Consider the following 57,671-nt stretch of genomic DNA (forward strand, 5'->3'; position numbering starts at 1 on the left):
CCCAGGGCCTCAAGTGCGCCGATCTGTCGTAGCTGCACCGGTCAGTCGTTGCGACCACCGCTGCGGTGAAACCCCTCTAGGCCGGGTCGATCAGAGGGTCAACAACATTTTTCACATCAATGTCGTTTTTCTTGCGCCGCAACGTAACATCGCCACCCTAGCCTCCCCCGCTGCCCCACGCCCTGCCTTATAAGCCCTGACGCTACGGCTCTCAGGACCGCGCAATGGCATCACGAACCTAGCATAGCTCTATCGACACGCCGGGTGGATACGATAGTCATCGCGCAGGAGATTGATATGAAACGCCTAATCACCCGGGTTATGCGATTGCGACAGGCCGACAGCCAGATCTCCTCGCGGGTTCGGGCCGTGCTGGTGGAGTCGCTCTACGCCTCGCCTCGCTCGCTGGTCATCGGCGCGCTGAGCAGCAGCGCCATTGCGGCGGTCGTCGCGATCTGCAGCGGCGACGACTGGTTGATCATATGCGCCATCGCCGTGGGGCTGGTGGGGTTGATCCGTATCGGCGACGCACTGTCGAGCCGCCCCACCTCGGTTCCGCAACAGGAACGAGGCTACCGCTTGGGCGCACTGAGCTATGCGTCCTTGCTGGGCCTCTTCGGCCTGCTGACGCTGACGCGGACCGACAATGGTGTGCTGCACCTCCTCTCCGTCACGACCGCCATCGGCTATGCGGCGGGGATTGCGGGGCGCAATGCCGGGCGGCCTTTGATCGCCTTGTCCCAGCTTTGCTGCGCCTCCCTGCCGCTCGCGATAGGGCTGCTGATCCCGCTGAGCCCGTTGAAGGCACTGATGGCGGCGGTGATCCTGTTCTTCGTCATCGCGATGATGGACATTACGCAGCAGACCTATGCCGCGATCCTGCGCGCCACCGTCGCCTCGGAAGAGAAGGCCGCGCTGGCCGAGCATCATGCGCGCATGGCCCGGCGCGACGACCTGACCGGCGTGTCCAACCGTACGGCCTTTCACGAGCAGTTCGAGCAGCGCCTCCAAGGTCTGGCGCAATCCGGCGACAAGCTCGCGTTGCTCTGGCTCGATCTCGATCGCTTCAAGGAGGTGAACGACTCCTTCGGGCATCTGGCGGGCAATGCGCTGCTTGTCGCCATCGCCCGGCGGCTGAATGCGCAGTTCGGCGAAAAGGGCATCGTCGCCCGGCTGGGCGGCGACGAATTCGCCGTCCTGTGCCATGTCTCGCAGAATGACGTCGTCGACCAGATCGGGGCGACCATTCTCCATCTGGTGCGCCAGCCGGTGCCGTTCAGCGGGCATATGCTGCACACCACCACCTCGATCGGCGTCGCCATCGCACCTGAGGATGGCGGCGATGCCGACACGCTGTTGAAGAATGCTGACCTTGCCCTCTACCGCGCCAAGGAGAGCGGCCGGGGCCAGGTGCTGTTCTACGAGCCGGTCATGGACGAGAAGATCGAGCGCCGCCGTCAGCTCGCGGCCGCGATGAACGGGGCACTGGAACGGGGCGAGTTCCATTTGCTCTTCCAACCCATCTTCCGCCTGGCCCAAAACAGCATCGCGTCGTGCGAGGCGCTGCTGCGATGGCACAGCCCGCAATTCGGCCCCGTATCCCCGGCCGAGTTCATCCCGATCGCCGAGGAAAACGGGCTGATCGTGCCCATCGGTGCCTGGGTTCTGGAGCAGGCCTGTCAGGCCGCAAGCACCTGGCCATCGGGTGCGACGGTCGCGGTCAATCTTTCGCCCGTGCAACTGCGTACCGAGGATTTGACCGTCATGGTCGCGCGGGCGCTGAAGGACAGCGGCCTGCCCGCGAAACGGCTGACGCTGGAGGTGACGGAGACGGTGCTGCTCGATGATGTCGAACGCTCGGTCGCCGCGTTGACCGCGCTGAACGCGATCGATGTGTGCACGACCTTGGACGATTTCGGGACCGGTTATTCCTCGCTCAGCTATCTGACCCAGTTTCCGTTCCAGACGCTGAAGATCGACCGTTCCTTCGTAATGGATCTGGAGCATAACCCCGCCTCGATCGCGATCGTGCAGACCATTGTCGAACTCGCCGCCAAGCTCGGCATGCGGACGGTGGCCGAAGGAGTGGAGACGCCCGCCCAGCTCGACCAGCTGCGCCGGACGCGGTGCGACGCGGTGCAAGGCTATCTGCTGGCCAAGCCGATGCCCGCCGCGGAGGTGGCCGCCTTGTTCGCCGAGGCCGCCATCGGGGAGCGAAGCCCCGGACAAGCGGTTCGCCTGCCCGGGGCCGGTTGATCAGGCTACGGCCTTGTCCCGCAAACGGCTTTGCGCGGCGACCAGCCGTTCCATCCGCTTCAGGTCTCCCTCGGTCAGCCGCAACGCGGCGTCGGCCCAGAGGTCGACCACGGCCTCCAGCTCCTCCAGCGGCAGCGGATTGACCGCCCGCGACGCCTCGTAGATGGCGCAATGGGCGCTGTGCCGCCGCTCGTTCTGGCGGATATAGTCGGCGACCATGTGCCGCCCCTCGCCCCGCTCGGCGAGGCCATGGACCAGGCCCATCTCGTAAAGCTCCTCGGCGCTATAGGTTCGGCCGCTCAGGATCATCCGCTCGGCCCGCGCCGCGCCCAGTCGCCGCGACAGGAAGCAATGCGCCCCCATGCCCGGGAACAGGCCGAACATCGTCTCGGGCAAACCGAAGCTGGTGCCGCGTTCGGCGATGACGACGTGAAAGGACAGAAGCGCCTCGAACCCGCCGCCCAGCGCGTCCCCCTCGACCAGGCCGATGGTGATGATCGGCCGTTCCAGTCCGCGCATGTTGCGATAGAGGATGCGGACGCAGCGATGGCCATAACGTGCCAGCGCGTCATGGTTGCGGTCGCGGATCGCCTGCGCGAACAGGTCGAGATCGCCGCCCAGCGAGAATACGCCGGGAAAGCGCGAGCCGAGCACGAGATAGCGGATCGGCAGCGTGCCGCTGTCGACCGCCTGCACGATCCCGTCCTGCCAGCGCTCGAAATCGCTCAGCAGATCGGGATTGAAGCTGGGCCGCGCACGCGGGCGCATCGCGGTCCAGAGCGTGTGGGCGGCGCCGTCATATTGCGTTTCCAGCTGCTCGAAGCTGAGCGCGCGGACGGTATCCGACATGAGCGAGGCGCGGCCATCGCGGAAGTCGTTCGCCATTTTGGGGTCATAAGCGGTCATCGGTGATACTCTCGACATGCAGCACCATGCTGCCTGTCGAGAATAGCCCGGACGCCGATCCCGCCCCTTGCCGAAACTGCCCCGTGCGCGACAGTTTCGGCCTTATAATACGTTAGTTAGCGGATGACTGGCCCAGATATTTGCCGAACCATGCCAGTTGTCGCTTCATCACGTCGGGGGCCTGGGTCGGCACGCAGTGTCCGGCATCGGGATAGATGATGAGGCTGGTCGGCACGTTCTGGCTCTTCAGCGCATTCCACCATTCGACCGACTGGGTGGGCGGCACCTCGATATCGCGTTCGCCGACATAGATGAAGGTCGGGGTCCGCGCCGTCTTGACGTGATAGACCGCCGAGACATCCTCATAGGCCTGATAGTCGTCATAGACCGACTTGCCGAAAAACGGGATCATCCAAGTGTTGATGCCGTTGGTCCCGTAATAGCTGACCCAGTCGGACAGGCCCGCCCCCGCCACGATCGCCTTGAAGCGATTGGTCTGCGTGTTGGCCCACATCGCCATGAAGCCGCCGTACGAACAGCCGGTCAGCCCCAGCCGGGCGTCGTCGATCGGCGCGAGCTTCTCGACCGCATCGATCCCGGCCAGAATGTCGCGTAGGTCGCCGCCGCCGAAATCGCGCTTGTTCGCGGCGGTAAAGGCCTCGCCCTGCCCATAGGAGCCACGCGGATTGGGCAGGAAGCGGTAATAGCCCGCATCCTCGAACGCGCTGGCCAATCCCTTTTCGATGAAGCGCGGCGTGCTGGCGGCGCTGGGGCCGCCATGGACCTGCACAATCATCGGCGCCCTGGCATCGGGCTTTGCCGTCAGCGGCGACAACAGCCAGCCTTGCACGGTGAAGCCCTCGTTCGTCCAGGTCACGCTGCGCGCCTGAACGGCGGGCTGTTGGGCGTCATTGTCATGGGTGATCTGGCGCAGATCGGTCGCGCGCCCCGCATAGACGGCCGGTGCATGGGTGAAGTCCTCGACGACGCTGGCCGCCATGTCGCCCTTGGCACTCCATGCGATCTTGCCGTCCCCGGCCGACAGGCCCACGGGCCGGGCGAAAAGCGGACGCGGGGCTTGGCCCGGCGTCAGAGCGACAGCCCCCATCTGCTCGTTGCGCAACGTCGCCGCGCGCAAGCCGCCCTTCGTCCATGTCAACGCGGTGAAGGTCATCGGCTGGCCCTTGGTCTGGTTGACCGGCGTGCCCCCGGCAAGCGGCACCGTCCAGACATCGCCGCCGATCGAGCCGAAATCGCTCATCAGCCCGCCGATATAGGCGACGGTCTTTCCATCCGGCGACACGCGCGGCATGTTCAACTGGGTGGCGGGCTTGGCGATCGCCGTGACCGCGCCGGTCGTCGCATCCACCCGGTCGAGCGTCGCCACCCACCAGTTCGCATCGCCATTGCCCAGCGCCGAGGTCACGACCAAAGCCGAGCCATCGGGCGTCCAGTCATATTCGTAGATGTAGCGCCCCTGCGGCGACAGCGGCACGGCTTTGGCGGGTGCCCCCTCCCCGACCGCCACGATGGCGAGGCGCTGTTCGTCATTGGCGACGCCGATCTCGCCGACCTGCCGCGCGCCAGCCTGGGTCGCACCGACATCCTTCGTCGCGCCCAGTGTGATGAGCATCGCCACCCGCTTGCCATCGGGCGAGAAGCGCGGGGTCGAGGCGAGGCCCTCGACGGTCGCGACTGGCCGTACCGTGTCACCGCGCGCGATCATCAGCGTGGCGACGCCGCCGTCCCGCGCCAGAAAGGCCAGGCCGTCGCCCTGCGGGGCATAGGTCAGCCCCGAATAGCTGCACGTCGTGCAAGGATCGATCCGCCGCACCACGCGTCCGTCGCGCGCCGAACGCACCACGATACCGGGATGGTTGTTCTCGCCCGGCTCGATCGCGGCGACATCGTTGCCCGAGGGCGCCATCGTCAGGCCGAGATAACGATGCACCGCCGCCTGCGCCGGAAACGCGACGGCCGAGGCGAGGAGAAGGGCGAGAGGAAGACGCATCGGCGATCCTTGATGGAAGATGATGGCAGGCAAACGTGACAAGATACTGAACTATGGGGCGGTCATGGCAGGATGGTCACGCATCCTCGACCACGCGGATACCGCGCGCGTCCAGTTTGGCCAGCCGCGCCGGCAGTGCCTTGCTGATCGCCAGAAGCCGGGGGCGCGGGGCCTTTTTCCACTCCCGGCATTCCGGCAGGGTCCGGGCGCACGCCACGCACCAGCCGGTGCGGCCGTCGAAACGGCATATGCTGATGCAGGGGCTCTTCATGCGCGCACCATGATAGGCCCGCTATCCCTCTGCCCCGCCTCGACAATCATAACCCAGCCGTTCACCGCAACCGCATGAAGGCGGCGACCGCATTGCGGACGCTGTCGGCGAAACGGTCGTAGATCATGCGGGAAACCTCGGCGATGACGGGCTGGCGATCCCGCCCTCCCCGCGCGAAGACGGCGATCGCGACGCGGCGGCCGTCGGGCATGGTGATGAACCCGACATCGTTGGTGATGCCGTCGAGCGTGCCCGTCTTGTCCTCCACCAGCGTCCCGGCCGGAAGCAGCCCGCGAATGCGGCGGGTGCCCGTCCGGCACTGGCGCATCAGGCCCAGCAGATAGGCCCGGCTCTGGCTGGAGAGTGCCGTCCCGCTGTCGAGAATCCTCAGCAGCTGGACCATCGCGACCGGCGTGGCGACATCCTTGATATCGGCCAGATGCCCACGCTCCCGCAGCAGCTGCGCGATGGTGCGGTCGACCCGCATCCCGCTGATATTGTGCGACAAGACCCATTGCTGGACCTTGGCCGGACCGCCGAGCGTGGCGAACATCTGGTCGGCCGCCAGATTGTCGCTGCGCACGATCATCGCCTCCATCGCCTTGGCGGCGGTGCGGCCGTTGACCATGTCGTTCAGGCTGCGTCGGCCCTGGTCCACCTCCGCCAGATAGGCGCCCGCAATGGCCAGCTTGACCGTGCTCGCCATCGGAAAGGGGATTTCGCCATTGACCATCGCGGTCGAGCCGCCGTCCAAATCGATCGCCGCGATTCCATATTCACCCGACCGGCCAGCCAGCAGCGCGTTCATGTCGCGCTGGAGCTCGACGAGTTCCAGCGACCGTGCGGAGGCCGGGGAGGGAATAGCGCAACAGGTCGCAATGCCCATCAGGAGAAGACGGGAAAGCGTGGTAAAACGCATACAGCTTACTCGATCGAAGACGGAATCAGCGACAGCGACGCTAACCAAAAAATCCGGACGCGTCGCGCAGAAATATGCGGGCTTTGCGGCGAGTCGGTCGAACGTGCGGCAGGCGGCGGCTGGCCTAGCGCCTGTCGGTGCTGTTACCGTCCCTCATGGCTTCCATGAATTTCGAGCTGTTGGACATACGGGTGTTCGTCGCGATTGCGGACGGCAAGAGCTTCCTGCGCGCCGCCGAGCAGCTGAACCTGTCGCAACCCGCGATCAGCCGCCGCGTCCAGAAGCTGGAGGCGACGGTCGGCACGCCCCTGCTGGAGCGGACGACGCGGACGGTGCGGCTGACCCCGGCGGGCAAGGAGATATTGCCGCTGCTCCGCCGTCTGCTGGAGGAACTGGACGAATCGCTGCTCGGCATAATGGCTTCGGGCGAGCGGCAGGCGGGACGGCTGACCATCGCCAGCATCCCCAGCGCGACGGTGCGTTTCCTGCCCGACGTGCTGGAAGCGCTAGGCCGCGACTATCGCAACGTCCGGGTGCGCGTGCTCGATCTGTCGGCGACCGAATGCGCCGAGGCGGTGCGGACGGGACAGGCCGAGTTCGCCATCACCCTGCCCGTCTCGTCGGATGGCGACATGGTCTATGAGCCGCTGACCGACGATCCTTATGGCCTGGTCTGTCGGAAGGACGATCCGCTGGCCGGCCTTGCCGATCCGGCGTGGAGCGATCTTGCGGGGCTGCGGCTGGTGACGGTCCATCCGGGCAGCGGCAACCGGACCGCGCTCGACGCCGGGCTGGCGCGTGCGGGCATCGAGTTGCGCTGGTTCTATGAGGTGACGCGGCTGACCTCAGCGCTGGCGCTGGTGCAGGCGGGACTGGGTCCTTCGGTGCTGCCGCGCCTGGCGTGCGAGGGGCCGGATGCGCGCGATCTGGTCTGGCGGCCGCTGCGCGGGGGCAAGGTCACGCGCACCATCGGCGTGCTGCGCCGCAGCTCCGCCACGCTGTCCCCGGCCGCGTCACGGCTGATGGGGCTGCTCACCGATGCCTGGGCCGCCGAACCGCGTCCCGCCCCAGCGCGCGACGAGTAACGAGGCGGAGACATTGGCCGTGCCGCTGGTCAGCGCGCGGATCTCCGACAGGAAACGGTCGACCGCGATCAGCATCGCCGCCGCCCCGACCGGAATATCGGGCAGCAGCGACAGGGTGAGCAACAACGCCGAGAATCCGCTGCCCGTCACCCCCGCCGCCGCCTTGGAGGTGATCAGCATCACGCCCAGATAGACCGCAACCCGCTCCGGCGTCAGCGCGATGCCCAGCGCCTCGCCCAGGAACAGGGTCGCGACGACCAGGTACACCGCCGTGCCCGCCAGATTGAGCGAATAGCCCAGAGGAACGGTCAGTCCCGCCACGCTGCGCGGCACGCCCAGCGCCTCCAGCTTCAGGATCAGGCGCGGCAGCACCACCTCGGTCGAAGAAGTGCCCAGCACGATCAGGATTTCGTCGCGGAACACGCGCAGCAGGGTGCCGCCGCCAATCCCCGTGGTGATCCACACCAGCAGGACCAGCGCAGCGATCAAAAGCCCGCACGCCAGCGCCAGTGTCGCGAACAACAGCCCCAGCGAGCCGATGAACCCGACGCCATAGGTGCCGACCGTATAGGCGATCGCCCCGAACGCCCCCACCGGCGCGGCGCGGATCAGGAAGCCGAAGATCGCGAATTGCAGCCGGGTAAGCGCCTCGATTCCGCGCACGATCGGCGCGCCCGCCTCACCGATGCGGAGCAGGCCGAACCCGACCAGCCCGGCAACGAACAATACCGGCAGGACATCGCCCGCGGTAAAGGCGGAGAACAGCGTATCGGGCACGATCCGTACCAGGAAATCGCCCGGCCCGGTGATGTGCCGCCCGGCCAGCTGCCGCTCCACCTCGGCCACCGCCTCGCCATATGGCGGCAGCGGCAGCCCGCGCCCCGGCTGCATCAGCGCCGCGACGCCCAGCCCGATGGCGAGCGCGGCGATGGTGATGCCGAGGAAGACGATCAGGCTACGCAGCACCGTGGCGCCCGTGTCGCGCGCGGCGCCGTGGCGGACGATCCCCTCGACGATGGTGCAGAACAGCACCGGCGGCACCATCATCCGCATCGCCTTTACGAAAGCGATGCCCAGCGGCCCCAGCTCGCGTCCGAACGCCGGGGCCAGCACGCCGATCAGCGTCCCGGCGACGATGCCGATCAGCATCTGAACATAAAGGTGCCGCAAGACGCGCAAGACCCGATCCGCTCCCAATATATGCACGAAACGCATCAAGCGGACCGATCATTGCATTTGATCGACGCGCCCTGCGTGAGGCTTAGTGCCGCGTGAGGCACGATGGCTCAAGCCCCTGCCACGACAAGACAATGCAACAACTAGAACCCGCGAGCGAGCGGGACGGCCAGAAGAGAGGTATGATGAAAGCCCGATCTCCAAGGTTCCGAACCGTGATGCCCCGCCGCGCCGCGCTGGGGCTGGCATTGCTGCTGGGGCTCAACGCCGTCAGCGCACCCGCCCTCGCCCGCGATACGAAGCCCGCGAAAGTCCGCGAACTTCACGTCGTGACGTCGGGCGGCTTCACCGCCGCCTTCCACGCGCTGGCGGCGAAATATGAGCGCGACACCGGCGTCCATATCGTTGCCGAGCACGGCCCCTCGATGGGTGACACGCCCCAGGCGATCCCCAACCGGCTGGCCCGGCATGAGGACGCCGATGTCGTCATCCTCGCGCGCAGCGGCTTGGACAAGCTCGCCGATCAGGGTCTGGTCGCGAAGGGCACCGAAGTCGATCTGGGCCTGTCCAAGATCGCCATGGCGGTGAAGGCGGGAGCCCCTGCCCCCGACATCTCCACTCCCGATGCGCTGCGCTCGACCCTGGTTAACGCCAAGTCGGTGGCATGGTCGGACAGCGCCTCCGGCGTCTATATCCAGTCGACCATGCTCGACCGGCTGGGCGTCACCGATCAGGTGCGCCCCAAGGGCCGGATGATCCCCGCCACCCCGGTGGGCCAGATCGTCGCCACCGGCCAGGCCGAGATCGGCTTTCAACAGCTCAGCGAGCTGAAGACGGTCAAGGGCATCCGCATCGTCGGGCTGATCCCGGACTCGTTGCAGAAGGTGACGCCCTTCTCGGCTGGCGTCGTCGCCTGGTCGCCGCGTCAGGCCGAGGCCCGCGCGCTGATCGCCTATCTGTCCTCGCCCAAAGCCTATCCGATCATCCGCGACAGCGGATTGGAACCCGCCTCGCAAAAGGCCAAGCCATGAACACCTCCACCATGCCCTTCCCCGCCGCCGCCGATACCGCATCCCCGGTCTCGGCCGAGCGCCGCAAGTCCGCCTTCAAGTCGATCTTCATCGTTGCCAGCGGCAACTTTCTGGAGATGTTCGACTTCATGGTGTTCGGCTATTACGCCACCTACATTTCAAAGGCGTTCTTCCCGACCGGCAGCGAGTTCGCCTCGCTGATGCTGACCCTGATGACCTTCGGGGCGGGCTTCCTGATGCGCCCGGTCGGCGCGCTGGTGCTGGGCGCCTATATCGACAAGCATGGGCGGCGGCAGGGCCTGTTGCTGACGCTTGGCCTGATGGCGCTGGGCACGCTCGCCATCGCGGTGACGCCCACCTATGCACAGATTGGCGTCGCCGCACCCGTCATCATCCTGCTCGGACGGCTCGTCCAGGGCCTGTCGGCGGGCGTCGAGGTCGGCGGTGTGTCGGTCTATCTGAACGAGATCGCGCCGCCGAACCGCAAGGGCTTCTTCTGTTCCTGGCAGTCGGCCAGCCAGCAGGCCGCGGTCGTCTTCGCCGCGCTGATCGGCCTGATCGTGTCGACCAGCCTGTCGCCCGAGACGATGCAGGCCTGGGGCTGGCGCATTCCGTTCATCATCGGTTGCGTGATGATCCCCTTCCTGTTCGTCATCCGCCGCCACATGGAGGAAACCGAAGTCTTCCTGAAGCGCAAGGAGCATCCGCCGCTGTCGCAGATCATGCGGACCATCGGCAGCAACTGGGGCGTGGTGCTTCAGGGCGCGCTGATGGCGGTGATGACGACCGTCTTCTTCTACATGATCACCGCCTATACCCCGACCTTCGGCAACAAGGTGCTGTCGCTGACCCCCGGTGCCGCGCTGTTTGTCACCGCCTGCGTCGGCGTCACCAACTTCGTTCTGCTGCCGGTCATGGGGGCGCTGTCGGACCGGATCGGGCGTCGGCCGCTCCTGATCACCGCCACGCTGCTCGGCGCGCTGCTCGCCTATCCGCTGATGAGCTGGCTGGTCGCCGCGCCCAGCTTCGGGCGACTGCTGACGGTCGAGCTTCTGCTCGCCGCCATCTATGCCACCTATAACGGCGCGTTCATCGTGTACCTGACCGAGGCGATCCCGGCGCATGTCCGCACCGTCGGCTTCAGCCTGGCCTATAGCCTGGCCACCGCGATCTTCGGCGGCTTCACACCGGCGATCAGCACCGCGCTGATCGGCGCGACCGGTGACAAGGCGATCCCCGGTGCCTGGTGCGCCGCCGCCGCGCTGCTCTCGCTGCTCGCGTTGCTGATCGGGTCGCGCATGCGCCGCAGCGCCGACTGATCCCCGAACCGCCGCACTCCCGAAGGGGGTGCGGCGGTTTCCCTTCCTGAACAATTCGAGGCGGCGGCCAAGAAGCCTCTCGCCCACCCCTGAGAGGATGCCGAAATGTATCGTGGAGCCCTGCTCGCGATCGGCCTGTGCGCGCCGCTGCCGGTCGCCGCGCAAACCACCCCCGCCCCCGCCCCCGCCCCCACACAACGCAATGACGATGTCGCGCGCCTGACCCGCCTCGTCGAACAGCAACAGGCGCAGATCGAGCGGCTGGAAGCCCGGCTGGCGGCGGTCGAAGGCGGCAAGCCCCAGGCGCTCGCCGCCGCCCCGCTCGGCCAGCCGCTGCCCAGCGACGCGCATCCCTCCGTCCCGCCGCAGATTGCGGCGCAGGCCCCGCAGGCGGCCCGGACGCCCGCGCCGCTCGGCCAGTCGCTACCCAGCGACGCGCACCCGCCCTCGCTCGACGCGCGACTGGCGCGGATCGAAAAGGCGCAGAAGGAAGGCGTGCATGTCGACTGGTCGAAGGGCACGCCCGAATTTACGAGCGCGGATGGCCGCTTCTCCTTCCGGCCGCGCGGCCGCATCCTGGTCGACGCCGCCGCCACGACCGGCAGCGCGCTCCCGAACCGGAACATCACCGCCACCACCGCCCGCTCGCTGCGCCTGGGCTTCGAGGGATCGATCGGCCCGCACCTCTCCTATCTGCTGGAGGGCGATTTTGCCGACAATGACCCGGCGATCAAATCCGCCTATCTTGCCTGGACCACCGGCTTTCTGGGACAGCAGGCCGAGTTCGCGCTGGGCAATCGGCTGAACGATCGCGGGCTGGACGGGTCGAGCGGCACCATCTCGGTCCCGTTTCTCGAACGCAACTTCGTCGGCCAGGGAATTATTCCCGTGCGCGGCTTTTTCGGGCTGGGCACGGCCGCCCGCGTCTATGGCGATGGCTGGCATGTCGGGGTGCAGGTGTCGGGTGACGACATCAGCAATCCGGGCACGCAAAGCGACGGCCTGACCATCGCGGGGCGCGCGCATTGGAACCCGGTCAAGACCGCCGACTGGCTGTTCCATCTGGGCATCTGGGGCTTTCGCGAGACGATCGCCGCCGACGCGACCCGCCCGACGCGCAGCATCGCGGTCGGCGGCTTCTTCAACGACAATCTGCGGATTCCGCCCGGCACCTTCACCGGCGCGACGGCGGGCACAGGCTATGGTTTCGAGCTGGGCACCTTCCACAAGTCGCTCTGGGCGTATGGCGAATATGGCACGCGGCGGATCGAGAACCGCGCAGGGTCCGCGACCGATCAATCGGCCTGGGCGGTGCAGGCGGGCTGGTTCCTGACCGGCGAGACCCCGCCCTATCTGACGCGCGGCGGCGTGTGGAGCCGCCCCAAGGTCCTGCGTCCCTTCACCTCGGGCGGGCGCGGCGCGATCGAGCTGGCCACCCGTTACGAGGAGCTGGATTACAGCGACAATCCCACCGCCGGACGGGGAACCGCACTGACGCTGGGCATCAACTGGTATCTGAACAATTTCGTCCGGCTACAGCTGAACGCGATCGACTGGACCATCGCCAACCCCGCCCAGCTCGGCGGCGCGAACGATCATGGCCAGACACTGATCGGCCGCGTCCAGATCGCCTTCTAAGGCAACGAAACGAAACGGAACGCAAGACTGCGCCCAAGCGCTGGACGGACAGACGGGTCAGCCCCCCCATGGACGCACAGGAGCGAAAAGCGCATGAATGCCGCAGATGTCTTCACCAAGCTCGATGTCGAACTGAAGCCCGATCCCTCGCGTACCGTCATCCGCCCGTTCCGCTTCGACTATCCCGAGGCGTTCGACCGCAAGCCCAGCCGGGCCGAATGCGTCGCCCGGCACGTCATGGCGCTCGATCCGGCGACGCGCGACCGGATGCTCGACCTGCTCCATGACGCGATGAGGCAGCGTCACCGCAATGTCGACAATGTGTTCCTCCGCCGTTTCGACCAGATCAAGGCGGACATCGGCGACATCGGGGTCGAGAGGGATTGCGACCGCCTGCTGCTGGGGGCCTATTTCAGCCAGGAATATGCGTTCGAGTCCGCCGCGCTGTTCAATCCCAGCATCGTCACCCTGCCCGACCAGGACCCGGACGATCAGAGCATCCGCTTCCTCCTGTCGCTGCGCGGCGTCGGAGAAGGGCACATCTCGTCCGTCACCTTTCGCACCGGCACCTGGGACGGCGCGACGGGACTGACCGTCGATCCGGCCAGTTCGCAGGGTGTTCCTCCGCGTATCGACAGCGAGGACGGCGAATGGGTCCGGATGCGCGCCGACGACAGCCAGGACATCTCCGAAACCGTGATCTTCCCGATCCTGCCCAGCCAGCGAAGCGGCATCGAGGATTTGCGGCTGGTCCATTTCACCGATCATGACGGCGTGCGCAGCGTCATCGGCACCTATACCGCCTTTGACGGCCAGACCGCCCGGTGCGAGCTGCTGCGCGGCATCAACGAACAGAGTTTCGAGATGCGGCCGCTGACCGGCCGCCTTTCGGGCTACAAGGGCATGGCCCTGTTTCCACGTCGGATCGGCGACCGTTTCGCTATGATCGGGCGGCAGGACAATGTGAATCTGTGGCTGCTCTATTCCGACGACCTTCACATCTGGGATGAAGGAATGCGGATCATGGGCCCGCAATATCCGTGGGAGTTCGTCCAGATCGGCAATTGCGGCTCACCGATCGAGATCGACGAGGGCTGGCTGGTCTTCACCCACGGGGTCGGCATGGTCCGGGGTTATTGCGTGGGTGCATGTCTGCTCGACAAGGACAATCCAGCCAAGGTCCTTGCGCGCACGCATTCGCCGATCCTGTTCCCGTCGGCGGAGCAGCGCGGCGGCTACGTGCCCAACGTCACCTATAGCTGCGGCGCACTGCTCCATAAGCGCCACATTCTGCTGCCCTATGCCATCGGCGACCAATACACCGCCTTTGCGACCGGCAGCGTCGACGATCTGCTATCGGTCATGGTCTGAGGGGCGAGCCGGTCCCAACGGACCGCGCTCGCCCGAAACGGCGGCTTAGCTGATGGCCAGGACCGCCGCGCAGATGACGCCCCAGGACAGGACACAGGCCCCGCCCAGGATCGCCAGGCGGGTACGGGTCGTCAGCTTGTGCACCGTCCTCGTCTCGGCGGCGGGCACGGGGTCGGCCGTGAAGGACAGGATGTTGGTCGGCCCCTGCGCCGCCGTCACCGCGCCGGGCGGCAGCGGCCGGTCGAACAGGCACCCCAGATTGCCGATGCTCTGCCACACCGCCGTCGCCTGAACGCGGCCGATATTGGCCAGGCCGATCTCGATCGTCGCGCCGTGCACCACCGGCAGGTCGGTCTCGATGCGGCAACCCTCTCGGGTCAGGTCGAGGACAACGACGTCATGCGGATGCGGGTCACCGCCGATGCGCAGGACGCCGCGACGATCCAGCGGGATCCGCTCTTCGCTACGATATTCGGCGACATCATATGCGGTCTTCGCCAGATTCATGCCAATGCCTTCTGAAGGGGGTCGCATTCGGCCCCGTCCGAACCGTCCACCGCGCCGCCGGGGTCATGCGAAGATGACACCGACGACATACGCGGCAACGTCTCGATACGGGACAAACGTGGGAGTGGGAATGGTCGGTGCGAAAAGCGGATCAATAAAGGCCAAGCACCGATCCGGCGAAGAACAATGCCCAGCCGCCGACGCCGCCGATCAGGATCAAGGCCGGAGCTCGCAGGCGGTGGAGAGACTCGATTTTGGCCGGCTGCTTGTTGCTGAAGCTGGCCAGCACGATCCGTTCCCGACTGGGGTCGAACTCTTCCCACAGACGCTCTTGCAAGGCGTGCACGGGCGAGGCGGCGGGCGACGCGGCCGTACCCTGGGCGGGCGTGGCCGCTTCGGTGCCGGTCGGCGCGTCCGCCGTGACCTTGCGGGCTAGACTGTTTCGCATGGCAAACCCCAAACGGTTGGTGTCGATGGAAACCGCCTTAGGCCACCGTGTTTAGACGGGACTTAATCCGGCTGGTTAACCCGATGTTATCCATAAATCAGCCTGTGCACTTCGCCTTGTGACGGGATGGTGAAATATGCCATTTGCGACATCAAACGGACCAAGGGGATCACCATGTCGATCATCAAGCGGCTTGCCGGCCTTCGCCCTGCCATGCTGGCCATGCTGGCGAGCAGCGCCGTGTTGAGCGGATGCGCGACGGCACCCGCCCCACCGCTGCCCGCATCGGAATATGGCCAGGCCAACCAGCCCTATACGCTGGGCGTCGGCGACAAGCTGCGCGTCAACGTCTATCGCGAGCCGGAGCTGAGCGGCGAATTCTCGGTCAACGGCACCGGCGCGATCACCATGCCGCTGGTCGGCGAAGTGCCGGTCAAGGGCATGACCCGCGCCCAGGTCGAGGCCGAACTCACCCGTCGCCTGGGTTCGGGCTTCGTGCGCAATCCCAGCGTCTCGGTCGAGGTCTATGACTTCCGCACCTTCTCGATCCTCGGCGAGGTTCAGCGGCCGGGCAACTATCCGGCGCGTGAAGGCACGACCCTGACCGCGGCGATCGCGGTGGCGGGCGGTTATACCTACCGCGCGAACGAACGTCGCCTGCTGCTGCGCCGCGCCAATGGGCAGAGCTATTACAGCGTGGATGCGGACGCCAATGTCGAGATCCGCCCCGGCGATACGATCCAGGTGCCCGAGGTCCATTTCTAAGGGCTGCCCCGGGTGTCTCGCTCCTCCATTTCCGCTCCCGCCCTGCTGGTGCTGCTGACCTCCGTCGCGGTGCCGGTGGCGGCGCAGACCACCTCGACCGCGCCGAATTCCGGGCCGGGGCGGCTGACGCTGCCGCCGCAAAGCGATCCCATGCGGGACCCGCAGGCCCCGCTGCCGCCAGCCCCCTTGCCGCCGCGTGCCGTCGATCCCCAGACCGGCCGCCCGATCACGGTACGGCCGGATAATGTCGATCCGGTGGATGCAGCCACCCGCGAGCGCCTGCAATCGGGCACGACCGTTCCCGTCCCGGCCTATATCCCTCTGCCCACCGGCTCGACCCAGCAGACCGAATTGCCGACGCAGCGCGTCGCTGATCGGGCGCTGGCCGCATCGCGGTTGCCGGGGACGACAGTGCGCCTGCGTCAGCGCCCCGGCTATGACGCACCCGGCCTGCGTGCGGGCGGGATGGTCATCCATCCCTATATCGACACCGGCATGGCCTATGACGCCAATGTCTATGCCGAGGAAAATCCGCGCAACGACGTCTTCGCCCATCTGACCGGCGGATTCGACGCCGCGTCCGATTGGGGCCGCCATCGCGCGGTGCTGAGCGGTTTCGTCCGGCGGCGCCAATATGGTCAGTACACCAGCGAGAATACGACGACCTATCGCCTGATCGGCGCCGGTCGCTATGACGCCGACTCGCATCTGTCCTTCAACAGCGAGGCGTCGCATCAGCGTATTCAGCTGGAGCGCGGCGCGGTGGAGGAAGTCTCCAGCCTGGCGCTGCCGACCCTCTATGATTTTACGAGCGGACTACTCGGCGCGCAGGTTCAATATGGCTCGACCCGCCTGAGTGCTCAGGGTGGTGTGAACCGCACCGCTTTTCGCGACAATCGGTCGCTCACGGGCGCAGTGACGGACCAGCGTTTCCGGAACTTCACGGGCTATACGGGTCAGGCCCGTCTTGAACAGGAAGTGCTGGGCGGCCGGACTCTCTACGGTCAATTCAACTTCGAACGGCGGCGGTTCGAGACCGCCGACGCCATCCGGCTGAGCAACGCCGATGTCTACACGCTCACCGGCGGCCTGCGCGGGGCACTGACCCAATTGATCCGGGGCCATGCCGGGGTCGGCATCATTCGCGTCGACTTTCAGGACCCTGCCGCACCATCCATTTCCAGCCTAACCTTCGATACCCAGATCGACTGGCTGGTGCGGGATCGGACGACCATCTCGCTGTCGGGGGAACGGGATTTGCGAACGGTCGCGCAGCGCGGCGTGCGTGCGGCCCTGTTCACCACCGTAAATTTGCGGGTTGATGAAGAAATACGGCGCAATCTGATCCTGTCGGTCGGCCTGCGGCAGCAATTCACCGATTATGTCCAGGATACGCGTCGCGCTTCGGCGACCGGCGTCACCCTGGGTGCCGACTGGCTGCTGGATCGGCACTGGACCGTCCGCCCGCAGGTCAGCTACCTCCGGCGCACCGATCGCGGGTTCAATCTGGACCTCGGCCCGGAAGACGCGCAGGTCGGCGTCAGCGCCACATTCCGCCTATGATCGCCGCCGGGACGCCATCAGCCGCGCTGGCGCGGTGCATATCGGTCCCGGCCGGAGATCAAGGATCGATGACGATCGCAGGCCATGGAGGTTGGATTGCCTGAACGCTTGCAGGACGGGGCCGTCGCAGTCGCCAATTCCCCCTGGCGTCGGCGCGAGGACGCGCACGCTTCGCGGATGATTCAGGCTGTCGGCCGATACTGCATCATCCCGGCCGCCATCATCGCCATCTATCGCAGCACCCAGATGTGGTATGGGTATCCCACGTCGCAGGGCGACAATGCGCTGAACGACCCGTTCCTGATGCAGCTCGTGCTGTATTCGCTCGTCCCGCTCCTCGCGCTGACGACCCTCACCCTGCCCCGCATGGCCGCTCGGGCCATCGTCGAGATGGGCCCCATGGTCGCCTTGCTCGGGGTGTTCTTGTTCGGCTCGATCGTGACATCGGTCGAGCCCCAGATTTCGATGCGCGGCCTCGTCCAGATCATCATCCTGGCGTTGCCCATGATCTATCTCCGGGCATTCTACGGAGCGCGAGGTGCGTTCGAGCTGCTGCGGAAGGTGATGGCGGTCCTGTTGATCGTCAACTTCGCCTATGCGGCCGTGTTTCCGCATATCGCATTCATGAGCGGATCACTGAACGGCGCGATGCGGGGGATGTTCATCCACAAGAACGCCTTCGGCGCCTATTGCGCGATGACCTTCGTGATGACGTGTCCGCCGGATATCAATATCCGCCGCTGGGATCGCTTGACCGAGATCGGGCTGTGCGGGCTGGCCGTGGTCGGTGCGGTCCTGTCCAAGTCGTCGACTGCGGTGGTGCTGCTCGTCGTCGGCACCAGCATCCTGGTCTTGATCAATATCCTGAGCCGGGTCGAACAGCGCAGCATCAGGGCGATCACCTTCGGTGGCGCGCTGGCCTTTGCGATATTGCTCGTCGGCGGCGCGGGCACGGCACTGCTGGGCGAGGTTGCGGGCCAGTTCGGTAAGGACGTCACGCTGTCGGGCCGCGCGGAGATTTGGGAGACCCTGTGGCCGGTGGCGCTCGACAAGCCCTGGCTGGGGCATGGCTTTGCGATGTTCCGGCAGACCGCCTATTTCCAGCAATTCACGAGTTCGATCGGCTGGGGACCCCGGTCGACGCATAACACCTATCTCGAAATCGCGCTGAATTGCGGTTTCCCCGCGCTGTTCGCCTGGCTGGCCATCGTGCTGGGCTGCATCTTTCGCGCCGTCCTGCTGGTCGACGTCACCATGCCGGACTATCGCCCGCTTCAAAAGGCGGTGGCGGGCATCGTCCTCGTCCTGCTGGTTTCGACCAGCGAAGCGGGTCAGATGCTGGGGCCGCAACCGTCCTGGCCGATCCTCGTCCTCGCGCTTTATTGCATCGCCACCGCGCCCAACAAGCGACAGCGGAACGGCTCTGTCGATCGCACCTTCCGGAACGGCGGGCTCACAAGCCCCACGCCGCGCTGACCGGTTAATTCGGAAGCCTCAATGTGCGAGTGGCGTAAACGGCCCCTGCACGCGACAGATGATGGGCGTCCCCATAGAGGATGTGCCCCGCATGGCGGAACCGGCATCCGGCTTCGTTACACAGTCCCACAGTCGGGTCGAACAGCGTGACGCCCGGCACCTGTCGTGCGACATGGGCGAGCACGCCACGGGCCTGATCGGGAATGACCCGTGACCGGGGCAGTCGATCGTCGCGTACGCCCTCGTGCTTGGGATCGGCGTCCAGCCAGTTCGACACCAGCGCCCGCTGGGGCATGATATCGGCCAGTGCGACGCCATAGGGATCGATCGCAAAGTGCGGAACGTCCTGCACGATGACCACCTGGCGGCCCATCTTGCGAAGCACCTCCGACGTACGGCGCAAACCGACCGCCAGTGCCTGGCGCTGGCGGACCATCCACGCCGCGCGCTGGGCCGGGTCGCTGGGCCGATCGACCATGGTCTGGCGGTCCTGCGTGACGAAGGACGACCAATATCCCGCAAGGACCAATATCCGGATTTCCGGATGGGCGGCGACGGTCCGCAGGACGCGCGCCATGAACGCCGCGCACTCGCGATGATGCATCGGATAGCGGTCCAGCACGCGGCTATAGCCGATGATAGGCTGGCATGACGATTTGGTCATCTGATAGACTTCGAGCGAGCGTCGCTCCGCAATCTGCCGCACGCCCGCCACCAGTGAATTGGCATGGCTGTCTCCCACGACCGCCACGGCGGGCCTGCCGCTGACGGGCAGGCATGACAGCTGCTCGCTGGGCGTGGAGTCGCCATAGGATGTTAGGCAGGGATTGGACATGGCGCTCCGCACGTCCCCATCCGCCTCCCTCAGCGCGGGCGAGGCGAGACGCGAGAGCCCGCCGCTCAGATCGATCACCCCCAGCGGGATCACGACCGCCCCGAGCACCGCACCATAGCACCGCATCGATGGCAAAGAGGCCGGACGGCTGCGGCGAAAGGGCTGTTCGACAAGCGCATAGCTGATCATCGCGATCGCGAAGGTCGCGATCAGGAAACCGATGCGCGCCATCGGCCCCAGGTCGATGCCAAGCAGATTCATCGCGGCCAATGGGGGCCAATGCCACAGATACCAGGAGTAGGAATATCGCCCGATCACCACGCCGGGTTTCGCCCCCAGCCCATAGCGGTTCAGCACGGAACGAGGCGCGGCGATCAACGCCATGCTGCCCAGCACGGCCAGCGCTCGAAGGACAACGACCGAAACGGGGTAGGTGATAACCAGAGCCGATCCGAGCAGGACAACTCCCAGCGCCGCAAAGCCATTGGCGAACCGGCGCGAGGCCAGCCTCTTGTTGCCGGTCAGGTCAACGGTCGCCAACCATGCTCCCGCAGCGAACTCCCAGGCGCGGAACGGCAGGAGATAAAAGGCCGCATCGGGTCGATACCATTCGAAAGCCGTCGCCGCCGCAAAGGATAATGCAATGATGACCGCAAAGAATTTCGCCAGCGCGCGAGGGCCTTTGGGAATGATCCCGACGATCAGGGGCGGCAACACCAGATAGAATTGTTGCTCCAACGACAGCGACCAGGCCATCATCAGCAGTTGGCGGGACGCCTTTGGCGAAAAATAGTCGACGAACCCCAGGAATGCGAAATTCGATATGCCGAATATCGTCGAAATCGCGGTGACCGCGTAAACCTTGAGCTCGTACGGTGTCATGAAGACCATAGCGAACAGCGTCGAGGTGACGATCACCGCGACCAGCGCTGGCACCAGGCGGCGGGCCCGACGCCGATAGAAAGCGAGGTAGCTGAACCGCCGCTGATCGACCCGGCGACAAATGTCGGAGGTAATGAGGAAGCCACTGATTACGAAGAAGATGTCGACCCCAACATAGCCGTTGGCCAGGTGACCGACGTCATAGTGGAACAGCACGACCGCCAGAATGGCGATCGCCCGCAAACCTTCGATATCGGCTCTGAATCCCAACCCCATTACCGCGTCGTACCGCCTATGCCCTGCATCGTTGTGCCCAGAGGCAAGACGTCCAACACTTCAATCGCTTGCCCTATCCCGGCGTCATGACATTCGACGAACCCGAGGGGCATATCCCAAATGGTATAGAGACCGCCCCTTTGACGCGCGCCGCTATGCCACACGAACCATTTCAGGACGTTGCAGGCCATCGCGAAACAGAAACGGGCGACCGACATAGTGTCGGCCGCCCGCCATTTCGTCCTGACCAAACGGGTCGGGATCCTTCGGAACCCCACCCGGATGCGAGGGGGTATCAGAGGACCAGCAGGTCACCTGCCGTCAGGTGCGGCGTCAGGTCGATGACCAGCGCGCCCTGATCATAGCTGCCGCCATGGGCCGCCTTGTAGACGAAGCTGTCGCTCGTCTTGTGGTCGGCGACCATCCGGGCATTGGCATCGGCATCGAGCGTGTAGGTGAACGCACCGCTGGCATCGATATGGAGCGTGCCGTACGCGCCCTTGAGGTCGATCGCGCCCTTCGACACGGTCTGTCCACCGATGGTGCGCAGCGAAAGGATGCTGCCGTCGGACATGATGTCGTTGGTCGAGACATTGCCCGTCACGACATGGCTGTCGGCGCCGATCTTATAGAAATCGTCGACCGCCTTGGCCTTCAGGACCGGCGCGCCGGACTTTGCCGCGGCCTTTGCCGCCGCGCTCGTTACGTCCTGGGTGCCGACATAGGCGGACAGGTCGATCGTCAGGCTCGACGTGACGACCTTGCCGCTGTCATTGGCCTTGTACTGGAAGCTCTCGGTCGGGGTCGCGACGTTCTTCAGCTTGGCCAGGGCGCCGGTGTCGAGCGCGTAGGTGAAGTGGCCGTTGCTGTCGACGTGCAGGGTTCCATAAGCACCCTTCAGGTCGACACCCTGTGCCCCGATCCGCGAACCGCCGACGGTGCTCAGCCCCAGCTTGTTGCCCGCTGCGTTGATGTCGTTATCCAGGATGTTGCCGGACATCTTGGTACCCGAGACATCCATCGCATAACGATCGGCGTTGATCCCGATCTTCTGGATCTTGTTCAGATTCTCGGAATAGCTTTCCTGCAGGATCTTAGCCGCGGCGGCATCGGCCTGGGCCTTCAGCACCGCGTCGGCCTGCGCCTTGGCGACGGCATCGGCCTGGGCCTTGGCGACCGTGCTGGCCTGCGCCTTGACGTCAGCCGACATGTTCGCCGCGGTCGTCTGGAGGTTTCCGCTGACATCGAAGACGCTCTTCAGGCCGTTGCCCGCGATCTGGGTCAGCTTGCTGTCGACGACGACATTGTCGTGGAAGGCACCGGTGGCTTCCTTGTCGATCTTCAGCGCGGCGTTGGCGACGCTGACGAAGGTGTTGTTCGCAATCTGGATGTTGCTGCGGCTGACATTGCCGTCACGCGACAAGCCGGTCAGAGCCACGCCGAAGTTCGAGCCCACGACCTCGTTGCCCAAGATCGTGTAGTTGCCGATATCGATACCGGCGCTGGCCATGATCGCCGACGACCACGCATATTTGTTCTGACCGCTCAGCTTGTTGTCGGTGATCTGGACGTTCCAGCCATTGATCGCGACACCGAAGCTGCCCCCCTTCACTTCGTTGCCCGAGGCGACGACGTTCGAGCTGGAGTTGACCATGATCCCGCCCTTGGTGGAGTCGGGAGACGTCGACTGGTCGATCTTGTTGCCGCTGATCTTGACGTTCGACGAGCTGGTCACCTGGATGCCGTCGGCGGTGCCGCCCACCAGATTGGACATGACGTTGTTGACGATGGTCAGGTCCGTCATGTCGACGACATAGATGCCGTCGTTCGACACATGGTCGAACTTGCTGTTGGAGATGGTGACGTTCTTGCTCGTCTTCATCGAGATGCTGCCCGTACCCGTGGCGGTACCGGCATTGATGAGCGAGACATGATCGATGACCCAGTTCTCGGCCTGGGCGGCATAGATCGCATTGAAGCCGGTCGAGAAGGTCAGGTCCTTGATGACGATGTTCGCCGTCTTGGTGCCGTAAATGCCCTGCTTGCCCGTGAAGATCGGGTCGGTACCGGTGCCATAGGCGCCGATCGTGATCGGCTTGTCGGTGGTGCCCGAACCGTTGATGGTCAGCATGTCCGCATAGTTGCTGCCGCGCGCCAGCAGAACCGTGTCGCCCGCCTGCAGCTTGATGCTCGAAATCTTCGCAACCGACTGAAACGCCGCACCCGCACTGGTGCCGGCATTCTTGTCCGAACCGTTGGCAGCATCGACATAATAGGTCGTCATGTTCCGTCGTCTCCGGGGAAGGAAGCCGTGATCTTCCCGATGAGACGGTAGTGGCGATGACTCCGGAAACGGTCGGTTACATGGAAGGGTTAACGCATTGTATACGTTAAATCGCTGTGTTTATGGACCATTTTTTGGACTTTCGGCGGCACGTTAAGATACCTTTCCGTGTCTTTAATCCGCCGATAACGCCTTTTTGGCCCGCAAAAATGAAACGCCGGCGTCCCGAAGGACACCGGCGTTAACATTTGCATTGCAATCGATTCGCTCGCCACCGGGGTGGCGAGCGACGCCCGATTACACGCCCGGCGCGACGTTGAAGTCGATCGTCAGGATCGCATAGTCGGTGTTGTTGCCCTGGCCGTTCTGGCCGTCATGCGGCTTGTAGGCGAACTTTTCGACGCCTGCATTGCCGTTGAGAGCGATGGTGTCCGGATCGGTCTGGTCGACGACATAGGAGAAGACGCCCTTGTCGTTGATCGTCAGGGTGCCGTACACGCCCTTGATCTCGACATTGCCGAGGCCGGTGATGTGATAGTTGGTGTTGGTGGCGAGGTCGATCACGCCGCCGACATGCAGGGTATCACCGTCCGGATCGCTGTCATTCGCCAGGACGTTGCCGCCAGCGACGGTCGAATTGGTGGTGACGAAGTCGTCAACCGCGACCGGGCGCTGGTTGGCCATGCCCATGACGTCGAACTTGATGATGCCCTGATCGTAATTGCCCTCGCCGTCACGGATCTTGATGGTGAAGTCTTCGACCATCGTGCTGCCGGCGACGAAGTTCACGCCCTTGTTCAGCTCGTAGGTGTAGGTGCCGTCCTGGGCGATGGTCAGCGTGCCATACTGGCCCTGAATGACGTTGACGCCCTTGCCGCCGCCGATCGAGCCCGCGATGTACGCACCATCGACGCGCGCCACGGTGATGGCGTCGCCATCCGCGTCGGTCGCGCCACCGTTCAGCAGGATGTTGCCCGTCATGGAGCGGGTCGTCTCGTTCAGCTTCATGGTCTGGTCGTTGAAGATGGGCTTCGCCATGGTGATGATCCCTGTTTTTGCGTGTTGAAACTGTGAATGCTTAGCGATGTGGCAGCGTGCCGCCTCTCTACTGCCCCATATGGTAAGCGCCGGGTTAACCAGAGGAAGAGCGAATGTTTCCCCGCAATTTCGAACTGTCCCGAAGTGAAGCGATCCGGCATGGGGCGAGGCGCCCGGCCGTGCTGTAAGGATCAGCCAACGGAACCGTAGAATTGAAACCGCGTTCTCGTCCGTTTTTCCCGATGCGCCGAGCTCGGGATCATCACCATGATATCCGGTATCCAAAAGCACCGGTCGAGGAGCGATCAGACTTCAATACGCCGTGAAGTCGCGCATTTCTGCCATTTCGCGCTCAATTGTCCGGCGATGGAGATCGCCGTCTGCGGCATTCATTACGGTGAAACACTGAATCGATAGGGTCAGGCTAAGGCCGAATCCGCCCAAACCCGCCCCGGGATGAAAATAAATTTAAAATTGGCTTTTATGGTCGAGACTTATGGCCGCTGGTTGTCAAAAGGGTCGGTTTGACGCGGGCCGATAACAAAGTTCCGAAAGCCGACTCCATTCATCGTGAAAATCGCGCAGTTCATCGTAACTATTTCAATCACCCAAAAACCCGCCATTTTGAAGAAAATGACGGGCTGATGGCTTTCAAATGAAATTTTACCCGAATCAGCGCAGCTTTGCCTTGTCCTGCTGCGGAACTGATGCCGCGATATGACGGATCATCCGTGGCCTGGGATGGGTGCCCGTCCGTGGCGAGTTCACGCCGTCATTCGCATTCGGCGCAAAGACCTCGGTTCCGGCGGGGGCGACGGTCCGGCTTCCCGCATAGTGAAGCCTGCAAGACCAGGCGCCCGGTTGGCCCGATATCGCCACGACGGTCGCGATATCGGCCGTCGCGCCGGACGTCCATTGCAGCGTATCGCCGATCTCCGGCGCGTCGACGAGCGTGATCATGTCGTACGTGGCCGTTCCGTCCGTTCCCGCCTGTTGCGCCAGCTGGGTCACGAAGAACGGCTCGGGCCACCTGCCCTGGGTGTCGGATAGCCCGGCTGGACGCACGACCTCGATATAGGCGGCAACGGTGCCGTCCATGCCTGCCGCCTTGTCCGCCTCCAACTGGTAACGGAGCCCGTTCGGCCATTCTCCGCCCAGTTGATAGCCCTGCCCCGCAAGCGTCCGGAAGCCGTCGGTCGAGTTGGGATGAATGACCTGCCCGACCGCGACGATGGGCGTGCCCGGATGCCGCACGAGGATACGATCGTTCAGCGCCTTCCAGTTCGCGCGCATCACCGCATAGCCGCCGCTGTCATAGTCGTTGCGTCCCATCTGGTTCAGGATGCAGGTGAAAGGCCGCCGCCCGCCGTTCATCGCAACGATCTGGTCGATGATATCCCAGCGTCGCGATGCATTGGCCGCGATCAATTCCCGCTTCGATGCCGCGCCGGGCAGGCCGATGACCGCATGGGGGGTCCGACCGAGCGGTCCGGCACGGTCCAGCCAGCGCCGCAGCCAGCCCATGTTGCGCCGGGCATCGGCCGCCAGCGGGCTATCCGCCTGACGCTCGCCGATGGAGTCGCAGACGATCAGCGGCACCGGGCGACCGTCCCAGCCCTTCGCGACCATGAAGTCCGGCCCATAATAGGCCGGAAAGCTCATGCTATCGAGCGAGGCGGTGCTGGCCGTGTCGCTCCCGATCAGGGCCACCAGCGCGGCGGCATTATCCGCCCCCCAGACCCGCTCTCCCCGCCGCGAGGTGATTTGATAGACCGGGATCTGCCGCTCCCCCGCCGCCGTGGAATATAGAGTGTAGACGGTCACGAGCGATTCCGGCGGGACGGCCAGCGACAGGTCGTCGGTCCAGGCGCCCGTCGAACCGCTCGCCACCGACAGGTCCGCCGCCCCTGCAAAGCGACAGGCCGTCGCCGGGCCGCCATTCACCGAAACCCAGACGCCGTGCACCGTCATCGCGTTGCCCGGCAGGACCGTCTCCTGCGGACTGTTGCTGCCCTCGGTACAGGCGAAGCCCGAATAATGAAGCCGCAGATGGTCGATCGCATATTGCGGCGATCCGAAGATCAGCTTGGTCATGACGAAGCGCGTATCTGCCTGCGCCGTCACCAGCGCGCCCGACGGCATGCGCGCGCCGGACGCCCAAAACATATAGCGGTCCGGATCGCCCGACATGCGCGGATTGCCGAAGGCGGGGCGATTGCCCGCATAATCCTGCGCCATGGCTCAGGCCTCCCCGATCAGATCGGCCGCCGTCGTGCCGATGGCGCGCACATAGCTGGGCCGGACGTTCAGATAGACCCCGCTTGCCACGTTGCGATAGGTGACGTCCCCCGCGCCATCGACCCCGCGCAAGGTGACATGCCCGCCCGTACCCACGAAAATCCGCTTCGGCACGGTGGCCAGCGCGACCGTATCGCTCGGCACGATGCCAAAGGGCGCGCGTGCCGGTGCATTCAGGCTGTCGCTGTTGAACGGATCGGCCATCATTCTTCTCCCCCCAAGATCGCCCGGACGCTGTCGTTCGGGACGATGTTCTCTATATGTTCGGTTTTATCCTGTAGGAAAGCGCCGATTGACCCGGTAACGGCGGCCCGAAGGACGCGTGTTTGTCGGCGGCGGCCCGGTATCCGGCCGCCGCACAGCTAATGGGATCGGTATGAGTCAGGCAGCCGGGGGTGTGGGTAAGCGGATCGCCAAGGGGAGCATGTGGCTCTCCGCCGCGCGGCTGGTGGTCAACCTGTCGGGCATGGTCAGCACCGTGCTGCTGGCGCGCCTGCTCGTCCCCGCCGATTTCGGCCTCGTCGCGATCGCCGCGACCCTGATGCAGATCGTTACCTCGATCACCGAAATGTCGCTGTCCCAGGCGCTGATCCGGCTGGACGATCCGACCGACCAGGATTTTCATTCGGCCTGGACGCTGTCGATGCTGCGCGGCGTGACGATCGCGGTGGTCCTGTCCGCCTCCGCGCCGCTGGTCGCCCATATCTATGGCGATCAGCGGCTGGTGCCGATCATGATCGTGCTCGGCTGCGGCGCGGCGCTGTCGGGTCTCGCCAATCCCTGGCTGGCGGTATTCCAGCGCAAGCTGGTCTTCTGGCAGGAATTCGTGCTGTCGACCGCCTCGAAGATGACCAACGTCATCGTCGCAGTCGCCGTCGCCTGGTATTTCCAGAGCTATTGGGCGATCGTCGCGGGGATCGTCGGCATGTATGCCGCGACCGTCATCGCCTCCTATTGCATCCTTCCCCGCCTGCCCCGCTTCTCGCTGGCGAGCTGGCGCACCCTGCTGTCCTTCTCGGTCTGGACCAGCGCGTCGCAGCTGGTGAACGCGCTCAACTGGCGCGCGGATCAGCTGCTGGTCGGCAAGATCGCGACGCCGACCGTGCTCGGCTATTATAATGTCGGCTTCAATCTGGCCAATCTGGCGACCCGTGAGACCACGCTGCCGCTGATCCAGACGCTGTTCCCCGCCTTTGCCGCGATCAAGCATGACAAGCCGCGCTTGGCCGCCGCCTATATCCGCGCCGACCGCCTGCTCGTCGCGCTGGGCGTGCCGGTCGGCGTCGGCTTCGCGCTGGTCGCCCAGCCCATGGTCCCGCTGTTCCTCAATCCCAAATGGCTTCCCGCCGTACCGATCATCCAGGCCTTTGCGGTGATCTTCGGGCTTCAGGGCATTGCCGGGCTCGTCACGCCGCTGGGCATGGCGATGGGGCAGGTCCGCCTGTTGTTCATGCGTGACCTGCAAGTGTTGTGCATCCGCCTGCCGCTGATGATCGCGGGAGCGGTCATCTGGGGCGTGCCGGGTCTGGTCGCGGCGCGGGTCCTGACCGGACTGTACCAGATCGCCATCGCCATGCTGCTTGCCAAGCGGCTGGCCGGGGTGAGCCTGATGCGGCAACTGCGCACCCATTTGCCTACTCTGATCAGCTGCTGCGCCATGGCGCTGGCGGTCTGGTGGGTCGCCGGAACCGGGTGGCGTCTATTCACTGGGTACGATCTGGCGCAGGACCTCGTACTTCGCGTGATGGTCGGCGGCATCGCCTATATCGGCGCCCGCGTGATGCTGTGGATCGTCATGGGCCGTCCGGAAGGACTGGAGCGTGAGGCCGCCAATATGGTGGGCAAGCTGCGCCGCAGGCCCGCCTGACCCAGAGGCGCTTCCTCTCGCATGCAACGCCGTATCAAAACGGCACATAAATAAAGCCCATCCGAACTCGCATCTTTATGGGCCTGTGGGAAGTTGCAGAAACAAAACCACGAATCCGCCCGAGCGGACGCCTGGGGGGCATCAGCCCGTTAACGAGTTGGGGCTATATCATGACTCCATGATCGTATCGGAGTCTCCGGTGCGGCCTATAGCATGGGCGTAAGGAAGGGCCGACTTTTGCGTACTGCCGACGGGGGACAAGACGATCTGCGGGCGGCCATGCGCCGATACCGATCTGTATTCGGGATGATCGTGGCGGTCAGCGCGATCCTGAACGTGCTGCTGCTGGCGGGCTCGATCTACATGATGCTGGTCTACGACTCGGTCCTGCCGGGTCGATCGATCCCGACGCTGGTCGGCCTGCTGGTCATGGTGACGCTGGCCTATGCCTTTCAGGGCTTTTTCGAGAATCTGCGCGCGGGCATGTTGTCGGATGTCGGCAACGGTCTGGACCGCGCCCTGTCGCGCCGTGTCCAGACCGCGATGGGCCAGATATCGCTGAATGGCGGCGTCCAGCAGGGTGACGGGCTGGGTCCGATGCGCGATCTGGACCAAATCCGGTCGTTCATCAGCGGCTCGGGCGTGGCGACGATGATCGACCTGCCCTGGATTCTGTTCTTCCTCGGCATCCTGTTCATGCTGCACGTCTGGTTGGGCGTCACCACGCTGGTCGGCGCGCTGATCCTGCTCGGCCTGACGCTGATCACCAACCGCAAGATGAAGCAGCCCGCCAACGATCTCCATCAGATCTCGTCGGTCCGCAACGCGCTGGCCGAAGGCAATATCCGCCATGTCGAGCTGTTCGCCGCGCTGGGCATGCGGGACCGGATGCGCGAGCGCTGGGAACGGGTGAACGATCATTATGTCGGCCTGTCGAACCGCGTCGCGCGCCAAAGCGCCGAACTGGGCGGCCTCAGCAAGATGCTGCGCATGCTGCTCCAGTCGGTGATCCTCAGCGTCGGCGCGCTGCTGGTCATCAGCGGCAAGGCGAGCGGCGGCGTGATCTTCGCCTCGTCCATCCTGTCGGGCCGCGCGCTGGCCCCGGTGGATCAGGCCATCGCCAACTGGCGCAATCTGGTCGGCGCGCGGCAGGGCTGGGCCCGGCTGAAGCAATTGCTCGCCCGCGTGCCCGCCACCGAGCCGGGCGCGATCCGCCTGCCCCCGCCCCGCCAGAGCCTACTGGTCGAGAATCTGGTGGTCGGACCTCCGGGCACGCAGCGCACGACCCTGCACGGCGTCCAGTTCCGTCTCAATCCCGGCGACGCACTGGGCCTGATCGGCCCCAGCGGTGCCGGGAAAACGACGCTCGGCCGCGCGCTGATCGGCCTGTGGAAGCCGCAGGCGGGCGCGGTCCGCCTGGACGGCGCGGCGCTCGACCAGTGGTGGCCCGAGGATCTGGGCCGGTCGCTCGGCTATCTTCCGCAATCGGTGGAACTGGTCGGCGGCACCATCGCGCAGAACATTGCCCGCTTCGACCTCCAGGCCACGTCAGACGCGATCATCGCGGCGGCGCGGGCGGCGGGCGTCCATGCGCTGATCACCAGCCTGCCGGGCGGCTATGACACCCAGCTGACCGATGACGGGCGCGAACTGTCCGCCGGGCAGCGGCAGCGGATCGGCCTGGCGCGTGCCCTGTACGGCGACCCGTTCCTGGTCGTGCTGGACGAACCCAATTCCAACCTCGACGCCGAGGGCGAGGCCGCGCTGGCCGCGGCGATCGGCAGCGTGCGGGATCGCGGCGGCATCGTCGTCGTCATCGCCCATCGTCCAAGCGTACTGGGCCAAGTCAACAAGATCATGTATCTGCGCGACGGGCGGATCGAAGTATTCGGGCCGAGCGACCAGGTGATGGAACACCTGTCCCGCGCGGCAATCCCCCAGGCGGCAGCAGCAGCGGCGCCGGAGCGTACCCTTGAGGAAAGCAAGTCATGAACGGCATCGTCACCACCGGCGGCCCCGGATCGCGCCTGGCGATCATCGAGGAACAATCCGTCTCCTATGATCCGGTGCGCAGTGCCAGTCGGCATTTCCGCGTCGCGCTGATCGCCATTCTGGTCCTCGTCCTGGGCTTCGGCCTGGCGAGCGCGCTGATCCCGATCGGCGGCGCGGTGATCGCGCCGGGCCAGGTCGGCGTGAAGAGCCGGATCAAGCGGATCGCCCATCCGGGCGGCGGCGTCATCTCCGAAATCCTGGTCGAGAACGGCCAGCGGGTCCGCAAGGGCCAAATCCTGATGCGCTTCGACGATCAGGTGACGGGCGCCGATGCGCGCTACTCCAGCCTGAGCGTCGACCAGCTGCTCGCCCAGCGTGCACGACTGGAGGCCGAACGGCTGGGCGTGGCGAACATCGCCTTTCCCGAAGAGCTGCTAAAGGGCGGCGAAGGCGCACAGCGCGCGATGGCGGACGAGCGCAAGCTGTTCAACATCCGCCGCACCGAGCAGGCGGGCCTGATTGCCCAGCTGCAATCGCGGGTCCGCCAGTATGAGCAGCAGATCGGCGCCTATCGTGCGCAGATCAACGCACTCAACAAGCAGACGGCGCTGATCGACCCCGAGCGTCAGGGCGTGAAGGACCTGTGGGACAAGGGGCTGGTCACGATCAGCCGCCGCAACCAGCTGGAACGCACCGCCGCCGATCTTCAGGGCAATGTCGGCGCGCTCCAGGCCAATATCGCCTCGACCGAGGCGCGGATCACCGAGGCGCGCGAGCAGATCATCCAGCTGGGCGAAACCCGCCGTTCGGAAGCGGGCACCCGCCTGGCCGAGCTCAACAACACGCTGAACCAGCAACAGGTGCGCAGCGTCTCGGCCGTCGATGCCCAGAACCGCAGCGTCCTGCGCGCGCCCTATGACGGGGTGGTCGACAAGCTTCAGTTCAGCACGATCGGCGGCGTCGTCCGCCCGGCCGAGGTGATCATGGAGATCGTCCCCGACAGCGACGAACTGATGGTGGAGGCAGGCGTCTCGCCGACCGACATCGATCAGGTCCATGTCGGGCAACAGGCGCGCATCCGCTTCAGCGGGTTCAACTCGACCGCGACGCCCGAAATCCATGGCAAGGTCGTGACCGTGGCGGCCGACCGCTCGACCGATGCGGAGGGCAAGCAGGCCTTCTACCCGGTCCGCGTCGCCATCGACGACGCCGAAATGCGCCGTTATCCCGAGATGCGGCTGCGTCCCGGCGTTCCGGCCGAAGTGTTCATCGAGACGGGCAACCGCACGATGATCTCTTACATCACCAAGCCTCTGCGCGACCAGTTCGAGCGGGCTTTCCGAGACAATTGATATAATGCGCGACGGAGTGGGGGAATGACCGTGTTCAGGGGGACGGCGCTGAATCTGAGCGCAGGATTGACGATGCTGGCCCTTCTGGGGTCGGCATCGGGCGTGGCGATGGCACAGGTTCCGACGGCGGCGGGCATGCCGCAGCCGTTGGAGCCGCAACTGCCGCGCGAAACGCCCGAAGGGACGATTGCGGCCAATGCGACGCCGACATTGACCACGCTGCAGGATGCGATCGCCCGCGCCTATTGGAGCAATCCGACGCTGGTGGCGGAGCGCTCGACGCTGAAGTCGGTCGACACGCTCTACCCGCTCGCGCGCTCCAATTACGGGCCGCAGGTGACGTTGCAGGGTTCGCACCAGTTCACCCGGACGCGCGCGGAAATCTTCCCCGGCCTGTACAACCGGCCCGAGGGATTTTCGAGCACCGCGCAGATCATCTTCTCGCAGCCGGTGACCAGCTTCGGGCGTCGCGCCTCCGCTGAACAGAACGCGCTGGCGCAGGTCGCGCTGGAGCGTGAACAGCTGCGCCTCGTCGAAGCCTCGACGATGTTCGGCGTCATCTCGGCCTATGTGTCGGTCATCCGCGACCGCAACATCGTCGAGCTGGCCCGCCAGAACCTGTCGCTGCTGGAACGCCAATTCTCGGACGGGCAGAAGCGCTTTGCGGTGCGCGACATCACGTCGAGCGATCTGCAACAGGTGCAGACCCGCGTCGAGTTCGGCCGTGCCCAGCTGCTGAACGCGCAAGGCCAGCTCGGGTCGAGCCAGTCGCTGTTCCTTCAGGCGACCGGCGGCCTGCCCGGGGCACTGACCACCCCGCCCGAGCTGGCGCTGGGTGTCCCGTCGCTCGACGCCGCCTATGCCATGGCCGAAAATGGCAGCCCGATCATCCGCGGCGCCCAGTCACGCGAAAAGGTTTCGCGCGCCCAGATCGCGCAGGCCCAGGCCGAGCGCAATCCGAACATCTCGCTGGAAAGCAGCGGCACCTACGGCCCGACCAACATCTATCAGAACCAGCTGCGCACCACCGATCTGCGCTCGTCGGTGGTCGTCACCATGCCGCTGATCGACTCCGGTACGCGCCGCCTGTCGATCGAGCGTTCGCGGCAGCAGAACGACGCCGACTGGCGCCTGGTCGACGCGGCGCTGCGCGAGACGCGGCAGTCGGTGGCCGAGGCCTGGGACGCACATCGCGCGGCCCTCGCTTCGCTGATCCATCTGCGCGACGCGTCGGCGGCGGCGCAGGCCGCCTATGACGGCGCGGTCATCCAGGAACGCGCGGGCGACCGCACGACCCTGGACGTGCTCGACCTGGCGCGCGACCTGCTGAACATCCGCACCAGCTATGCCACGGCGGAGGCCAGCGAATATATCGCACGGGCACGACTGTTGTCGGCGATGGGCAATCTGGAGGCTCCGAAGCTGATCTCCGGCCTGCCCGCCTATGACGTGAACGCCAATTTCGACCGCGTGAAGCGCAAGGGCGACATCCCGCTGCTGACGCCGATCCTGTCGGGGCTCGACGGATTGACCACAGGCAATGTGATCGGTCGCGAACGCCCGGTCCGCGATCCGTCAGGGGCGTTCCGCGTCGAAAGCGCGGTCACGCCGCTCGAGGTGCCGCCCGCTCCGCCGGTACAGGTCCCGAGCACGCCGACCGCCCCGGCCAAGCCGCCCAGACGCTAAGCCCCATCAGACCGACAGGAGCACCCCATGGCACGGACCCCTATCCATGTCGTCAGCCTGACGACCGCGACCGAACGGCGGGAAAATTTCGCCCGCAATGCGGAGAAGTCCGGGCTGGACTGGTCCTTCTTCGACGCGCACCGCGAGCCGCAGGGCCTGCGGTATGACGAAGCCGCCGCGATCCGCGAACATGGGCGCCCGCTCCAGCCCGGCGAACTGGGATGCTATTCCAGCCACGCCGCACTATGGCGGCAACTGGTCGCGGATAAAGACGCCGACCAGTATCTGGTGCTGGAGGATGACGTCATCGCCGACTGGGCGGCGATCAAGCTGCTATGCGAGGTCGACTATGCGGCCGAGGGCGTTGATTATCTGCGCCTTTTCTACAAAAAGCCCTCGCCGCACCTGCCGTGGCGGCGCAATTGGCCCGCGCAGGACCTCTATGTCGTGCGGCTCTATGGCAAGCCCTATGGCACCCAGGGCTATTTCATCACCCGCAAGGGGGCGCAGCGTTTCCTGGATCTCTATACCGATGCGGTGCGGCCGGTGGACGATCAGATGGACCGTTTCTGGGAAAGCGGCATCCCCAATCTCTGCCTCTTCCCCTTCCCCATCATGGAGGAATATCGCGGCTCGACGATCGGCGGCGCGCGCTTCGCCGGAAAGCCGACGCGTGGCGCCAAGATGCGGATGACCGCCGACCGTATGCGGCGCAAGATCGCCTTTCTGAAGGATCGGACGTTCGGTCGCTGAGACGACTGGTATCGGGGCGGCTACGGTGCGGGCCGCCCTGATACATAAAGTTCGGCACGGATCGCGCGGTGATCCGATCCGGTATAGGGCAACACATCGACCCGCCCGACCCGGATGTCGCGACCGATAAAAATCTGGTCGATCGGCAATAGCGGAACCGGCCAGTCCCGCCCCGACACCCGGGCGGGAAAGCTGAACAACGCCCGCGTGATCCGCCGCATCGGCGACAGGCCGTGATCGAGCTCGGCCATGCCGTGGCCCCAGGGTGTCAGGTTGAAATCACCGCTCAGGACCATGCGGTCGCTGCCGGTTTCCCGGATTCCATCGATCAGGCTGCGGCGGAACCGTGTATGGGGCTGCGGCGGATAGGGCCATGGTGCATGGACCGTCGCGACCGTGACGACAGCGCCGCCGGGCAAGGTGACATCGCCGCGAAACAGCGCCGGTCCGACGATCTGGCCCGCCCGGTTCGTCAGCCGCCAATGCACCCGCCCCATCGGCCGCCGCGACAGGATGGCCAGTTCGCAGCCCTGGCAGTGGCTGCGATAGGGAAAATTCGTCACCAGCCGCGCCAGCAAAGGCCCGGCCTGCCGCGCTTCCTGAAGCAAGAGGACATCCGCGCCGCTATTGCGCAGGACCGCGGCCGCCCGATCGGGCGTGGTGACGCCGCCATGGAGGTTATGGGTAACGACGACCAGCCGTTCCGCGCCAGCTGGAGGCTCGATCGCGGACGGTCGCGCGCCGATTTCGCGCAGGATCGGCCAGCCGACCAGTCCCAGCGCCACGATGCCTAGCCCGATAAAGCCCCATCGTGCGCGGCGCGGCACCATTGGTAATGCAAAGAGGGCGAGCGCCCCGGCAAAGGGAAGAAACGAAGCGAAGGCATCCGCAACCGGCCAATACCGCCCCAGCAGCGCACACAGGATCAACGCCCAGGCCATGCCGAGCAACGTCCAGCCGATCCATGACCAACGCCGCATCGCAACCATGCCCCTTGCCCAGAGCCATCGCCGCTAGAGGAAGGCGGCGGATCGTGTCAAACCGATCCGGATATCCCGTCGCAACCGCTGTCGGAGACGGCAGGGCCATGGTACAGCCCCGCCGTAAAGAGGAATGAACCGCATATGGCACGCGTAATCTGGGGTGAGAGTACATCGACCTTGTCGGCGGTGCAGGACGACGGCACGATGATCTCGTCCACGCTGCGTCGCGGGGTGATGGGCGCCCTGGGCATCGGCGTGACGCTTCAGGTCATCCTGATGCTCGGCGTCCTGCTGGTCGGCGTGCTGGCGGATACCGCGGTACCCGGTCGCAACACCGCGACCCTGTGGGGGCTGCTGTTCCTCGGCCTCGTCCTTTACGGGGTCTTCGGCCTGCTCGACAGCCTGCGGTCGCGCGTGTTTTTCGATGTGGCGGGTGCGATCGACCAGCGTCTGGCGCCGCGCGTCCATGACGGCGTGTCGCATGTCGCGCGCGTCGGGGCGCCGGATGGTGACGGACTGGGACCGCTGCACGACGCCAATCGCCTGCGCGCCTTCCTGATGGGCCCGATCCCGTCCGCGCTGATCGACCTCTGCGTCGCGCCATTCTCCCTCCTGATGCTGTTCGCCCTGCACGCCTGGGTAGGCCTGGTCGGGCTGGCCGCCATGATCGTGCTCGGGCTGATGGCCTGGCTCCTTGGCCGGTCGGCAGGGCAGAAGGCCGAGACGCTGGACGAACTACGGCCCCTACGCTGGATGGTGGCGGAGGAAAGCCGCCGCAATGCCGTGGTCGCCCGCGCCATGGGCATGGAGGGTCGCCTGCGCCAGCGCTGGATCGGCGCCTCGCAGGAGGATCTGCTGGCCGAGCGTGCACTTCATGGCCGCTCGGTCGGGCTGGTCGGCGCGGTGCGCGGCTTCCGGCTCGTTCTGTTCATCCTGTTGCTGACGATCGGGGCGGCGCTGGCCTTCACCGACCGCGCCGCCTGGAGCACCGCGCTGATCGCCGCGCTGCTGCTCTATCAGGTCCTGGCGCCGGTCGAACTGGCCGTGACCGGCTGGGGCGACTATACCAGCGCGCGCTCGGCCTGGGAGCGGTTGAACCTGCTGCTTCGCCAGATGCCGCTGCGCGATATCACCACCCTGCTGCCGCGCCCGGAAACCGAGCTGACCACCGAGCAGGTCTATGTCTTTGCGCCCGGCACGCAGCGCCCCGTCGTCAACAATGTCGGCATCCGGCTGGCAGCGGGCGACTCTCTGGGGATCATGGGGCAGACCGGCGCGGGCAAGACCGCACTGCTCAACGCGATCGCCGGTATCTGGCCGCTGGCGCGCGGCGTCATCCGCATGGACGGCGCCGCGCTGGACCAATGGGACGAAGAGGAACTGGGCAAGTTCGTCGGTTATGTCCCCCAGCAGGTCGAACTGATCGACGGCACCGTCGCGCAGAATATCGCGCGCTTCGACGCCGATGCCCCGACCGAAGCCGTGCTGGCCGCCGCCCGGCGCGCACATGTCCACGACCTGATCCTGCGCCTGCCCGACGGGTACGAAACCCAGGTCGGACGTGGCGGCCAGCTGCTTCCCGCCGGTCTGCGCCAGCGCATCGCCGTGGCGCGGGCGGTCTTCGGCAAGCCGTTCATCCTGTTGCTCGACGACCCCACGTCGAACATGGACGGCGATGGCGAGAAGATGCTGGCCCAGGTCATGGAGGATGTCTGCGATGAAGGCGGCGTCGTGATCGTCGTCACCCATCGCCCCGCCCTGATGCACCGGGTCGACTATATCATGCAGCTGCAGGCGGGTTCGATGGCCGCCTTCGGCCCGGCTGGGCAGATCCTGCAACGTGCCGAGGAGCAGCGGGTCCAGGCCTTGGGTCAGGCGTAACGCCGGGGCGTAAGGACGCCCCCCTCCCAGCGGAGCCACTGGTGATCACGCTATCGTGGTGAAGAGCGGAGACGGTGAGTCGCAAACTCCTCGCCCCGCCTCTCCTTGCTTCGATCATGTCATCGCCTTTGGCGACGGCTAACAGCTTGTCATCCGCCAGCACCTATCGCGCGTGACGGTCGTGCCCGTGCGGTTGCCGCACCGTCAGCCTCGCGGACGGTACAACGTATTAGACTCCAAAGACCTGAATAGGCCCACCCCTCCCCTTTTGGGGGAGAGGCCGGGGGTGGGGCGCTTCCGCAAGCGCGGCATTCGTTGAAAGGCCCCACCCCAACCCCTCCCCTGAAGGGGAGGGGCTCATGTTGACCAATATAATGTTATCCTGCCCTCGACCGTCTCACGCGCGTTGCGTGGGAACATGCCGCCGCCATCGTGGACCTAGGCAGGCTCACCCTGCCGCCATTTTGGGCCCCTCTTTGGGTCTACGGCCAAGCGCCGATCTCTGGCTTGGAGTTTCAGGGGGCGGTCGGCCGTCGCGTTCGCAACAGCGGTCCGGGACAAATGCCCGGGGCTGGAACAGGCTTAGAGGGATGTCGGGATACTGGCAGAGGCGAAAATCTCCGGGCCTCGTGTTCGCCGACTGACCTGCGAAAGAGGCCGATTGCGGCCATTCCGCTCCTGTAAGGACCATCGCATCCCGCGCAGGCTCTGCCGGAAGCCGGGTCCTCCGACCCGGCTTCCGGCGCTCGTCATCAGCTATAGTAGCTGGAATATTTCTTGTAATAGCGCAGTTCGTCGCCCGCGCCTGCACGACTCTGAGCCTTAAGGTCGACCATCGTCATGATAATGCCACCGATCCGCGCTTCAGCCATGGCGAGGTGGTCCAGTGCCAGCCGGACGGCCGGGGCCGGGGTCTTGCGCCAGCGCACCGCCACCAGCGCGACATCGGCCATCGACGCGATCGCCCGCGAGTCCGCGATCGCCAGCAGCGGCGCGGTGTCGAGGATCACCAGGTCGAACCGCTCACGCAGCTGATCGACCAGCTGCTGCATCGCGCTGGAAGCGATCAGGTCATAGTCATTTTCGGCCGTCGACGGACGCTGCGGCAGCAGGAAAGCACCGCTGGCGCTGTCGCGCACCAGCACTTGGTCCAGCGTCGCTTCGCCGCGTAGCAGGTCAGCGAGGCCATATTGGATCGCGCCTTCCATCTGGCGGCTGGTTGCCTGGCGACGCAGGTCGCAATCGACCAGCACGGTCGACAGACCCGCCAGCGCCGACGAGCGGGCCAGCGAGAAGGAGGTCGAGGTCTTGCCCTCGGCGGGCAGGGCCGAGGAGATGGCGACGACGCGCGCCGCCTGTTCCTCGCGTCCGACTTTCAGGGCGGTGCGGATCGAGCGATAGGATTCGCTGTACACGCTGCCCGGATGGTCGATCAGATGCTGGCTGATCGTGGCGGGCGTCGGTGACTTGATCCGGTCGCGCTTCAACGTGCGCAGGTCCGGCACCGAGGCCAGCACCGGCAGGCCGAGCGCCCGCTCGACCTGACGCCGCGTGCTGAAGCCATTCTCGGCCAGTTCCAGACCGGCCGCGACCATCGCCGCCGCCAGCAGGGCCGCGAGCAGGCCCCCGCCCGCGAAGACGACCTTCTTGGGGCTGACGGGTGCGGTCGGCGCCACGGCGCGGGCGATCACGTAACCGGCACTGCGCTCGGTGCCTTGACGCGCGATCGCCTGCTGATACCGCTCGAGCAATGCCTCATAGAGGCTCTTGAGCGTCGTCGCCTTGCGCTCGAGTTCGGCGAGACGAACCGAGGCGGCGTTGCCCTGGAGCAGCTGCCCCTTCTGCGCGTCCAGCGACGAGACGATCGACGAGGTGCGCCGACGGGCGACATCCGCCTCGGCCGACAGGCTCTGGCGGACGCGCGCGGTTTCCGCCGCGATCTGGCGACGGGTTTCCTGAAGCCGCTGGTTGGTTTCGAGGACCTGCGGATGACGGTCGCCATAACGCTCCGACAGCGACGCCTGCTGTGCGCTGAGCGTCGCTTCCTCGGTCCGCAGCTGCTGGAGCACCGGCGAAACGACCGCCGAACCGGCACCGGCACTGCTGGCGCTGCGCGCGGTGTTGCGCGCCTCGGCCACCGCCTGCTGCGCCTGCGCATCGGCGAGCTGCTGGTTCAGTACCGCGATCGACTGCTGGGCGTTGGTGCTCTGGTTCTGGATGTCGACCAGGTTGGTCGCGGCACGAAAGCGCGCGACCTCCGTCTCGGCCCCCTGCAACTGGCCGCGCGCCTCGTTGATGCGCGAGGCGAGCAGCGCGATTTCCTTGTTGCGCTCGTCGCGCTTCTCGACCTGCTGGCGGGTCAGATATTCGTCGATCGTCGTGTTGACGATCTTCGCCGCCATTACCGGGTCGGTCGAGAGGTAGTTGACGTTGATCGCATAGGAGGTGCCGTCACGCGTCGCGGTCAGCCCCCCGGCAATCGCGCGGATCGCGGCGTTGCGGGCATCCGCCGGGCTCAGCGGATCGGTGCCCACGAAATTCGGGTTCTTCGCCAAGCCCAGCCGATCGACGACGCGGCCCAGCGTCTCAGGCGACAGGATCTGCGCGACTTCGGTGTCGACCGACGAGGAGTCGGTGGTCAGCGGCTGTACCCGCTGATCCTCCTGCGCATTGACGATCTCTTCGTTCGTGCGCTGGATACCGACCTGACCCTCGGCGCTGTAGCGCGGCGTGACCATCTTGTAGCTCAGCGCGGTCAGGCCGAGCACGATGATCATGGTGATCAGGATGGGGATCAGACGCCGACGGACCGCGTTCAGCACCGCGCCGAAGTCGATGATCTTGGCGGAGTCCTGATCGACAGGCACCAGCGGGTTCATAATCGTGTCTCCGTCCCGCTTGCCGGGATGTCGCGATGAATATCCGGGGCTGTGTACCGGCCAATCGCCACCCGGCGCAAGCAGATGCGTAACGATCCGAAGCGACCGGCCGAACCATCATAGGACAACCTTTCCGCATCGAAGGATGCCATGGCGGTCGCTTTTTTGCTGCACCGCAACTGTCCCAGGACGGTGTCATTTTTGCAGGTGGCACCGTTCATGATATAGGCTACCGCCCGATGGAGCCTGCACGTTGCGGGCGGCCGGGCGGACGTTTTCCCGCCTGCACGAGGGAGATAGCGTGATGGCATCGGGAGCTGCACAGGACGCTGGACGCACGGCGATACGCGTGCTCGCGGTGGCGTCGCAGGGCGGCCATTGGGAGCAGATGATGCTGCTGCGCAGCATGCTGGAAACCCACGCCACCCGCTTCGCCACGACCGAGGCCGACCTGCTGGCCAAGGCCGGGATCACCGACGGCATCATCCTGCCCGACTGCAATCTCGACGCCCCCTGGCCGAGCCTCAAATGCCTGATCCGGTCCTTCGTGACCGTGTTCCGCCTGCGGCCCAAGGTCATCATCTCGACCGGCGCGGCACCGGGCTTCTTCTGCCTGCTCGCCGGACGGCTGATCGGAGCCCGTACGGTGTGGATCGACAGCGTCGCCAATGTCGAGCAACTGTCCAAAAGTGGGACATTGGCGAAATGGGTCGCCAGCGAATGGCTGACCCAATGGTCGCATGTCGCCAAGCCGGACGGCCCCCATCATGTCGGAGGCGTGCTGTGATCTTCGTCACCGTCGGTACCCAGTTGCCCTTCGACCGGCTGATCGAGGCGATCGACACCATCGCGCCCTCGCTCGGCGAGCCGGTCTTCGCCCAGACCGGCGCCTCGACCTACACGCCGCGCAACATCGAATGGAGCGCGCGCATCCGCCCGATCGAGGTCGATGCCTATTTCGCCAAGGCGCGCGTCGTCGTCGCCCATGCCGGGATCGGCACCATCCTGACCTGCCAGCGTGTCGGTCGCCCGGTGATCCTGTTCCCGCGCCTTGTGGCGCATGGCGAACATCGCAACGACCACCAGATGGCGACGGTCGGCCAGCTCGAAGGGCGGCCCGGCCTCTATGTCGCCCGCACCGGCGAGGAACTGCACGCGCTGCTCGCCCGGGACCTTGCCCCGCCGCCCGGAACCGATGTGGTGCCGGAGGGGCGTCAGCGGCTGATGCAGCATCTCGATTCTGTCATCCGAAGCGCGGGCGCGCGGTGATGGCGGGCTGGACGCGCCGGGGCATATTGGCAGGGGGCAGTGCCGCCGCCATGACATTCGGCCTGCGGGCATCGGCCGCCGATGACGTCGCCTTGCGCTCGCTTGGGCGGGGCATCCGCTTCGGCGCCGCGATCGATCCGGAGGATCTGAAGGATCCGGTCATGCGCAGCCTGTTCCAGCGTCATTGCTCGTCGCTGACGCCGCGCAATGCGCTGAAATGGACCGGCACCGAAAAACAGCCCGGCGTGATCCAGTTCGACGATGCGGACAAGATCGCCGACTTTGCGCGCGAGATCGGTGCGGGCCTCTATGGCCATACACTGGTCTGGTATCGCGTCCCCGCTTGGGTCGACGCGATCACCAGCGCCGACGAGCTGCGGGCGGCGATGAACCGGCATATCGATGCGACGGTCGGCCATTTCGCCGGGCGCGCCTATGCCTGGGACGTGGTCAACGAGGTGATGGACTATGACGCGGCGCAGTGGCGTGCGTCGGTCTTCTATCGCCTGCTCGGCAAGGATCATGTCCGCGAGGCCTTCGAGCGCGCGCACCGCGCCGATCCCAAGGCGATTCTGGTCATCAACGAAACGCATCTGGAAAAGGCCGGGGCGAATTACGACGCCCGCCGCGCTATGATGCTCGACCTGCTGCGCGAGTTGCGCGGGGCGGGCGTTCCGGTTCATGCGATCGGACTTCAGGCGCATTTCCGCCCCGGCTTCGACCAACTCGACGCCCCCGCCCTGACCGCGTTCCTGCGCGAAGTCGGCAAGCTGGGCATGGGCGCCTATATCACCGAGATGGACGGATCTTGCCGCTTTGCGCATCGGCTGCCTCCCACGGCGACGCAGGGCGATATCTATGGCCAGGTCTTTGCCGACATGGTGCGCACCGTCGCCGCGACGGGCACGCTGCGCGGGGTCACGACCTGGGGGCTGCGCGAGAAATTCTCCAAGGCGGAAGCGCGCCAGGGCCATGGCTGCCGCGCGCGTGCGCTGTTGTATGACGAAGACCTGACCCCCCTGCCCGCGCTCGACGCGCTGGCGGGCGCGCTGCGGAATACGGGTTCGTCACGGAGCAAGCGATGAACGACATGACCCAGGCGACCGGCGACCGCCGGAAGGTCGCGATCTTCGTCGAGCGTTTCCTGCCGCCCAGCCAGGCTTTTGTCCTGGCGCAGGCGCACGGTTACGAACACTATGCGCCGCGCTTCCTGGTCGGCAAGCGGATCGATCAGGGCCATGGCGGCCAGACCGACCTGCCGGTCCATGCCATCGACGCCTCGCCCGCGATGAAGGCGGGGTCGCTGCTGCTCAAGATTCCGCGCATCGCGGCCCCCGCCCTGTTCCCGCCGCTGGCCGGGGCCGACCTGATCCATGCCCATTTCGGCAAGAATGGTTATGTGCTGGGTCCGCTCGCCAAGGCGCTGGGACGGCCGCTGGTCACGACCTTCCACGGTTTCGACGCCACCTATCGCGGCGATCCCAAAAAGCCCGGCGGGTTCAATCAGGTGCGTTTCTTCGCCAAGGGCCGTGCCCGGATGGCGCAGGCGGGCGGCTATAATATCGCGGTGTCCGACTTTATCCGTGACCGGCTGCTCGGCCTCGGTTTCTCGCCGGAATCGATCTTCCGCCACTATATCGGCGTCGATACGCGGGTGTTCCGTCCCGATCCCAGCCCGCGTGTGCCGGGCCGGGTCGTGTCGATCGCGCGGTTCGTCGAATATAAGGGCTATCGCTATATGATCGACGCGCTGGCGCAGGTCGCAGCCCAAGGCATCACGGTCGATTATGTGATGATCGGCGACGGTCCGCAGGCGGACGAAACGCTGCGTTATGCCCGCTCGAAGCTGCCCCAGGTCACGCACCATGCGCGATTGAGCCAGGAGGCGATCCGCGCCGAGCTGGGTCAGGCGCAAATCTATCTGCATGGCAGCGTCACGCTCGACAATGGCCATGCCGAGGCGTTCGGCATCGCCAATCTGGAGGCGCAGGCCGTCGGCACGCCGGTGGTCGCCTTCCGCTCGGGCGGGGTCGGCGAGGCGGTGGAGGAAGGCCGGACCGGCCTGCTCGCCGACGAGCGCGACGTCGACACCATGGCGGCGGCGTTGGCGAGCCTGTTGTCCGATCATGACCGTTGGCGCGCCTTTCACGAGCGGGCCCCGGCCTGGGTGGCGGAGCGGTTCGACCTTGTCGCGCAGACCCGCCTGCTCGAAGACTATTATGACCGCGTCCTCGCGGACCATCGGGGGAAATAGCCGTGGCGCGTACCACCGGAGCCAAACCCAAATGGGGGCTCAACCGACTGAAGAAGCTGCGCAACGTTTTCGTCGAGGCGAAGCGTTTCTGGTATGTCCGCTTTTGGGGCATGGACATTCACCCGACCGCGCAATTCTCGCTGTCGGCCAAGTTCGACCGGACGAACCCCAAGGGTCTGCATATCGGCGAGGAAAGCTATGTCGCCTTCGACGCCGCGATCCTGACCCACGACCTGACGCGCGGCCTGTATCTGGATACCTGGATCGGGCGTCGCTGCTTCATCGGGGCGCGCAGCATCATCCTGCCGGGCATCCGGATCGGTGACGAATGCGTCATCGGGTCGGGCTCGGTGGTGACCAAGGATGTGCCGCCGAATTCGCTGGTCGCGGGCAATCCGGCGCGCGTCATCCGCAGCAACCTGCGGATCATCTCGCGATATGGCCGGATCGGCGCGGACGAAGAGATTGATCCGGTCGACCCGGTCGCGTGACAATTTGTAAATCGGCACGGGTTCGTCATCGCGGCGTCGCATATTTCCATGCTAATGCGATCAGGCGACAGATTATGGGGACGTGCGAGGAGATATGATGAAGCTGTCGGTCCTCATCAACAACTATAATTACGCCCAGTATCTGCGGGCCTGTATCGACAGCGTGCTGTCGCAGGACCATGCGGCGTATGAGATCATTGTCGTCGACGACGGGTCGACCGATGACTCGCGATCGGTGATTGCCAGCTATGGCGATGCGATCACGCCGGTGCTGAAGGCCAATGGCGGTCAGGCGTCCAGCTTCAACGCCGGCTTTGCCGCGTCGAGCGGCGACATCCTCATGATGCTGGATGCGGACGATTATTTCCTGCCGGGCAAGCTGGCGCAGGTCGCCACCATCTATTCGAGCCACAAGGTCGGCTGGTGCTTCGACCGGGTGACCAACGAGGAGGATGCGGGCATCGCCGATCCGGTCGTGCTGACTCCGATCGACAAGCGCGAGACGATGCGCGCCGGGGGCTTCCCCACCCTGCCCGTGCCGACCTCCGGCCTGACCTTCCACCGCTCGATCCTGTCGCAGATCCTGCCGATGCCGCTCGCCGACGACGTGGTGCTGAGCGACAATTACCTGAAGTTCGCGGCGGCCTATCTGGCGCCCGGCATGCTCGTCGAGACGCCGCTGACCTTCCAGCGGCTGCACGCCACCAACCGCTACACCAATACCGACCGCGCCAAGTCGCTGAAGCCGCAGATCATGATGGCGACCGGCCTGCACCTCGCCCGGCGTTTCGACGGGCTGGGCCGCATGGGGAAGAGCCTGGTGACGGGCGGCATCGCCGATGCGCATCTGGGGCTGACCGACACGCTGGCCGAGATCGACCGGGTAGCGCGCGAGGCACGCGGCATGGGCTGGACGCGGCAGAACCTGACGACACAGGTGGTGCGCAAGCGGCTGACCGGCGCAGCCAAATCGCTGTTGGGGCGCTGAGGGCGATGGCCGACACCGCCCCCGTCCACGTCACCCTCGGTGTTCTCACTTTCAAACGGCCCGAGGGGATCGACAAGCTGCTGCGCGTCATGCGGAACCAGCATCGCGATCCGGCGCGGCCCTGGCGGCTGAGCATCGTCGTCGTGGACAATGACGCAGGCGGCAGCAGCCGGGATGCGGTGTTGGCCCATGCCGATCACCCCGAATATGACCTGCATTACGTGATCGAGCCGCAACAGGGCATTCCCATCGCCCGCAACCGGGCAATGGACAGCGCGCCTGCGACGACCGAATTGTTCTGCTTCCTCGACGATGACGAGTGGCCGGTGGATGGATGGCTGGACTCGATGCTGCGCACCCGCGCGGCGACGGGGGCGGACTGCGTCTATGGCCCGATCGAGCCGGTGTTCGAAGGGCCGGTCGACGACTGGCTTCGTCGCAGCAAGCTCTACGACCGCAAGCGCTATCGCGAGGGTGAGAAGTTGAATTTCGCGGCGTCGAACAATGTCATGTTCGACCTGGCGCGTTTCCGCGCGCTCGATCTGCGCTTCGATGCGCGGATGCGGTTCACCGGCGGCAGCGACTATCTGTTCTTCAATCAGGCGTTTCGGCGCGGCATCCGCATCCATTGGTCGAGCGAAGCGCTGGTCTACGACATGTTCCCGGTCAACCGGCTGACGATGAAGTGGCAGCGCCAGCGGCAATATCGGCTGGGCAACACCTTCGCCGTCGCGACCCGGATCGAGGGGACAAACGCCGAAAAGGCCAAGCAACTGGCGCGCGGCGTCGTCCGCATGGGCCTGGGCGCCGCCATGTCGCCCGCCATGCTGGTCTCGCCCTATTGGGGCGGACGTGCGATGGTCCATCTGCTGCGCGGGGCGGGCCTGACGATGGGCATATTGGGTCACGCCTATCAGGAATATGCCCCGTCCAAGATGAAGGGCTGAAGGCTCGGGGATCGGCTGGGTAATTGGGTCCCTATCGGGGGCCCCGCAATCCTGCCTGACCATCACAGCGGGGGCCGCAATCCAGTCGGGAAGACGCTTCCCATTCTTCATATAGTGCCGCAACTGGGCCCTGGCCTTTGCCGGGGTCGAGCTTCAACGGTGTCATGGCGTTTTATCCACGGCTGAAGCGCGTGCGGTTCGCACGGATCGATGTCCTTCCGCGAAGCCTGACCGCCTGTCACATCATCTTGCAAGGAAGCCTCGGCCGAACGACAGCATCGCGGGGCCCCACAAACGAAAAGGCAGCCTCGGTCATGGACCGGAGCCGCCTTTTCGTTGCGCCATCATGCCTGGAGCGCCCCGGCCGAAACCGGAGTTCGCAAGACCATCAATATGCGTTGCGGTGAAGCAGGACCTGGAACGTCTGCAGCACGATGCGCAGGTCGCGCCAGATCGACCAATGCTCCAGATATTCCAGATCGGCCTGGAGCCGGTTGCGCAGATCGTCCTCGATCACCGTCGCGCCCCGGAAGCCGCGCACCTGCGCCAGGCCGGTCAGCCCCGGCTTGACCGAGTGGCGATGCCAATAGCGGCCATCGACTTCCCAGAACAGCTTCTCGGCAGCGCGCGAACCCAGCGCGTGCGGGCGTGGGCCGACGATGCTCATGTCGCCCTTCAGCACGTTGATGATCTGCGGCAGTTCGTCCATGCTGGTCATGCGGATAAAGCGGCCGACCTTGGTGATGCGGTCGTCGTCGCGCGAGGCGGAACGGTTGCCCGCCCCGTCACTGCCCTCGACATACATGCTGCGGAATTTCAGGATGTGGAACATCTCGTTGCCCCAGCCGATGCGAACCTGACGGAACAGGATCGGCCCCGGGCTCGTCACCTTGACCGCCACGGCGATGATGCCCAGCACGGGTGCCAGCAGGAACAGGGCCAGCCCCGAAACGGCGATGTCGAACAGTCGCTTGAGGAATCGATCGAACAGTCCCAGCGGCCCGACCGTCACGATCATGGTCGGCGTGTTGGCGCAGGACGAAATGCCCAGCGGCGCCAGCTTGGACAGTTCGGGCACGAAGATCTCACTCTGCACCCCGGTACCCTTGAGCGCGCTGGCCCAGGCGATCCGACGCTCGGGCGGGCATGCGACGACCACGCGGTCGGCACTGGCGACGAGTCGCGCCAGACGGTCGTACATGATGGGATCGTGCAGATCGGGGTCAAAGCGGTCACCCGTCTCCACCACCTGCGAAAAGTCGCCGTCCGGCACTGGGGCCTGGCCGTCGCGCAGCAGCATCACCGTGAACGGATTGCCGCCGATGATCGACGTCATGTTCCGGACAAAAGCATAGCGTGCACTAACGATCAGGATGGTCCCGGTCAGCGCGCCCAGCGCCATCACCGCGCGCGGGAAATCCTCGCTCGCCTGGAAGACGAAGGCCAACAGGATGACGGCGCAGACAGAAAGCAGCAATGCCTTGGCGCCTTGCGATGCAGCATAGCGCGGGTTCTGGAGATTGTCCTGGTCATAGGCGCGGATCGAAAAGGACGTAATGAAGTACACGGCTACCAGCGTCGCAATCGCTACACCCCAGCGCGTATGTCCCGCCAGGGCTACACGCAGACTAACCGCCGCAACAAAGCCGCCCAACAGGCAGGCCAAGTCTATCAAGATCAGGGCGACAAGCGCGCGAAAACGGAGAATCGATGCCGGAATATTCAAACGCTTGACCCTTTGCCGTGGCGCTTCGCCTTGGAATGTCCGCATTTCCATGACAGCCCACCTGCTCTGGTTTCTGTTGATACCGTTGAATGTAGCCGCAGCGCCTCATTCCGAATAGATATTTTGCGCTGCAACATCGTCTCACGGTGGAATGCCGATGCCAAGCCTAAAAACCTGGTAATTAACCGTCCATGACGCAAAAACAGGCCCTTATGGGTTAAAAAATGAGGCGTTTCCTGGCTTGTCAACCCTTCATCGCACTGCAGCATGGCATTTTTCCAGGGCCTGCGGGACAGGTGGACGGTGCTCTTTTCGCGACCGTCCCACCCAAGGGCAGTTTGTGGAGGTGTCGGGCGTCCATAGGGGGTTGTCCGGGGGGGCGCCGCACGGCTAGTCCCAAGCGGCAAAGGCTCTGAACGGGTCCAGCTTATGGGGTTTGACGAATGAAGATCGCTGTTTTCGGCCTCGGTTATGTCGGCATGTCCAATGCCGTATTGCTCGCCCAGCACAACGACGTCGTTGCGGTCGACATCTCGGTCGAGCGGGTCGCGATGGTCAATGACCGCAAGTCGCCGATCATCGACACCGAACTGGAAGAGTTCCTGGCCAACCGCACGCTTTCGCTGTCCGCGACCACGGACGCGGCGCAGGCGCTGGCCGGTGCGGATTTCGTGATCGTGGCGACGCCGACCAATTATGACGTCGACACCAACAAGTTCAACACCAGTTCGGTCGAGGCGGTCATCGAGCAGGCGACCGTCCATGCGCCGAACGCGACCATTGTCGTCAAGTCGACCATCCCCGTCGGCTTCGTCGACGACGTCCGCGCGCGCCTGAAGACCGAGCAGGTCATCTTCAGCCCCGAATTCTTGCGCGAAGGCCGCGCGCTGTACGACAATCTCCACCCCTCGCGCATCATCGTGGGCGAGCGGTCGGAGCGGGCGCGCACCTTCGCCAACCTGTTGCTGGAAGGTGCGGAGAAGAAGGATGCCCCCATCCTCTTCACCGACGCGCGCGAGGCCGAGGCGATCAAGCTGTTCGCCAACACCTATCTTGCGATGCGCGTCGCCTTCTTCAACGAACTGGACAGCTATGCGATCGCCGGGAACATGGACACGCGCCAGATCATCGAGGGCATCGGCCTCGATCCGCGCGTCGGCACGCATTACAACAACCCCAGCTTCGGTTATGGCGGCTACTGCCTGCCCAAGGATACCAAGCAGCTGCTGGCCAATTATTCCGAAGTCCCGCAGAACCTGATCCGCGCGATCGTCGACGCCAATCGCACGCGCAAGGATTTCCTGGCCGATCAGATCATCGCCCGCCGCCCGCGCAAGATGGGTGTCTTCCGCCTCACGATGAAGGCCGGTTCGGACAATTTCCGCCAGTCCTCGATCCAGGGCATCATGAAGCGCGTAAAGGCCAAGGGCATCGAGGTCGTCGTGTACGAACCCGCGCTGGAAGAAGACCAGTTCTTCGGCTCGCGCGTCGTGCGCGATCTGGATGCGTTCAAGGCGGAATGCGATGTCATCATCGCCAACCGCAACGCACCGGAACTGGCGGACTGCCCCGAAAAGCTGTTCACCCGCGACATCTTCGGTTCGGACTAATCGGCTTGCGGGGCCGGAGCATCCTCGCTTCGGCCCCGTCCATCCTCGGCCGGTGAAGCCGACGCCTTATGCAAAGGGCGAGCTGTACCGGCCGAGCAGGCCGACCAACTCGCTCTGCCGCCGCACCCCCGTCTTCTGAAATACCACGCGCAGGTGCACGCGGGCGGTGCCGTAGGTCATACCCAGATGCGCTGCCGCATCCTGCAACGCGACGCCCTCCGCCAGATGACGCGCCAGCCGCGCCTCGGTCGGGGTCAGGTCGAACAATAGGCGAAGCAGATCCGCGCCCGGGATTGCCCGGTTTTCACCGCCGGCGGTCAGCAGCAGCAGTCCGTCACTTTCGAACAGGTCGCGCGCGGAGCGCACCAGCGGGACGATATGCATGACCTGGATCGGTGTGCCCGCCCTATCACGCACGACGATCGATCCCGCCTGATGGCGGAGCCGACCCGGCATCGAAAGTGCGGTCTTCAAGGCAGCATTTGCGTGCGGATCGGCGAAGCACAGTGTTGCGTGATGATCGGAGGCCAGGGATCCGAACTGGTCGCGGAACGCCTGATTGGTGGCTCGTAGCCGACCATTCGCCCCGACGATCGCCGCCGCCGACCCGATCAGCGCCAGCCCGTCGACCAGCCCCTGCGCACGGGCATTCTGGATCTGCGACGCCAGGCTCATCGCCCGGCCGATGTGTGGACGAAGCGCATCCAGATGCGGCAGAGCGGCCCTTGCGGCCTCGTGGCTTTCAAACGCCTCGATCGTCATCACGAGCATGTCGTGATGCGCGCCCTGAAGCAGCGTCCCGGCCCCCGCGCAGGCGCCGCGTGGTTTGAAGAATTCCTGGTAGACGGACATCGTTGCGATATCGTCGAGGCTGCGAACGTCCGTGTCCGTCACGAATTGCGGCGAACGTTGATGGACCAATGGCGCACCGCGCTCGTTCCTCTCCATCCACCCTTCCGCGACATAGTCCGCAAAGAGTTCGGCCACGCCCGGCGACGCCATGTGGAACCCGGTACCGTCCGTCGCCGAGAAAATGATACCCCCGCGCGCGCCCACCGATCCCGCGATGAGGTCGAGCATGTCCGGCCATTTCTCGGGCGAGCCGCCAGCTTCGTACAGGCTGGCCAACACTGTTGCATCAACCATGAACATAGATCCGGATTGGATGTATAGACCGCCATTTCAAAGCTGAATTCGCGACGATATGCAACATGGATTAATGATCAGTATCCGCCCTGGCCGAATGAAGAAGCGACGCGACTTGGCGAACGTCGCAAAGCGCACGGGTGCGGCGGACTCCCCGCCCCGTATTCCGAGGCGAGCCATACTGCGGGTCGAAGGTATATACTCCCTTCGATGTCCTAAAACCTGACACGCGTTGAAGTTTACCGACCGATCGCATGTTGTTCGGATTGCGGCGGGATGCGATTACTGGGTTAAATATGCTCATCGGGCGGGCGGTGAGTTGCGATCTTGGGGGCAACTATCATGCAGTTTTCATATCGAAGGGACGTGGATGGACTACGCGCCATCGCGATCGTCTCGGTCGTCCTTTTCCACTATGGAATATCGTTGTTTGCTAACGGCTTCCTTGGCGTCGACATTTTCTTCGTCATCAGCGGATACCTGATCACGTCGATCATCTATCGCGAGATGATCAGGGGGGAATTCACCTATGCGAAATTCTACTCCCGTCGATTTCGGCGCATTTTGCCGGCTCTCATCGCCGCCGTCGCGGTCACGACGATCGTGGCCTGGAGCTTGCTTCCCCCCTATGATCTGAAGCGTTACGCGATAACCGCGATCGGCGCCTTGTCGGGCTTGTCCAATTTCGCGTTCTTCAGTTTTGTCGATTATTTTTCCCCTAAGGCGGATCGTCAGCTCCTGTTGATGACCTGGTCCCTGGGCGTCGAAGAGCAGTTCTACATCCTGTTCCCGCCCGCCATGGCGTTCCTGATCGGCTGGCGAAAGAAAATGCTGCTGCCAATTGTGACAGGGATCACAAGCGCTTCGCTGCTATTAGCCATCGCCGCCAATCACTACCGGCCCGAAGCGGCTTTTTACCTCATACCGTTCCGCGCCTGGGAATTGGGCGTCGGAGCCCTGCTCGCGCTGGCGGGGGCGAACGGGATCGGCCGGTTGCTGTCGCGGCGCGTTCAAGAGGCATTGGCGGCTGGCGCCATCCTGTTGTTCGCCCTGGCCATCGGGATCGGAAGCGGCTTTCCGATCATCGCGCTGAACGCCATGGCCGTCATCGGCGCGGCCATGCTGATCCTGTCGCAAGACTCGTCGGTCAATCGTCACATCCTTTCGTCTCGGCTCTTCGTCGGCGTCGGTCTGATTTCCTATTCCTGGTATCTGTGGCACTGGTTGCCCGTTGCGGTCATGCATGTCCTGGAAATCGATCTCGGCATCACCGGCCGGATCGTGGCGATCCTGTGCACCCTGGTCGCAGGTATATTGAGCTACTATGTGATCGAGACGCCGTTCCGCCGCGCTCCCAGCGATCACAGGCGTGTGCTGCGTCGCTATGCGGTCGCTGTCGGCATTGCGGCCGTACCGCTGGCCATTTTGGTCGCGACTAAGGGCCTTCATCCGTTGGCGTCTCCGCAGATCAAGGCCGTCGAGGCGGACACGCTGGGCGCCCTCAAAAACCCGTGCCTCGCCAAATATGGCGAACAGGATCCCAGGCTGGGTGCGGCATGCATGTCCGACACGAACAAACCCGCTGTCGCACTGATCGGCGATAGCCACGCCAATGCGATAGCCGCCGGTATCCGGTCGATCGCCGAGAAACGGGGCCTGGCGTTCGACCAGTTGACGAAATCGTCCTGCCCGGCCCTGCTCGATTATACGCGTTACATGCCCAATCATCCGGGCCATGATCGTGAATGCGCCCATTTCATGCGCGCCGCGGTGTCCATCTTGCGCGATCATCCCGAGATCAGGACAGTCGTTCTGGCAAGCTATTGGGCAGCCTCTTTCGACGAGGAGGCCGACGGCTTCCGCTATGCCCCGGCGCAGGGCGACGGCGCCGGCACCACATTGGCGCAGAGCCGCCAAAATCTGGCCAATGGCCTGAAGGAGATGATCACGGCGATCCACGACATGGGCCGCGAGGTCGTCGTGTTGCAAGACGTACCCCGTTTCAAGGTCGATCCCTCGACCATCGGGCTGGCCGACATAATGCCGGTTCGGGAGGTGATCACACGGCTCATCGCTCCCGAACGACACAAGGGCTTGGTCAGGGGGCATAGACTGGCACCCGCCACCGTCGTCCCGGATAGCGCGCGTAGGATCGTTCAGGCGGCGGCCACCCCTCGCGATGGAGTCCGGCTTGCCGACCCGGTTGCGTCGCTCTGCAATGAAGAGGGATGTCTGTTTCGGACCGGGACGACGATTTTCTACACGGACTCGCAACATCTTTCCAATTCCGGCGCACGGGAACTGGCCAGCCGACTGCCGCTTGTCACGAGGGAGGTCCGCTGACCGGGGCGGCCCATATCGTCGCCCTTTCCCCGCGCTTTTCCGCGCCTAGGTGCTTGTGCAAGACCAGTGCTTCACCGAGGCGGCGATCGGGCCACTTCCGCCAATATGAGGCCTGCTTCAAAATCACGGACCGTGCGTTCGTGTCGGGCAAGAAGGAGAAGGTCATGTCCCAGCAAGCCCCTACAGCCCCAGAACCTGCCAGCTTTGCCGATCTGCCTATCCAGCGGACCGGATCGGGCGTGCAGGATCTCGAGATCGCCTATGAGCAGATGGAACTGGCCAGCGGCGACGCCGCATCGGCGGACGAAGCGCTGGGCCAGGGTGTCGAGGGCGTATCCCCCGGCGGTGACACCGTGATGCCTATCGAGGACGAAGACGCCGCGATCATCAGCGCCGCCCATCCGAGCTGACCACGCTGCGGTTTCGCTGTCTTCCACCCTATGGCCATGTCGCGCTGACGCTGGCCATAGGGTTCCACTGATCCTAAACCGCTTCCGCTTGCAAGGGAGACGCAGATGGGAAGCCGGCCTCTGACAGACGATCAAGCCATCATGGAATCGGACGCCCTCATCATCGTCGATCCGCAAATGGATTTCTGTCCCGGCGGTCTATTGGCCGTAGCGGGTGGCGACGAAATCATGGCGGGCATCGACGCGCTCGCCTCGCATCTCCGCCATGTCGTCATCACGCAGGACTGGCATCCTGCGGGTCATCTATCTTTTGCAAGCAGCCATGCCGGTCGACAGCCCTTCGATAGGATTTCAATGCCTTATGGCGAACAGGTGTTGTGGCCTGATCACTGTGTCCAGGGAACTACCGGGGCCGAATTCCATCCCGGCGTGCAAGGCGCGGTCGACCGTGCCGATCTGATCATCCGAAAAGGCTGTAATCCGCAGGTCGATTCCTATTCGGCCTTTTATGAGAATGACCGGACAACGAAGACCGGGCTTGCGGGCTATCTCCGGGACAAGCAGGTCCGGCGATGCGTGTTTGTCGGGCTGGCCTATGACTTTTGCGTGGCCTGGTCGGCCCTGGATGCCCGGCGCGAGGGCTTTGAGGCCGTCATCCTGAAGGATCACACACGAGCGATCGGCATGCCGCTCGACAACGGCACGACGATCGACGACGCAGAGGCACGGTTCCGCGCCGCCGATGTCCGTTTCGTCTAGGACGCAGCGACATTCCATGACCCCATACGCCCCGCCCCGGTTCACCGGGCGGGTAGCTTGGTCCCCAGCAGCACCAGACGATCGCCGGTGATCCCGAACCAGTGCGGCACACCCGCTGGCAGCAGCACCACATCGCCGGGCCGTAGCGGGCGCGTCGTCCCGCCCTCGATCCGCTCCCCCTCGACCAGATCGGCGCGGTTTTCGACCGGGGTGATGAGGATGCCGCCGGATATCAGCGTACCGGCACCTTCCAGCACGATGGCATATTCCGCCTCTGCCGGATGAACCGCCGGACGGCCGGGCTTTTTCCATATCTCGATCGCAGCGACGCGCACGCCGTCGCGGACCAACGGACGCCATGCGAAGCCCTGGCCCGGCTTCATATCGGCCAGCATCGCCGCAATCTGCCCGCGAACCTCCTTGGCGCTCGCAAAACCGGTGGCCCCGGGACCGGCCGGAACGTCGCCCGATTGCGCCATCGCGCCGGTCGACGCCAATAGCATCGAGGCGATGACGGCGGATATTTTCCTGATCGAAATCGGCATCTTACAACCTCTCCCTGTTATGGGATGGTTGTTGCACCAAGCGATGGTCGCGGCAACAGGTCCGCTGCTGAATTGCCATCCGTCAGTTCCGAGACGCAGCCGCCCGCCAATCGCGATAGCCGATGACCGCAAGGCCGATCATTACCGCATACAGCCCAGCGGTCAGCATCAGGCCCTTGAACAGGAACATGCCCACATAGACGATATCGACCGCGATCCAGAGCAGCCAATTCTCACGGTGCCGCCGCGCGGTCCAATATTGCGCGACCAGGCTGAAACTGCTGAGCGTCGCGTCCAGCCATGGCAGCGCAGCATCGGTGTGGCGACTGGTGAACCAGCCGATCGCCACCGCCCCCAGCGCGCCGATCGCCAGACCCGCCCCGGCTTTCGAACGCGTCAAAGGCTTTACGACGACCGCGCCGGTGGCGTTCCGGTTACGGCGCCAGACGATCCAGCCATAGACGATGCCGATGCCGAACACCGCCTGCAGCGCCATGTCGGCATAGAGCCGCACATCGAGGAACAGCTTGAAGTAGAGCGCGCAGGCGACGAGGTTCAGTGGCCAGCAGAACACGTTGCGCCGCGCCGTCAGCCAGATCGCCAGGAAGCTGATGGCGACCGCCGCGATCTCCAGTGCCGTCATGACAGGGCCAACCCCGCGCGAAGGCAGGCGAGGAATTCCCGACCCGCGACCGATTGAAACCAGTCGGCATGGCCCAGAAGATACCCGTCCCATGCGAGCAAGGCCGCATCAGGATCACCGACCACCCCGGCAAAATAGTCGATCTCGGACAAGGCGAACTCGATATGCACCAGCGGCAGGAGCCGGACGATCGTCTCCTTCGCGACGGCATCGAGCGGGCGGATCGTTTCATATCCGGCGATCAGGGACAGCGCGGCCATGGGATCGGCGATATGGTCGTCCCGCCCCTCCCCCGGGTCCAACCAGGCAAAGGCCGTCCGCTCGATCGCGGTCGCCAGATCATGCGCCGCGCAGGTCCGGTCGGCCAGCCCGAAGTCGAACACGGTTTCGACCTGGCCGTCCGCTGCCCAAAGCAGGTTGGAGGGATGCCAGTCATTATGGGTCCACAAGGGCTTTTGCAGGGCCAGCAAAGCCGCAATCCCTTCGCCCGACGTGGCAAATAGCGACGCCAAGCTCTTATACCATGGCCGTTTTTCGAGAAACGCCCCGAGCGCAGGCCGGGCATCGACATAGGCCTGAGCCGCCGCTATCGGATCGACGGCGGACAGGATCGAGAGGCTGCCGACCAGAGGCTGCACGATGCGCGCTGGAGCGGCATAACCTTCGGAAGCGCGATGCAACCGCGCGAGTGCGACCCCGGCGGCATGGGCATGGCCATGGGACTGAAAGGGCGTCCAGGACAAACAATCCCGATACAAATCCTCTCCAGGCGCCCGCCGGTGAAGCTCGTAGGTCCAGTCACCCCGCGAGATCGCACTCGCTCCCTCCCCGGTGCGCAACAGGTCCGGCACGGGAATTTCGGCGGCGGCGAGATGGGCGATGAAGCCATGCTCCTCCGCCAGTCCCGCCACGCTCCGCACCCGGCGATCATGCCGCTTCAGGAGCAGCGTATCGCCGCCGGTATGGATCAGCGTCGCAGCGGAAAAGGGACGCGGCGAATGCCAGTGCAGCGCTTCGATGGCGGGTGCATCTGGAAAGCACGCCAGCACCGCCGCCGCTTCGTCGGGTGTGATAGCGGGCCAGGTGGGGGCTTCCATCGCCAGCCCCATGCCGTGCACGCGGTGCGCCCCGCCCGGATCGCCTGCCCCGCTCATGCTCAGAAGGCGCGCGACACGGTGGCGACCACCGCCGCACCGCCGCCGACATAATAGCCCGGCGCATTGCCCGTAATGACCGTGTCACCGCGCCCGATCGTATCGCGAGCGTTGGTGGTCACCGCCTGGACACCCGCCAGGACATGCGGATTGGTGACGTTGATTGCATTCAGTCGCAAATCGGTCCGCTTGCCGTCCAGCCAGTCGGCCAGATGCACGCCAATCGCCAAGTCCAGTGTCGCATAGCCTGGAATGCTCTCGTCATTCATGAAGGTGGCATATTGGCGGTCGACATATTTGCCCGCGATGCTGCCGAACAACAGCCCATCGTCATAGGTGCCGCCGCCGCCGATCTGGAAGGTCGGGCTCGACACCGCGCGCTTGCCCCGCGTCGGCAGAAAGTCGGTGCCCACCGGCAGATCGTCGTCGATCCGCGCGCGCAGATATTCGCCCGAGACATAGACGCTGACGCCCTTGGCGGGGCGATAGTCGATCTCGCCATCGACGCCGTAAGAGGTCTGCCCCCCGGCATTCAGCGTCGAATTGACCAACGCGCCACCATTATCGATCACGGTCGCCAGCTGGCGGTTGCGGAACTTGTAGTGGAAACCGGTGACGGACGCCGACAGGCTAGGGCCGATATAGCGATAGCCCAGTTCCTGCGACACCGAATATTCGTTCTTCAGCGCGTCCGTGCCGCGCGTCGTAACGACACCGCCATAATAGCTGTCGTAGAGCGTGAACTCGTTGGGCGTGCGGAAATTGGTGGTGATGTTGGCGAACAGCTGCTGCCGGTCGTCGATCGCGTAGTGGACGGCAGCACGCGGCAGGGCGACGAAGCTGTTGCGGCGGACCGCGCTCTGCGGCCCCGGCAGATAGTTGCGGCCGTTGCGCAGCAGGTTGACGCCCTTGAAGCCGATATCGACCGTCAGCCGCGGGGTCAGCGCGATGCTGTCGGCGAGGAACACGCTCTTCGTCACGGTGACGGTGCGCTGGTTCTCATAGGCGAGCAGACGGCCGTCGGCGGTGCGGATCGCCCGGCTGCGATAGCCCCAGCGGTCGGCGGGGCGGCCGTCCGCATCGACCGACGTATAGGTCTGCGTCACCCGGTCGGTGCCGTAATCGAACCACAGCCCCGCCGTCAGCCGGTGGATGCCCGCCTGTAGGGTCAGCTTGGCGACCTGCCCGGCCCGCATCTGGTCGCCGGTATAGTTGCCGAGCACCGTCGCCACGCCGTCCACCGCCCCGGGCAAGGTGATCGGCTGGGTCAGTTCCTCATTGCCCAGGAAGTTGCCGGTCGTCGCCAGCTGCGTGCCATAAGGCGAATTGCCATAACCGAACTGGAGATAGCTCGTGCTATCGAAGGTCAGCCGGTCCGACAGCACCAGATGCACCGGTGCCGAGGCATAGAGATTGCGGAACGGCGCGCGGTACAATTCCCAGTAATTGGTATCGCCCGGCGTATAGCGCGCGTCGTAATTGAACCCGCGCCCTTGCGCCTGCCACTCGGCAAGCGTCGGGCTGGGGTAAGCGGAGGAATTGGCGTCGTTGTACGACAGCGCCAGGCTGGCCCGGTTGCCATTGCCCCACTCACGCAGCAGCTTGGCATCGACATGCTGGCGCGTATCATATCCCGCC

The 57,671-nt window shown here is 65.0% G+C and carries 46 protein-coding genes (1 of these 46 running past the window's edge); 26 read left to right on the plus strand and 20 right to left on the minus strand.

Going from position 1 to position 57,671, the window contains the following annotated elements:
* Positions 1-297: 297 nt before the first annotated feature.
* On the plus strand, positions 298-2,256 hold the full coding sequence (locus ASF14_RS04980; protein WP_156361046.1) for a putative bifunctional diguanylate cyclase/phosphodiesterase: 1,959 nt from the start codon (positions 298-300) through the stop codon (positions 2,254-2,256).
* Here the strand turns inward: ASF14_RS04980 and ASF14_RS04985 are convergent, their stop codons facing one another.
* The 4 genes from ASF14_RS04985 to ASF14_RS05000 all read right to left on the minus strand — a co-directional run bounded on the left by ASF14_RS04985 (position 2,257) and on the right by ASF14_RS05000 (position 6,363).
* Positions 2,257-3,162, minus strand: a complete 906-nt coding sequence (locus ASF14_RS04985; RefSeq protein ID WP_056432545.1) for a crotonase/enoyl-CoA hydratase family protein — start codon at positions 3,160-3,162, stop codon at positions 2,257-2,259.
* Positions 3,163-3,274: 112 nt separating this feature from the next.
* Positions 3,275-5,173, minus strand: a complete 1,899-nt coding sequence (locus tag ASF14_RS04990; protein WP_056432771.1) for a S9 family peptidase — start codon at positions 5,171-5,173, stop codon at positions 3,275-3,277.
* A 76-nt stretch (positions 5,174-5,249) separates the two neighbouring features.
* Complete coding sequence (locus tag ASF14_RS04995; RefSeq protein ID WP_042491430.1) at positions 5,250-5,444, minus strand: DUF1289 domain-containing protein; 195 nt, start codon at positions 5,442-5,444, stop codon at positions 5,250-5,252.
* Between the two features lie 61 nt (positions 5,445-5,505).
* The gene (locus ASF14_RS05000; RefSeq protein ID WP_082442082.1) at positions 5,506-6,363 is read right to left on the minus strand and encodes a serine hydrolase; all 858 of its coding nucleotides are present in this window, start codon (positions 6,361-6,363) and stop codon (positions 5,506-5,508) included.
* A gap of 164 nt (positions 6,364-6,527) precedes the next feature.
* On the opposite strand from ASF14_RS05000, the gene ASF14_RS05005 reads away from it, so the two are divergent.
* A complete protein-coding gene (locus ASF14_RS05005; RefSeq protein WP_236696933.1) occupies positions 6,528-7,448 on the plus strand; it encodes a LysR family transcriptional regulator in 921 nt (306 codons plus the stop codon).
* On the opposite strand, the gene ASF14_RS05010 is transcribed toward ASF14_RS05005, so the two are convergent.
* On the minus strand, positions 7,377-8,663 hold the full coding sequence (locus ASF14_RS05010; RefSeq protein ID WP_056432557.1) for a cation:dicarboxylate symporter family transporter: 1,287 nt from the start codon (positions 8,661-8,663) through the stop codon (positions 7,377-7,379). The two genes, ASF14_RS05005 and ASF14_RS05010, sit on opposite strands and share 72 nt — an antisense overlap.
* 179 nt (positions 8,664-8,842) lie before the next feature.
* On the opposite strand from ASF14_RS05010, the gene ASF14_RS05015 reads away from it, so the two are divergent.
* From ASF14_RS05015 to ASF14_RS05030, 4 genes are all read left to right on the plus strand, one after another.
* Positions 8,843-9,655, plus strand: a complete 813-nt coding sequence (locus tag ASF14_RS05015; protein WP_082442083.1) for a substrate-binding domain-containing protein — start codon at positions 8,843-8,845, stop codon at positions 9,653-9,655.
* Positions 9,652-10,974 carry an MFS transporter gene (locus ASF14_RS05020; protein WP_330218773.1) on the plus strand — a complete coding sequence of 441 codons (1,323 nt, stop codon included), beginning with the start codon at positions 9,652-9,654 and terminating at the stop codon, positions 10,972-10,974. The genes ASF14_RS05015 and ASF14_RS05020 overlap by 4 nt, the downstream gene beginning before the upstream one ends.
* Positions 10,975-11,079: 105 nt before the next feature.
* Complete coding sequence (locus tag ASF14_RS05025; protein ID WP_056432559.1) at positions 11,080-12,612, plus strand: OprO/OprP family phosphate-selective porin; 1,533 nt, start codon at positions 11,080-11,082, stop codon at positions 12,610-12,612.
* Between the two features lie 93 nt (positions 12,613-12,705).
* Positions 12,706-13,983: a glycoside hydrolase family 130 protein gene (locus ASF14_RS05030; protein WP_056432562.1), complete on the plus strand. Its 1,278-nt coding sequence runs from the start codon at positions 12,706-12,708 to the stop codon at positions 13,981-13,983.
* 45 nt (positions 13,984-14,028) lie between these two features.
* On the opposite strand, the gene ASF14_RS05035 is transcribed toward ASF14_RS05030, so the two are convergent.
* Positions 14,029-14,490: a PilZ domain-containing protein gene (locus ASF14_RS05035; RefSeq protein WP_056432566.1), complete on the minus strand. Its 462-nt coding sequence runs from the start codon at positions 14,488-14,490 to the stop codon at positions 14,029-14,031.
* A gap of 151 nt (positions 14,491-14,641) precedes the next feature.
* Positions 14,642-14,938, minus strand: a complete 297-nt coding sequence (locus ASF14_RS05040; protein ID WP_056432569.1) for a hypothetical protein — start codon at positions 14,936-14,938, stop codon at positions 14,642-14,644.
* Between the two features lie 174 nt (positions 14,939-15,112).
* On the opposite strand from ASF14_RS05040, the gene ASF14_RS05045 reads away from it, so the two are divergent.
* The 3 genes from ASF14_RS05045 to ASF14_RS05055 all read left to right on the plus strand — a co-directional run bounded on the left by ASF14_RS05045 (position 15,113) and on the right by ASF14_RS05055 (position 18,742).
* Complete coding sequence (locus ASF14_RS05045) at positions 15,113-15,703, plus strand: polysaccharide biosynthesis/export family protein (RefSeq protein ID WP_076718106.1); 591 nt, start codon at positions 15,113-15,115, stop codon at positions 15,701-15,703.
* Positions 15,704-15,715: 12 nt separating this feature from the next.
* Entirely contained in the window at positions 15,716-17,266 is a 1,551-nt protein-coding gene (locus ASF14_RS05050; protein WP_168371502.1) for an outer membrane beta-barrel protein, read from the plus strand.
* A gap of 96 nt (positions 17,267-17,362) precedes the next feature.
* Positions 17,363-18,742, plus strand: a complete 1,380-nt coding sequence (locus ASF14_RS05055; protein ID WP_168371503.1) for an O-antigen ligase family protein — start codon at positions 17,363-17,365, stop codon at positions 18,740-18,742.
* Positions 18,743-18,746: 4 nt separating this feature from the next.
* On the opposite strand, the gene ASF14_RS05060 is transcribed toward ASF14_RS05055, so the two are convergent.
* The 5 genes from ASF14_RS05060 to ASF14_RS05085 all read right to left on the minus strand — a co-directional run bounded on the left by ASF14_RS05060 (position 18,747) and on the right by ASF14_RS05085 (position 26,559).
* Entirely contained in the window at positions 18,747-20,735 is a 1,989-nt protein-coding gene (locus tag ASF14_RS05060) for an acyltransferase family protein (RefSeq protein WP_056432577.1), read from the minus strand.
* A 295-nt stretch (positions 20,736-21,030) separates the two neighbouring features.
* Complete coding sequence (locus ASF14_RS05070; RefSeq protein ID WP_056432583.1) at positions 21,031-23,019, minus strand: right-handed parallel beta-helix repeat-containing protein; 1,989 nt, start codon at positions 23,017-23,019, stop codon at positions 21,031-21,033.
* 297 nt (positions 23,020-23,316) lie between these two features.
* The gene (locus ASF14_RS05075; RefSeq protein WP_056432586.1) at positions 23,317-24,057 is read right to left on the minus strand and encodes an Ig-like domain-containing protein; all 741 of its coding nucleotides are present in this window, start codon (positions 24,055-24,057) and stop codon (positions 23,317-23,319) included.
* A 672-nt stretch (positions 24,058-24,729) separates the two neighbouring features.
* Entirely contained in the window at positions 24,730-26,295 is a 1,566-nt protein-coding gene (locus ASF14_RS05080) for a hypothetical protein (protein ID WP_056432589.1), read from the minus strand.
* A 3-nt stretch (positions 26,296-26,298) separates the two neighbouring features.
* Complete coding sequence (locus ASF14_RS05085) at positions 26,299-26,559, minus strand: spike base protein, RCAP_Rcc01079 family (protein WP_056432783.1); 261 nt, start codon at positions 26,557-26,559, stop codon at positions 26,299-26,301.
* Positions 26,560-26,731: 172 nt separating this feature from the next.
* Here ASF14_RS05085 and ASF14_RS05090 point away from each other — a divergent pair, with 172 nt between their 5' ends.
* The 5 genes from ASF14_RS05090 (at position 26,732) to ASF14_RS05110 (ending at position 34,005) form a co-directional block, all read left to right on the plus strand.
* Positions 26,732-28,222: a lipopolysaccharide biosynthesis protein gene (locus tag ASF14_RS05090; RefSeq protein ID WP_056432591.1), complete on the plus strand. Its 1,491-nt coding sequence runs from the start codon at positions 26,732-26,734 to the stop codon at positions 28,220-28,222.
* A gap of 237 nt (positions 28,223-28,459) precedes the next feature.
* Entirely contained in the window at positions 28,460-30,214 is a 1,755-nt protein-coding gene (locus tag ASF14_RS05095; protein WP_201780541.1) for a type I secretion system permease/ATPase, read from the plus strand.
* Positions 30,211-31,566 carry an HlyD family type I secretion periplasmic adaptor subunit gene (locus ASF14_RS05100; protein WP_056432597.1) on the plus strand — a complete coding sequence of 452 codons (1,356 nt, stop codon included), beginning with the start codon at positions 30,211-30,213 and terminating at the stop codon, positions 31,564-31,566. The genes ASF14_RS05095 and ASF14_RS05100 overlap by 4 nt, the downstream gene beginning before the upstream one ends.
* Before the next feature lie 24 nt (positions 31,567-31,590).
* Positions 31,591-33,252 carry a TolC family protein gene (locus tag ASF14_RS05105; protein WP_056432600.1) on the plus strand — a complete coding sequence of 554 codons (1,662 nt, stop codon included), beginning with the start codon at positions 31,591-31,593 and terminating at the stop codon, positions 33,250-33,252.
* Between the two features lie 27 nt (positions 33,253-33,279).
* On the plus strand, positions 33,280-34,005 hold the full coding sequence (locus ASF14_RS05110; protein ID WP_056432603.1) for a glycosyltransferase family 25 protein: 726 nt from the start codon (positions 33,280-33,282) through the stop codon (positions 34,003-34,005).
* A gap of 20 nt (positions 34,006-34,025) precedes the next feature.
* Here ASF14_RS05110 and ASF14_RS05115 read toward each other — a convergent pair whose 3' ends face one another.
* Positions 34,026-34,985, minus strand: coding sequence for an endonuclease/exonuclease/phosphatase family protein (locus ASF14_RS05115; RefSeq protein ID WP_168371504.1), 960 nt, complete (start codon positions 34,983-34,985; stop codon positions 34,026-34,028).
* A gap of 144 nt (positions 34,986-35,129) precedes the next feature.
* Between ASF14_RS05115 and ASF14_RS05120 the strand changes: the two genes are divergently transcribed.
* Positions 35,130-36,869, plus strand: coding sequence for a type I secretion system permease/ATPase (locus ASF14_RS05120; protein ID WP_082442085.1), 1,740 nt, complete (start codon positions 35,130-35,132; stop codon positions 36,867-36,869).
* 752 nt (positions 36,870-37,621) lie between these two features.
* Here the strand turns inward: ASF14_RS05120 and ASF14_RS05125 are convergent.
* Positions 37,622-39,748 carry a GumC family protein gene (locus ASF14_RS05125; protein WP_056432612.1) on the minus strand — a complete coding sequence of 709 codons (2,127 nt, stop codon included), beginning with the start codon at positions 39,746-39,748 and terminating at the stop codon, positions 37,622-37,624.
* A gap of 304 nt (positions 39,749-40,052) precedes the next feature.
* Between ASF14_RS05125 and ASF14_RS05130 the strand changes: the two genes are divergently transcribed.
* From ASF14_RS05130 to ASF14_RS05160, 7 genes are all read left to right on the plus strand, one after another.
* Positions 40,053-40,535, plus strand: a complete 483-nt coding sequence (locus tag ASF14_RS05130; protein WP_056432615.1) for a glucuronosyltransferase — start codon at positions 40,053-40,055, stop codon at positions 40,533-40,535.
* Positions 40,532-41,017, plus strand: coding sequence for a glycosyltransferase (locus ASF14_RS05135; RefSeq protein ID WP_056432618.1), 486 nt, complete (start codon positions 40,532-40,534; stop codon positions 41,015-41,017). The genes ASF14_RS05130 and ASF14_RS05135 overlap by 4 nt, the downstream gene beginning before the upstream one ends.
* The gene (locus tag ASF14_RS05140) at positions 41,017-42,102 is read left to right on the plus strand and encodes an endo-1,4-beta-xylanase (RefSeq protein WP_056432621.1); all 1,086 of its coding nucleotides are present in this window, start codon (positions 41,017-41,019) and stop codon (positions 42,100-42,102) included. Before ASF14_RS05135 ends, ASF14_RS05140 begins: the two co-directional genes overlap by 1 nt.
* A complete protein-coding gene (locus tag ASF14_RS05145; RefSeq protein WP_201780542.1) occupies positions 42,099-43,271 on the plus strand; it encodes a glycosyltransferase in 1,173 nt (390 codons plus the stop codon). The genes ASF14_RS05140 and ASF14_RS05145 overlap by 4 nt, the downstream gene beginning before the upstream one ends.
* Before the next feature lie 2 nt (positions 43,272-43,273).
* Positions 43,274-43,762: an acyltransferase gene (locus ASF14_RS22475; protein ID WP_056432624.1), complete on the plus strand. Its 489-nt coding sequence runs from the start codon at positions 43,274-43,276 to the stop codon at positions 43,760-43,762.
* A 94-nt stretch (positions 43,763-43,856) separates the two neighbouring features.
* Positions 43,857-44,750, plus strand: a complete 894-nt coding sequence (locus tag ASF14_RS05155) for a glycosyltransferase family 2 protein (RefSeq protein ID WP_056432626.1) — start codon at positions 43,857-43,859, stop codon at positions 44,748-44,750.
* Between the two features lie 5 nt (positions 44,751-44,755).
* Positions 44,756-45,697 (plus strand): glycosyltransferase family 2 protein, encoded by a 942-nt coding sequence (locus ASF14_RS05160; protein ID WP_056432629.1) that lies wholly within the window; start codon positions 44,756-44,758, stop codon positions 45,695-45,697.
* A 388-nt stretch (positions 45,698-46,085) separates the two neighbouring features.
* On the opposite strand, the gene ASF14_RS22125 is transcribed toward ASF14_RS05160, so the two are convergent.
* Entirely contained in the window at positions 46,086-47,351 is a 1,266-nt protein-coding gene (locus tag ASF14_RS22125; protein WP_184106446.1) for a sugar transferase, read from the minus strand.
* Positions 47,352-47,866: 515 nt separating this feature from the next.
* On the opposite strand from ASF14_RS22125, the gene ASF14_RS05170 reads away from it, so the two are divergent.
* Positions 47,867-49,033: a nucleotide sugar dehydrogenase gene (locus ASF14_RS05170; protein WP_056432635.1), complete on the plus strand. Its 1,167-nt coding sequence runs from the start codon at positions 47,867-47,869 to the stop codon at positions 49,031-49,033.
* Positions 49,034-49,099: 66 nt separating this feature from the next.
* On the opposite strand, the gene ASF14_RS05175 is transcribed toward ASF14_RS05170, so the two are convergent.
* Positions 49,100-50,179: a helix-turn-helix transcriptional regulator gene (locus ASF14_RS05175; protein WP_156361048.1), complete on the minus strand. Its 1,080-nt coding sequence runs from the start codon at positions 50,177-50,179 to the stop codon at positions 49,100-49,102.
* A 342-nt stretch (positions 50,180-50,521) separates the two neighbouring features.
* On the opposite strand from ASF14_RS05175, the gene ASF14_RS05180 reads away from it, so the two are divergent.
* The 3 genes from ASF14_RS05180 (at position 50,522) to pncA (ending at position 53,691) form a co-directional block, all read left to right on the plus strand.
* The gene (locus ASF14_RS05180) at positions 50,522-52,522 is read left to right on the plus strand and encodes an acyltransferase family protein (RefSeq protein ID WP_082442087.1); all 2,001 of its coding nucleotides are present in this window, start codon (positions 50,522-50,524) and stop codon (positions 52,520-52,522) included.
* Positions 52,523-52,686: 164 nt separating this feature from the next.
* Positions 52,687-52,932, plus strand: a complete 246-nt coding sequence (locus ASF14_RS21285; protein ID WP_156361049.1) for a hypothetical protein — start codon at positions 52,687-52,689, stop codon at positions 52,930-52,932.
* 141 nt (positions 52,933-53,073) lie between these two features.
* Positions 53,074-53,691 carry a bifunctional nicotinamidase/pyrazinamidase gene (gene pncA / locus ASF14_RS05185; RefSeq protein WP_056432644.1) on the plus strand — a complete coding sequence of 206 codons (618 nt, stop codon included), beginning with the start codon at positions 53,074-53,076 and terminating at the stop codon, positions 53,689-53,691.
* Between the two features lie 41 nt (positions 53,692-53,732).
* Here the strand turns inward: pncA and ASF14_RS05190 are convergent, their stop codons facing one another.
* The 4 genes from ASF14_RS05190 to ASF14_RS05205 form a co-directional block, all read right to left on the minus strand.
* Positions 53,733-54,236: a cupin domain-containing protein gene (locus ASF14_RS05190; protein ID WP_156361050.1), complete on the minus strand. Its 504-nt coding sequence runs from the start codon at positions 54,234-54,236 to the stop codon at positions 53,733-53,735.
* 82 nt (positions 54,237-54,318) lie between these two features.
* The gene (gene pnuC, locus ASF14_RS05195) at positions 54,319-54,879 is read right to left on the minus strand and encodes a nicotinamide riboside transporter PnuC (protein WP_056432647.1); all 561 of its coding nucleotides are present in this window, start codon (positions 54,877-54,879) and stop codon (positions 54,319-54,321) included.
* Positions 54,876-56,033 (minus strand): phosphotransferase enzyme family protein, encoded by a 1,158-nt coding sequence (locus ASF14_RS05200; protein ID WP_056432650.1) that lies wholly within the window; start codon positions 56,031-56,033, stop codon positions 54,876-54,878. The genes pnuC and ASF14_RS05200 overlap by 4 nt, the downstream gene beginning before the upstream one ends.
* Before the next feature lie 2 nt (positions 56,034-56,035).
* Positions 56,036-57,671: the 3' portion of a TonB-dependent receptor gene (locus ASF14_RS05205; RefSeq protein ID WP_056432791.1), read on the minus strand. Its footprint extends 665 nt past the window's final position; only the last 1,636 of its 2,301 coding nucleotides appear in the window; the start codon falls outside the window, past its right edge; its stop codon occupies positions 56,036-56,038.

Origin of the sequence: Sphingomonas sp. Leaf257 (assembly GCF_001422185.1) — a bacterium.
Classification (GTDB): domain Bacteria; phylum Pseudomonadota; class Alphaproteobacteria; order Sphingomonadales; family Sphingomonadaceae; genus Sphingomonas; species Sphingomonas yabuuchiae.

Coding starts and splice junctions, on each gene's coding strand:
- ASF14_RS04980 (WP_156361046.1), top strand. CDS start 298: ATGAAACGCCTAATCACCCGGGTTATGCGATTGCGACAGGCCGACAGC.
- ASF14_RS04985 (WP_056432545.1), bottom strand. CDS start 3,162: ATGACCGCTTATGACCCCAAAATGGCGAACGACTTCCGCGATGGCCGC.
- ASF14_RS04990 (WP_056432771.1), bottom strand. CDS start 5,173: ATGCGTCTTCCTCTCGCCCTTCTCCTCGCCTCGGCCGTCGCGTTTCCG.
- ASF14_RS04995 (WP_042491430.1), bottom strand. CDS start 5,444: ATGAAGAGCCCCTGCATCAGCATATGCCGTTTCGACGGCCGCACCGGC.
- ASF14_RS05000 (WP_082442082.1), bottom strand. CDS start 6,363: ATGCGTTTTACCACGCTTTCCCGTCTTCTCCTGATGGGCATTGCGACC.
- ASF14_RS05005 (WP_236696933.1), top strand. CDS start 6,528: ATGAATTTCGAGCTGTTGGACATACGGGTGTTCGTCGCGATTGCGGAC.
- ASF14_RS05010 (WP_056432557.1), bottom strand. CDS start 8,663: ATGCGTTTCGTGCATATATTGGGAGCGGATCGGGTCTTGCGCGTCTTG.
- ASF14_RS05015 (WP_082442083.1), top strand. CDS start 8,843: ATGCCCCGCCGCGCCGCGCTGGGGCTGGCATTGCTGCTGGGGCTCAAC.
- ASF14_RS05020 (WP_330218773.1), top strand. CDS start 9,652: ATGAACACCTCCACCATGCCCTTCCCCGCCGCCGCCGATACCGCATCC.
- ASF14_RS05025 (WP_056432559.1), top strand. CDS start 11,080: ATGTATCGTGGAGCCCTGCTCGCGATCGGCCTGTGCGCGCCGCTGCCG.
- ASF14_RS05030 (WP_056432562.1), top strand. CDS start 12,706: ATGAATGCCGCAGATGTCTTCACCAAGCTCGATGTCGAACTGAAGCCC.
- ASF14_RS05035 (WP_056432566.1), bottom strand. CDS start 14,490: ATGAATCTGGCGAAGACCGCATATGATGTCGCCGAATATCGTAGCGAA.
- ASF14_RS05040 (WP_056432569.1), bottom strand. CDS start 14,938: ATGCGAAACAGTCTAGCCCGCAAGGTCACGGCGGACGCGCCGACCGGC.
- ASF14_RS05045 (WP_076718106.1), top strand. CDS start 15,113: ATGTCGATCATCAAGCGGCTTGCCGGCCTTCGCCCTGCCATGCTGGCC.
- ASF14_RS05060 (WP_056432577.1), bottom strand. CDS start 20,735: ATGGGGTTGGGATTCAGAGCCGATATCGAAGGTTTGCGGGCGATCGCC.
- ASF14_RS05070 (WP_056432583.1), bottom strand. CDS start 23,019: ATGACGACCTATTATGTCGATGCTGCCAACGGTTCGGACAAGAATGCC.
- ASF14_RS05075 (WP_056432586.1), bottom strand. CDS start 24,057: ATGGCGAAGCCCATCTTCAACGACCAGACCATGAAGCTGAACGAGACG.
- ASF14_RS05080 (WP_056432589.1), bottom strand. CDS start 26,295: ATGGCGCAGGATTATGCGGGCAATCGCCCCGCCTTCGGCAATCCGCGC.
- ASF14_RS05085 (WP_056432783.1), bottom strand. CDS start 26,559: ATGGCCGATCCGTTCAACAGCGACAGCCTGAATGCACCGGCACGCGCG.
- ASF14_RS05090 (WP_056432591.1), top strand. CDS start 26,732: ATGAGTCAGGCAGCCGGGGGTGTGGGTAAGCGGATCGCCAAGGGGAGC.
- ASF14_RS05100 (WP_056432597.1), top strand. CDS start 30,211: ATGAACGGCATCGTCACCACCGGCGGCCCCGGATCGCGCCTGGCGATC.
- ASF14_RS05105 (WP_056432600.1), top strand. CDS start 31,591: ATGACCGTGTTCAGGGGGACGGCGCTGAATCTGAGCGCAGGATTGACG.
- ASF14_RS05110 (WP_056432603.1), top strand. CDS start 33,280: ATGGCACGGACCCCTATCCATGTCGTCAGCCTGACGACCGCGACCGAA.
- ASF14_RS05115 (WP_168371504.1), bottom strand. CDS start 34,985: ATGCGGCGTTGGTCATGGATCGGCTGGACGTTGCTCGGCATGGCCTGG.
- ASF14_RS05120 (WP_082442085.1), top strand. CDS start 35,130: ATGGCACGCGTAATCTGGGGTGAGAGTACATCGACCTTGTCGGCGGTG.
- ASF14_RS05125 (WP_056432612.1), bottom strand. CDS start 39,748: ATGAACCCGCTGGTGCCTGTCGATCAGGACTCCGCCAAGATCATCGAC.
- ASF14_RS05130 (WP_056432615.1), top strand. CDS start 40,053: ATGGCATCGGGAGCTGCACAGGACGCTGGACGCACGGCGATACGCGTG.
- ASF14_RS05140 (WP_056432621.1), top strand. CDS start 41,017: ATGGCGGGCTGGACGCGCCGGGGCATATTGGCAGGGGGCAGTGCCGCC.
- ASF14_RS05145 (WP_201780542.1), top strand. CDS start 42,099: ATGAACGACATGACCCAGGCGACCGGCGACCGCCGGAAGGTCGCGATC.
- ASF14_RS05155 (WP_056432626.1), top strand. CDS start 43,857: ATGATGAAGCTGTCGGTCCTCATCAACAACTATAATTACGCCCAGTAT.
- ASF14_RS05160 (WP_056432629.1), top strand. CDS start 44,756: ATGGCCGACACCGCCCCCGTCCACGTCACCCTCGGTGTTCTCACTTTC.
- ASF14_RS05170 (WP_056432635.1), top strand. CDS start 47,867: ATGAAGATCGCTGTTTTCGGCCTCGGTTATGTCGGCATGTCCAATGCC.
- ASF14_RS05175 (WP_156361048.1), bottom strand. CDS start 50,179: ATGGTTGATGCAACAGTGTTGGCCAGCCTGTACGAAGCTGGCGGCTCG.
- ASF14_RS05180 (WP_082442087.1), top strand. CDS start 50,522: ATGCAGTTTTCATATCGAAGGGACGTGGATGGACTACGCGCCATCGCG.
- ASF14_RS21285 (WP_156361049.1), top strand. CDS start 52,687: ATGTCCCAGCAAGCCCCTACAGCCCCAGAACCTGCCAGCTTTGCCGAT.
- pncA (WP_056432644.1), top strand. CDS start 53,074: ATGGAATCGGACGCCCTCATCATCGTCGATCCGCAAATGGATTTCTGT.
- ASF14_RS05190 (WP_156361050.1), bottom strand. CDS start 54,236: ATGCCGATTTCGATCAGGAAAATATCCGCCGTCATCGCCTCGATGCTA.
- pnuC (WP_056432647.1), bottom strand. CDS start 54,879: ATGACGGCACTGGAGATCGCGGCGGTCGCCATCAGCTTCCTGGCGATC.
- ASF14_RS05200 (WP_056432650.1), bottom strand. CDS start 56,033: ATGAGCGGGGCAGGCGATCCGGGCGGGGCGCACCGCGTGCACGGCATG.